Below are 57,671 nucleotides of genomic sequence, written 5' to 3' on the forward strand. Positions count from 1 at the left end.
ACCTTTCATCAAGAGATGTTACCTACTCCACTCATAATCAGTATCGCAGCAGGTAGAGAAGGGGTTCCATTTCCTGCGTTTGTCGAAGTATTAATTATGGAGACAACTTTTGAGATTTTACGGGAGGCGGGAATTAGAATGCCTAAAGCGATCGGTCAAGCGGTCTCAATAGTTGGTGCACTAGTCATTGGTCAAGCTGCAGTAGAAGCAGGTCTTATTTCGCCTAGTATGGTAATTGTTGTCTCAATTACTGCAATATGCTCCTTTGTATTGCCTGCATATAATATGGGAATAGCTGTACGAATATTAAGGTTTCCTTTTATAGGACTTGCCGCCGCCGTAGGTTTGTATGGAATTTTTATTGGAGTTGGGATTTTACTCGTACACTTATGTAGCTTGAAATCTTTTGGTGTTCCTTATATGTCTCCGTTCACACCTTTTAATTTGAGTGATCAGAAAGATAGCTTACTACGCTTACCCAAAGTTGGACTTTCGCTTCGACCGAATTCGATAGGCTCAAAACAGAAGAAGAAATGAATTGGAGTGGGCAAATATGTTGAAAAAACTTTTATTATTGGCCATTACTTTTTCAATGATGATCGTATTGAGTGGTTGCTGGAACAGACGAGAAATAAACGATATGGTAATCGCCGTAGGAATGGGTGTTGACAAGCTTGAAGAAGGATATCTCGTATCGGTGCAGGTTGTTGATCCGAGTGAAATCGCAGCAAAAAAAGGAAGTGGACATACGCCTGTCACTTTATACGTGGGAAAGGGGAAAACGATTTTTGACGCGGTTAGAGAAATGTCAAGTATCGCCGCTCGTAAAATCTATTTTTCTCATTTGCGTATGTTTTTAATAGGTGAAGAAACTGCACGAACCGAGGGCATTGGTACCACAATCGAATTTCTTACTAGAGATCATGAGTTTCGTGAAGATTTTTATATTGCAATTGCAAGAAAGACTACAGCAAAAGAGATACTAAAAGGATTAACACCGATTGAAAAAATACCTGCGAATAAAATGTTCACCTCACTTGAAATGTCTAGCAAATCTTGGGCGGCAACTAGCACTGTAAAAATCGACGAATTGATATCTGATTTGATGAGCGAGGGAAAAGCCCCTGTCATTACCGGAATAAGTTACATGGGAGACCCAAGTAAAGCTGATAAGAAGTCAAATGCTGAAATATCTGAACCATATGCACGATTGAAATATGGGGGAATGGCGGTTTTCTGGAAAGATAAACTTATCGGATGGCTGAATGAAGAAGAAAGCAGAGGTTATAACTATCTAGTTTCAAAGGTGAAAAGTTCGGTAGGAGCAGTCACTTGTCCTCGGGAGGACGGTAATTTTTCCGTCGAAATTAATGGTGCTAGCAGTCATATGCAAGTAAGAACTAAAGATAATTCCAAATATTTAGATATAAATATTATTGCAGTAGGTAGTATAGGAGAGGTTCAATGTCAAATTGATTTGACAGATCCGAGCTCTATCCATGAGTTAGAAAAACTTGCAGCTGAGGTCATTGAAGCAAATATAAAAAAAACACTTAATAAGTCCTTTGAAATGCAAAGTGATTTTGTAGGCTTAGGGGCAGCTATTCATCGGTCAGATCCTAAAGCTTGGAAGACACTGAAAGAGGATTGGAATGAACGTATGGAAACATACCCTATAAATACTTCAGTAACTATTAAATTAATCGGAACAGGTCGATCAAAGAGATCGTTCTTAGAAAAAATAAAGGAGTGATTTCTTTTATGTTAATTAAAATAGTCAGCATTCTTGTTATAGGAGCAATATTATATCGCGTTGATGTACCGAAATTAATAAAGGAGCGCAATATTAAAGGAGTTGCAATGAATATATCGTTGCTAAGTGTAGCCGTTGTACTGAGTATAGCTAAAGTGATGAAGTTGGGTATTCCAACTCCTTTATACTTCGTTAGTTGGCTCTGTAGACCATTAAGCAACTTGATTAAAATGTTGTATTAATAGAAGTAAGAAAGGTGAGAATATTATGCAGCGACATGCACCAATCGATGTTCGTCAATTTCAAATTCTGGTCATCCTTTTTACAGTTGGAACAACTGTATTAATTGCACCCGCAGGGTTGGCAGAGCTACTTGGACAAGATGCTTGGCTTGCGCCTATTATTGCCATAGGTCCCGGGCTGCTCCTAGTGTTACTATATAATACGATAAGTTCTATATATCCAGAAAAGACGTTTATCGAGCTTTGCGAATCGTTACTTGGTGTATGGCTTGGGAGAACGATATCTATAATGTTTGTCATATTTTCATTTTTAGCAGCTGCAATGTCTTTGTTCGATGTAGGAAGGTTCATTAATACGATAATTATGCCAGAAACTCCAATTTTATTTGTAAATCTGTTATTTGTTATTTTGCTTGTTTACGCGATTGGAAGTGGTTTTGATACGTTAGCTAGAATGATGGAGTTATTTTTTCCATGGTTTATGTTACTTTTTTTATTAATGGTTATCTTTGTAGTGCCTCAAATTGATCTAAAAAATGTACAGCCCATGATGGAATTCGAGGCCAAAAATCTTGTGTTAGCTGTACTTTCGGTACTAAGTATATCCTTTATGCCACTCGTTGTATTTCTCATGTTCCACAAAAAGGGTTTACAATTTCCTGCTATTAAACAAAGAGCTTTTTTGAAGGCAGTTTTGATCGGAAGTATCATTTCTGTCATTATCGTTGCACTTACAATTCTTGTGATTGGTGCAAATGTCGTATCTTTACAAGAATTCCCTGTATATCATCTAGCTCGAAAAATCAGCATAGGTAATTTTTTGCAGAGAGTTGAAGTGGTCGGAGCCGGCATATGGATGATTACTATATTTGCAAAAATATCTGTATATTTTTATGCATCGGTTTCAGGACTCATCAACATTGCTAAACTGAAAAATCAACGTTCGATTTTATTGCCATTGAGTTTCTTATTACTCGTAGTCTCAACTGATATTTTCCCGAATTCTATATTTGAGAATGATTTCAACTCTTCAGATTGGATCGTTCTTGTGTTTGTTATTGGGGTTATTATCCCCATATCTCTGTTGCTAGTAGCAATCTTAAAGCGCCAATTAATAAAAAGTGATAGCAAATAAGACGATGAAAATTCACTTCATATCACATTCGAATTGAATTTAATAAGTAACTTAAATACCCTATAAGATGATACACTACAAAAAGAAGTGGCTATCTTATAGGGTATTATTTTCCTAGGAAAAATTGTTTTGTGTGCTAGTTACGTAGTTTTCCTAATTCTGATACAATTGCTTCTACTTCGCTGATACTGAATTTATCTTTGGAAGTGATGACTTCATATATGTCCTTAATATCTTCATATTTATTCAAATCATAACTTGAAGCTTGCATGGCTGCTGCAGATGCCATTTTTAATTTGGTTTTAATCTCTTCGATCATAATAACCATGTTTTCCATTGATGCTTGTTGTAAATCCACCATTTTTTACACCCCTATCTAAAATAAATACAGTTTCATCTAATTTCTATTCATTATTGTAACATGATTTGTTATTCGAGACGTAACAAATTGAACTGATCTAGAAAATTCGCTACAATAACTGTACGTTGAAATTTATTATTATAAGAGCGTTCACTTGATATAGAAAGGAATTTTACATGCAGCAACTAATGGAGCAACTTTTGACCGAACCGATTGCTATACAACAATCTATCTATACACAAGTCTTGCAAGACTTGCAGCCTATCGCAAAGAAAGGTTTACAGAAAGATGATATTGTATTTGTATGTATCGGTACAGATCGCTCAACCGGAGATGCATTTGGACCAATTATGGGAACGGTATTACAACAGTTATCATTCCCATACGTAATCGGTACGTTAGCTGAGCCATGTGACGCTTATAAGGTAGAACAAGCGCTTCAACAACTTCCATCACATAAATTAGTCATTGCAATCGATGCTTGTCTCGGTAATGAAAAAAGCGTTGGAACATTTATCATTAAAGAAGGATCGATTCAACCAGGGGCAGCAACTGGAAGAAGATTACCACCAGTTGGACATTATAGTATTGCCGCAGTTATTAATGAAAACGGACCAAAAGCCTATTGGAAAATTCAAAATACATCGCTATTTACTGTATTAGGGATGGTTGCTACGTTAAGACAAGCAGTAATCGAGACTTGGGCATTGGATAAGGAGAGATAGCGTTATGAAAGATCAAAATTCGTTATTTACACTTGCTAGTAATGAGTATACTTTATTAACTGGTGAAACTATTTGCTATTACGATTCTGCACCACATGCAGACCAAGAGGTAACAACGATCGTACTTTTGCATGGGTATTGTGGAAGTTCAGCATACTTCTCAAAGCTTATCCCACTGTTAAGTGATCAATACCGGATTGTTGTGCCCGATCTTATAGGGCATGGACAATCGACAACTAGTGAACAAAGTAGTTATACGATGGAACTTGCGGCGTCTTGGATAGATGAATGGATCATGAATATAGGAATCAACAATGTTCATTTGTTTGGACACTCACTAGGTGGATATATTACCTTAGCCGTAGCTGAACGTAATCCAACCTATCTACGTTCTTTTGGACTGCTTCATTCTACAGCTTTGCCTGATAGTGAACAAGCAAGAGCTAATCGGGAAACTGCTATTATCACCGTGCAAGAACAAGGGGTTGCATCCTTTGTATCGGGACTAGTCGTGAAATTATTTGCAGAACCTGAAGAGCAATCTAGTTTATTAGATTACGCTCAAAGTATCGGCCAGCTTGCATCAGCAAATGGTGTTATTGGCTATGCTAGAGGAATGCAACAAAGATTAGATAGAACGGATATAATTAGAAATACATCGATCCCTGTATTGTTGGTATCGGGTGGGAAAGATAGAATTGTAACATCAGAAGGAACTTTCACAGGAAGTAATGAACATACAACTTGCCATATTATAGCTGAATCGGGGCATATGGGGATGCTTGAGACGCCAGTGCAACTTGCTTCAATTATCGAACAGTTTATAGACTAATGGAACATGATTTGGAAGGAGATATACAACAAGTGAAAGAAGACAACCAGTTAGTAGCATTACAAAATGAACTTCAACCATGGTTAACAGCAGGTACGCTTTATCAAGCGATTCTCAGTTCGCCAAAAACGAAGGGTGAACAAATCGCTAACAAAATTGTTATGCGACCAGTTCAATTAAAAGAAGGTTTATTTTATCAGTTTGAATCATATTATAGCAATAAGGTGTTGCACCAAAATGTACCTGCTACAGACGCAGCAGAAACGTTACTTCCGCTTATTCAAGATCAATATAAACAAACTCTTATTAAAGAGAAATCGACGCATCTTCATATTCTAACTAATAAAAAAGGTCAGCTTTCTATTAAAAGAAAACGTAATGAAGAGCAAGTTCCCGAGCAAATTATCCAACAACATAACCGCCAAAAGCGCCGTGTGCTTGAAGAGGGGACACCAATCACGTTTCTAGTTGAATTAGGAATTATGACAGTTGATGGGCGAGTTCATGCCAAAAAGCAAGATAAGTTCCGCCAAATCAATCGTTTTCTTGAAATGGTTGAGGATGTACTGGACTATTTACCGACAGATCGTACGTTGAAAATTGTTGATTTTGGATGTGGAAAATCGTATCTAACATTCGCCCTTTATCATTATCTAAGTGTGGAACAACAGCGGAATATTGAAATTATCGGACTAGATCTTAAAAGTGATGTTATACAATTATGTAATGATCTTGCACAAAGGTTGGATTATAAGTCGTTATCGTTCTTGGTTGGTGATATTGCTGATTATGAAGGATTATCTCAAGTGGATATGGTTGTTACGCTTCATGCTTGTGATACGGCGACAGATGCAGCAATCGGGAAAGCGGTCAATTGGGGAGCTTCAGTTATTATGTCAGTTCCATGCTGCCAACATGAGTTATTCCCACAAGTAAGCAATGACATCCTTACACCTTTACTGGGTCAAGGATTGTTGAAGGAACGATTTGCAAGTCTAGCGACGGATGGAATTCGTGGTCAGTTGCTTGAAAGTATTGGTTATCGTGTACAAATGCTAGAATTTATTGATCCTGAACATACTCCCAAAAATTTATTAATCCGTGCAGTTAGAACGGATGTCCTAAGTTTTAATGAACAAAAATGGGATCAATACCAACAGTTTAAGCAATTTCTAGCTGTTGAGCACAGTTTAGAGAGAATACTTAAGTCTCATTTACCATTACAAAACTAGTCTTTAGTCTCTTGTATTTGTAAAAAGAACTGTTAATGTAATTGTAGTTTTATGGATATTTTGCTATAGTGGAATAAGTTGGATACTTAAGTGGGTGAGATTGATGGGAATCACGATGCTAATCGATTTTGGTGTTTTTCTAGTCTTATTAGCCTTACTAGTTTTTCTAATATTTACGAAAACAATGTCTATCCTTCATCGGGTGTATTTAGCGTTGCATCTTGCATTTATGCATTGGGCATTATTGCAATTTGCTGCGCACACTACCCCATACTTGCCATATAAATTTTTGTTCATACAATCCTCCTATGTAGCATTATCATTAACAGGTCTAGGTTCTTTTGTACTGACATTATATATTATGAATAAGAGCTCCTTCTTCAAAACCTTCACTTTTAAGTTATTATTACTCCCATGCGTATGTGCTATTGTATTTATTTTAGTAAACCCTAATGAACTTTTTCTAACGTTATATCAAGATGGACGCTCAGATAAAGTATTTTCCTATGGAAAGTATTTCGGTCTTGTTATTGGGCAAATGTTCATTTATGTCATAACTTCTTTATTTTTGCTAGTACTGTCCTATATTAGATCAGCACATCGAAGTGTGACGCGTAAACTTAGTAAATTCGCTATCAATGGACTTGGACTATTAATGTTGTTCGGCATTATAGACCTTTTTATTAATATTATCAATATGACTTGGTTTAGTTCATATTTTCCAGTTTTATCGATTGGGATGATGTGTGCTGCTTTTTATATGACTTTTCAGTTGAATAGAATAAATGTATTAGATATTATTGATTTAGCACATCGTGATGTAATGAATACGATGTCGGTTGGAATTCTTGTGTTAGATAGAGATAATTTTATCGTTGAGATGAACAAACATGTTCATGCCATTATTCCATTACGAATTGGAAACTATTTCGATATGCAGCGCATCCAAGAACATATTCCTGAAATGGACTGGAGTAAGATCGAGAAACAATTTATTCTTCGGAAAAATGATCCATTTTATAAGTTAGACTTTGAGATCTATACAAAAAAGCCAACAGAAAGCTATTTCCAAGTACAATCTACTCCGATATTGAACCAAAGATCGAAGTTAATGGGTTATATGTTCACCATGCAAGAAGTGACTGAGATCAAAAAATTAGCAGAGAGTACGAAGAGACAAAATACATTACTTCAACAGAGAAATTCAGAATTAATTAAAACTCAAGAAAAATTGTATGAAGCGAATAAGAAGTTGGAAAAGATTGCAATTACAGATGTGCTTACGGAATGTTATAATCGTAGATACCTTATGCAGTTTTTAGAATATGAATTACCACGTAATATTACGAACAAAGTACCTTTCACAATCATCATTATCGATATAGATTATTTCAAATTAATAAATGATGCTTACGGCCATTTGAATGGAGATACGGTTCTTGTTCAAACTGCACGTAAAGTAAATGAAACAATACGTAAACAAGATATATTGGCTCGTTATGGTGGCGAAGAATTTATTATATATTTACCGCAATTATCTAGAATTGAAGCACAACAAAAAGCGGAAGATATCAAAAATGAAATAGAGAACAATCGCATATGGATTGAGGAAGTGAACGATGAGATTTCAGTAACGATAAGTGTAGGGGTTGTTACAATTGAAGATTATAAACAATTCCAAATTACTGATTCTAAAGTTCTATTACATGAGATAATGAGTTTGGCCGATACAGCATTATATGAAGCAAAATATAAGGGTCGTAATTTGATCGTTAATCGTAGTTTTGCTATCTAGATAATAGGTCGTTATACATTATGTATAACGACCTATAGACATTACTAGGCAAAGAAGAAAGCAGGGACATTGTAATGAAAAGAGTGCACATAGATTTAGTGAGTGCAGGCGATATTATTGCGAGAACCATTTTCCAAGAGAACGGGAATGTATTACTTGGATCAGGTGTTGAACTTACAGCTCGATATATAAGTAGACTTCGTAATATGGGAATAGATTATCTATACATAGAGGATAAACTTACTGAAGATATTATTCCCGATGAACCAATTTCAGATGCGACGCGTTCAGCTGCAGTTAATGAAGTATTTACGACGATGAATGCATTCAAAGATAATGAATTAAGTAAAGGTAGAATTATTGCTCCAAATATGGGGAAAAACTTTCGAGAGATATTCGGAAGTATTATGACTGATCTATCTGCTCGTCCTAACATACTTGTTAACTTAGGTAGTATTCATTCAGCAGATTCTTATTTATTTCAGCATTCAGTCAATGTTGCGATACTTTCTGGGGTTATTGGAATTGCAAAAGGATTCAATCGTAACCAATTAGAAGAATTAGGTATTGGAGCGTTATTGTTTGATATAGGTATGACAAAAATGCCTGATAAGCTACTAAAGCAAACGGGAAATCTTTCGAATGAGGAACGTCAATTATTAGAAACGCATCCTCGTGAAGGCTTTGACATTTTACGTAAGTATCATGATATATCATTATTATCAGCACATTGTGCATTGCAGCATCATGAGAGATTCAATGGTTCGGGGTATCCAAGGCAATTGAATGGCGACGATACGCACATCTATGCACAGATAGTAGGGCTAGCAGATATGTATGATGCTTTAATTTCCCCACGTCCACATCGTAAACGTTATACAACGAGTGAAGCGATAGAGTTTCTTTTTGCAGCAGGTGGTACATACTTCGATCATGAACTTATTAAATTATTTTGTAGTCACATTTCTATCTACCCGATTGCGACAATGCTACTACTTAACACAGGACAGACGGTAGTCGTTGTTCATAATAGTGAATTAGCTCTTCATCGTCCAACGGTAAGGGTATTGAAAGAAGCCGATGGCTCCACGCCTACAACGCCTTATCAATTAGATCTCAAAAATGAGTTACACATTACGATTGTAAAAGAATTATAAAAGTAATATCTATAACTTAGGTCATTCGAAGTTTCGTATGACCTATTTGTTGTGTTGAACGACCGACAAATGTCAACTTCGCAGTCGAGTTCACGACAAAGATATTCATCGGGATCACAAGCAACTGATGTGAACTACCTATTTCAATGAAGGTAACTACCTATAGTAGTATTTGATTGTGATGACAATTAAGGTAGAATAAAGAGTAAAGGTTTCGATTACTTGTGAAGTAGGAGTGAAAGCTGTTGGATGAGTTTTCTCGAATTTTATATTGGAATAAACAACGTCAAGATCAATCTCTGAAGGAAAGTCTAGGCGTGATCGTAGACATTGGTGATGATGCCGCAGTTGTTTCCTTACCCGATCAAGTTGAATCGAAACAAAAACAATATGAAACGTTATATACTGTAGATACGATGGTTGAAGAGATACATTTCTCAAGTGCAACAACAGACTATGAGCATATTGGGTACAAGGCATTAGCTTCGAATCTATCGGATATTGCTGCAATGGGCGGTATTCCTTTACACGCACTAATTGCGATAAGTGTACCTAGTCATTATTCATCGGATCATATTAACCGAATATATAATGGAATTTACGAATGTGCGAATAGATACAAAGTAGCTATAGTTGGTGGGGATACTACTTCATCACCTCATAGTTTGACTATATCAATTACCGTTATTGGAATTGTAGAAAGTAAAAAGGCTATATTGCGCAGTGGTGCAAAAGCAGGAGATATTGTATTTGTTACAGGTGTTCCAGGACAGTCGGCAGCAGGCCTGCATGTCCTTCAACATGCGGATAAGAGTCAATACCAAAAATCGATCGTAGAACCGTTAATTCGAGCACATCAACTGCCTGAACCGCATTTGCTTGCAGGAAGATTACTGAATGCTTCTAATGAATGTCATGCGCTCAATGATATTAGCGATGGATTAATAAGTGAACTTGCAGAAATTGCAAAAGCTTCTCATGTCGATATTACTATTGACGAGAATCAAATACCACTATCTGAACATATGTCACAATATGCTGCGTTAAGTAGACAACCATTGTTTGATTGGGTTTTATATGGCGGGGAAGACTATATTCTAGTAGGAACAGCTGCTAAAGAACATTTTTCGAGCATACAAGCAAGCTTTCACGAGCAACAACTACAGCTCTATGCCATTGGAGTAGTTGAGCAAGGAAATGGTGCAGTCTGGATAGAAAGTTGGAATGATCAGCAGCAATTGAAGGCGCGTAACCAAATTGTTAATAGAGGATATAATCATTTTAAATAATGAGTGGTGAATAGTAATGAATATTGAGATGAAGCAGTGGCAACTAAATATTACGTCACAACAGGAAACTGAGATTCTAGCAAGAAAATTATCAGAGTTAGCTTGGGCTGGCATGGTCATAGCATTAGATGGTGATCTTGGTGCTGGAAAGACGACTTTTAGCAAATCGTTTGCGGCACAACTAGGTGTGCAAGGTATTGTTAGTAGTCCTACATTTACGATTATTAAGGAATATGAAGGTAGTGAATTACCTTTTTATCATATGGATGTATATCGACTATCGATCGAGGAAGCCGATGAATTAGGTTTGGATGATTATTTCTATGGTCAAGGCGTTACGATAATAGAATGGGCGAGTCTAATTACAGAAATAATGCCTCCGCAATATGTATCGTTATTTATAGAATATGTCGATGAAGAAGAGCGATTAATGACATTGAAAGCTTACGGCGAGCGATATATTAGCTGTATAGAGAAATTGATAGATGGGAGTACATCACAATGAGTAAGCAACATACTTTGCTAGCAATTGATACTTCAACTGCAACGATGGCAGGTGCAATTTTGCAGCAGGATCAATTATTAGTAGAAGTTCAGACAGAGGCGGAACGTAACCATTCCATTCATATTATGACGAATATCGAGAGCATGCTGAAAGAAGCGGAATTGTCGGTTCAACATATTACAGCTTTCGTTACAGGAATTGGACCAGGCTCTTATACAGGTGTTCGAATTGCGGTCACTGCAGCAAAGACATTAGCATGGAGTACAGGCAAACCAGTTATCGGTGTCTCAAGTTTAGAGGGCTTAGCGTATGGCGCCTTGCTTCATGAACAAGAGCATTTAGATCAAGGTAGTGCTATTATTATCCCGATAATGGATGCGCGAAGAGGACAAGTATATACGGCTGCTTTCCAAGCGAGTGGAACTGATAAGTGGGAACGCCAACATAACGACCACATTCAAATGATGAGTAATTGGTGTCAATCATTACAAGAACAACTCGAGCGTTATGTACAAGATGGCGTGAAGGAGTTATGGTTTGCCGGTGATGTTCAGCTTCATGAGGAAGCTATTGAACAGATGAAAGTCATTGCGAGTGGGCTATCTATTACAGTCCGTAGTCTGACTAGTGCGATGCAAGGACTAGCCATTGCGAAGTTAGGACAAGCGAAGCTTGGAACCATGTCGGAGGATGAGCTAGCTGCAGTCCATGATCTAGTACCCAATTACGCTCAACTAACAGAAGCAGAAGTGAAGCAAAATGCTAAGGAGAAGGAAGAAGGTCAAGCATGAACATTATAGAAGATGAACTTATTTTTCGAAAAATGACGCTTGATGATGTCCCTTGCATTGTTCAAATCGAATTGGATGCTTTTGAAACACCTTGGACGGAAGAAGCTTTTCGTAATGAATTAATGAATAACTTATTTGCACAATATATGGTGATGGAATATAGAGGTGAGATCATCGGTTACGCTGGAATGTGGATCATTATTGATGAAGCACATATTACGAATATCGCCATTCTTACCCCATATCGAGGACTAGGACTTGGTACGAGGTTAATATATGAAATTCAACGAACGGCACAATTTTTAGGTGCTCAAAAAATGACTCTAGAAGTTAGAGTAAGTAATATGAGGGCACAATCGCTCTATCGTAAATTTGGCTTCGAGGATGCTGGTATACGTCCACGATATTATTCAGATAACAACGAAGATGCACTAATTATGTGGGCGGAACTGCAACAGTCAGTGAATGGAGTGAATGTACTTGAGTAACGAGCTAATTCTTGCAATAGAAACAAGTTGTGATGAGACAAGTGCTGCGGTCATTAGAGGCGGCAAACAAATATGTTCGAATATTGTATCTAGTCAGATTGATGTACATGAGAGATTCGGCGGAGTTGTTCCTGAGATTGCATCTCGTAAACACGTAGAGAGTATTACTCGTATTATTGAACAAGCAGTCCAGCAATCAGGCTATCACACAACGGATCTTGATGCCATCGCTGTAACGGAAGGCCCAGGGCTAGTTGGAGCATTACTAGTAGGAAATGTAGCTGCGAAAAGTTTAGCAATGTCTTTGGACATTCCACTTATTGCAACACACCATATTGCTGGGCATATTTACGCAAGTCAACTTGAACATGATTTGCAATTTCCATCTTTAGCTATTGTCGTATCAGGTGGTCATACAGAATTAGTACTATTACCTGAAGAAGGAAAATTCGTCATTATTGGTCGAACGCGTGATGATGCAGTAGGTGAAGCTTATGATAAAGTGGCTCGTGCTTTGAAACTGCCTTACCCAGGTGGTCCATATATCGATCGTCTAGCTCATGAAGCTGATGAAGTCATTATAATGCCAAGAGCATGGCTTGAGAAAGATAGTTATGACTTTAGTTTTAGTGGCTTGAAATCAGCAGTATTAGCACAAATTAATCAGCATCGCATGAAAGGACTTGAACTAGATGAAGCGGCATTAGCGCGTGGATTCCAAGAATCAGTTATCGATGTTGTTGTAACAAAAGCGTTACGAGCAGCCAAGCAATATGAGGTTAAGCAGCTAGTGTTATGTGGTGGTGTTGCTGCTAACAAAGGGTTACGTGCTGTGTTACAGCAAAAATGCGCAGAGAAAAATATCCCACTTATTATTCCATCACCAGGTCTTTGTACAGATAATGCAGCAATGATCGGTGCAGCTGCACATGTGAAGTATAAGCATGAGCAATTTGCAGGACTGGATATGAAGGCGGATCCTGGACTTTCCTTAGAGGCATGGTCAATTGATTAAGAAGAAGTTTAATAAGCAGTGTTTGATAACGATGTAACACATTGTAGCTTAATCGGCGTCGAATATGAAGCGAACTTGGAAAGTCCGGTACGCGTGTACCAATAACGTACACTTGCGTTTCCTCCTTTCACAAGTAGCGCTCCATCTTCTTGGTTCTGAAACCCTGCTTATAAACCTTCATTAGAAGAGGAAGTTTAATAAGCAGGGTTTGATAACGATGTAACACGTTGTAGCTTAATCGGCATCAAATATGAAGCGAACTAAATAATATATGAAATGCAGTGTGCGAGAGTTTATACGAAATAACCTCAATGATTAGATATTGATTCTAACAATAGAGGTTTATTTCAATCGCACACTGCATTTTTTTAGTGTGAATATCGTTATCCACATATTAACATTATGGTGTTAATAACTTCCATAAATACAATGATATTAAAGGATTTGTAAAAGATGAATAAAATGATTGTGTGTATAAAGTTTTCAATAATAAATAGTGGATATTGTGGATAATGTGGATAACTACTGTTAATAACATCCAATTTATAGGGTGATCCTCAACGATCCCAATAGAAAAGCATTTATTTCATAGCATTAATGACTGAATTGACTAACAATTTATACACCGTTGTTGATAAGTATGTTGATAACTTTAATTGAAAAATTATAGAAAATAGTACAAATTATTAACAATACATAATATGATAGGTGAATAATAGAAACTTTATAAGGGGGAAACCCGATGTATAAATTACTAATTGTTGATGATGAACCTGAAGTTACAGAAGGGTTACAAGAAGGAATCGATTGGGAAAGTTATCGTATCAGTTCCGTACATACTGCAATTAACGGCAAGGATGCGATTGAATTGTTCGATCGTATAGAGCCAGATATTGTAGTAACAGACATTAGTATGCCGTTTATGAATGGATTACAACTAACTGAATGGCTCAAACAACATTTCCCTATCACCAAAGTTATTATTATTTCAGGTTATGATGATTTCCAATATGCGAAACAAGCGATACACCTACAAGTAGAAGAATACTTACTAAAACCATTTTCTAATGCACAATTAATAGAAGCAATTACTAAAGTGATTGCGACAATTGATCAAGAGCGTGAAGCAGTTTTGAATATGAAAACGTTGCAAGACCATTATCGAATTAGTTTACCTGTTATTCGCGAAAAATTTTTAATTTCATTAATGACGCGTCGATTGCCACTTCATCTGATCGAGCAGCGAGCTGAAAAGTACAATTTGAACTTGCAAGGTAAAGGATACATTATTTCATTAATTTCGATTAATCATGATAATAACGACATAGATGATGAACCTAGTCTATCACTTGTTGATTCTAATGATATAGATTTAAAGTTGTTTGCCGTAACAAATGTTGCAACTGAGCTATGGCAAAATGAGCAATTAGGAAATATATTTGTACATCAAGATGAAGTCGTATTATTGACGATAGATCAGGTTGGTGATCCGCATGAGAAAATGATTGAAACCGTCAATACATTGCAACGAATACTACAAAGCATTCAGAAATATTTACGGATGTCTGCGATTATTAGTGTAGGTACCTATACAACTTCTCTTGATCAATTGAAACATGGATATGATTCAGCACGCTCAGCATTAGATTATCGTCGAATTATTGAACATAACTCGATTATATGTATTGATGATATTGAGAAAAACGTACAGACGCGATTGTATTTTGATGATTATAAGGAACAACAATTTATTCGTGCAATTAAGCTCGGTACAGAACGTGAATTACAACAAGCAATCTCAGTAATCGTTGATGAGATTGAACATACGCAGGCAACTGTCAATGAATACGAACAATATTTTCTTGAAATTATTACGGCAGTTCATCGCTTAATGAAGTCGCTCGACGCATCGTTTGGAGGACAATGGACTGAAGGTAGTAGTTTGCTGTTACAATATCAAAGTTTGAAAAGTCTAGAGGAAACAAAATTATGGTTCTCTGACTTATGCCATAATCTGCATCAAAATATAGCTAGTACTAGACAAAATACATCACAAAAACTAGTTGAAGAAGCGATTCATTATACAAAAGAACACTATATGCAAACAGATCTTTCTATTGCTACATTATGTCTCCAACTACATATTAGTCCCGGCTATTTCAGTGGATTATTTAAGAAAGCTACGCAATTAACATATGGTGCATATCTACTTAAAGTAAGAATGGAAACGGCACAACAATTATTGAGCACGACAGATCTAAAATCTTTTGAAATCGCTGACAAAGTTGGGTTCTCTGATCCGAACTATTTTAGTCTAACATTCAAAAAATATACAGGAGTCTCCGCCAAAGATTATCGTAATGCTCTATTGAGAAAGGATTAGATTATGAAGCGACGGAGTATTCAATTCATTCTAACTGTAGCGTTCTCTTTGTTCTCAGTATTCATCATTACTACGATCAGCTTGACATTATATAGTCAGTTTTCATCAAATACGAAGGAAAATGCTAGTCGTAATGCACAGCAAATCATTGATCAAGTAAGTTATAATCTAGCAGACTATATAGAATCTACAATGGATTTATATCATATGCTACATCACACAATAAGCTCTAGTGAAGAAGGAATGCAAAGCGATGAGCTATGGAAATTACAATCGATGATTTCTTCGAGATCTGATGTCGTATCGCTTACCTTAGTTGATTTGTACGGAAAACCCATCGCATTATTACCTAATGTTAGTTTGAAAGAATCATTAATTGTGAAAGATGAATCATGGTTCAAAACGGCAGTAGAAAAGGATGGATATTTGTCTATTTCAGTGCCTCATGTACAAAATTTATATTCTCAAAAATATGAATGGGTCGTTTCACTTAGCAAGACCATTACATTCATGAAAAATGGTCAGTTAGAGCAAGGAGTATTGCTGTTAGATGTGAATTTCAAACGTATTCAAGAACTATCGGAGCGAGTAAGCTTAGGGAAAAGTGGCTATGCCTACATTATTGAGGAGTCTGGTGGTAATATTGTTTATCACCCACAAATCGAGATTATCTATGCTGATTTGAAGCAAGAAAATGTTGAACTTGCACTAAAGCAAACGTATGGTAGTTTTATTGATCAGTCTGGGCCCAGGGCTAAGATGATCAGTATTCAATCTATTAGTAATGTTGGCTGGAAAGTTGTCGGCATCTCTTACATGGACGAGCTAGCGTTAACGAATGCAGATCTGAGTATTGCATTAATAAAAATTTTAATTGCACTTGCCATCATTCTGTTGCTGGTGTCTAATCTAATCTCGCGCCAAATATCTAAACCAATCAAAAAACTAGAAGTAACGATGAGAGGTATTGAACGTGGAGAGTTTAATGTTGCTGCCAAAAGTGATGGTCCACTGGAAATTAAAAACTTAGGGGATCGTTACAATATTATGCTAGGCACGATTAGAACGTTAATGAACAAAATTGTCTCGGAGCAAGAAAGTAAACGGAAATATGAATTAGATGCTTTGCAAGCACAGATCAATCCTCATTTCTTATACAATACGCTTAATACTGTCGTTCGAATGATTAGTTCGAAACGTAATGAGGATGCCGTCACGATGATTACTGCATTGTCTAAATTGTTCCGTATTAGTCTTAGTAAAGGCGAAAGCTTGATACTAATTTCGGAAGAAGTTGAACATGTACGAAATTACCTCATTATTCAACAGATGCGATTCAAAAATAAATTCGACTTCCAATTCCGAATCGATGAACGAGCACTCGGCTACATTTCGTTAAAGTTAATATTACAACCGTTAGTGGAAAATGCACTAGAGTATGGTATTGAACCAAGTGTAGACAAGGGTCAAATCGAGGTTGTAGTAAGTCTCAACGATAAGGATCAGATCGAAATTATCGTTAGAGATAATGGGGTTGGAATAAGTGAGCATCAGCTTAAAGAGATTAATGCAGGCACTTATCATAGCAGTTCAGGTTCAGGGGTTGGACTTAAAAATGTGAACGAGCGAATTAAGTTATACTTTGGCGAGCAATATGGCCTTTTAGTTGAAAGTGAATTAGAGGAAGGAACGACAGTCTATATTACATTCCCGGCATTAATTCTTTCATCTACTGTAAAGGAGGAAGATCCGTATGCACAATCGTAAAGAATGGCTAATTGTGTTGGTCGGTGTGCTTATTTGTGGGGCATTAATTTATTCTGCATTTCATCCAAGTAAACCAGATCGTGTAGCAGTTAACCATCAGAAAAATATTGCAGTGTTGCTACGATCCTCCACAGATGATTATTGGAATTATGTACGAAAAGGTGCGGATAATGCGGCATTAGAATATGATGTCACCTTGCAGTTACACTTTCCTGAAAATGACGGAGATATAGCAGGTCAGATAAGAATTGCTCATACAATATTAGCTTCTAACCCTGATGCGATCATTATTGCTGCGAATAGCGATAAGGAATTTGCAGAAGTTCTTGAGGAAGCCAATCGCCGCCGGATCCCCGTTATTGCTGTAGATAGTAAATTAACGAGTGGTGTCACGACGACATACATCGGGTCTGATAATGAAGCATATGGACAAGAAGCGATGAAAGAAATGGCGAAATTATTGAACTATAAAGGTAATCTTCTAGTTGTAGACTATACGCATGCTGGAATTAACGGTGAAGCAAGGGAACAAGGCGTATATGAAGAACTGAAAAATTATAATGATATTAATGTTGTTAGTACGGTTGTATGTACGAATGATGTTGATCAATGTAAGCAAATCGTCAAAAAAAATATTAAAGAGCATGAAGTTGACGGGATATTAGCGTTAATGACGACTAGCTCTATTAGTTCCGCGTTAGCGTTGAAGGAATTGAACGCTTCGAACGATATTAAAATGGTAGGTTTTGATAGTTCTATTCAGTTATTAGAATTATTGCAAGAAGGCCAGATGGAATCATTATTTGTGCAAAATGCGTTCTCGCTTGGTTATTTGTCCGTTCAATATGCTGTGCAAGCTGCAGATGGTCAGAATCTCTCCTCGTCTTATCTTAGAGATATGACGATTGTTAATAAAGATAATATGTTTTGGTTGAAAAATCAGAAGCTACTCTATCCTGTCGTACATTAATATAAATAAATCCTTTAGGAGCATAGAAATATGAAAAAGGTAGTTACTACTTTAGTAATTAGTGTTTTTGCAATAATTGCAGGTGCTTGCAGCAGTAATGAAGGGGGTGGAAATTCACTACCCAAAACTGGTGTCGCTATTTTCATGTTTGATAACACCTTTATGAGTGGTGTTCGTAGTGCAATTACTTCTGCTGCAGAGGGGAAAATAGCTGTCGATATTGTAGATAGTAAAAATTCACAGACAAAAGAAAATGATAAAGTTGATCAATTTATCTCTAAGAAGATGAAAGCAATGGCGATCAATCCCGTTGATCGTACAGCAGCGGGGATCATTATCGATAAAGCGAAAAAAGCAAATATCCCAGTAGTATTTATTAATCGTGAACCGTTAGCAGCCGATCTTGCTAAATGGGATAAAGCATTTTTTGTAGGTGCGAAAGCAGAAGAGTCAGGCACAATGGAAGGCGAAATTCTTGTGGAATACTGGAAAGCGAACGCTAGTATGGACAAAAATGGTGACGGCATTTTGCAATATGTAATGTTGAAAGGTGAACCAGGGCATCAGGATACAGAGCTACGCACAAAATTTTCTGTAATAGCGATTGAAGAAGCAGGTATTAAAGTTGAATTGCTTGCAGTGGATATCGCAATGTGGGATCGAGTGAAATCTCAAGAAAAAATGGCAGGATTTCTTGCAGATCATGGAGATAAGATCGAAGCCGTTATTGCTAACAACGATGATATGGCCCTTGGTGCAATCGAAGCATTGAAAGCTGAAGGATATTTCAAAGATGGTAAGTTTATGCCTGTAGTAGGTGTCGATGCTACAGAACCAGCTATGCAAGCGTTGAAAGAGGGAACATTACTTGGAACTGTACTAAACGATGCTGTTAATCAAGGTAAAGCAACAGTACAATTGATGTCTGTTCTCGCAGATGGGGGAACGCCAACTAATGAAAATATAGGTTACGACATTACAGATGGTAAATATGTATGGATCCCCTACCAGAAAGTAACGCAGTAACTATGTACGGATTCATATCAGAAAGTGTAGTAGTGCTTATGAATGATCCCCTACCAGATAGTGGTTTCGTGGCATGGTGGGTATATTGCAGTTAATGAGTAGGGCAGAATGCTGCCCTTTCTTTTACATGTATGTATTTCATGATTAAGCTAACATCTTCATCTAAATTGTTTAATATTGATGTTCCTCTTCAAAAATGTGGATTTTTTTGTTTATATTATTAAAAGTTAACGATATAATATATCCAGATAAACGTTTCATTCCCCATGATGTTCAATTCATTACGTTTTTCCCCTCTTCGTATTAGCTCATATCAGATCTCTTATTTTTTCAAAATGTGAAAGAACCCAGCTCTTGTAACAGATGTAATGCAGTCGAAGAAAGTTAAAAGTTATGATCATAGTAAGAAGGGAGCGCTATTATTGTATAGTCATATTCTTATTGTGGATGACCATCCAGCGGTAGGGATTGGTACGAAAGATATGATAGAACGTAATATGCGAGTAAGAGTTAGTTATGTTCAATCTGCCAAATTAGCGATTGAGATGATTAGTAGACAACGCATCGATATTGTAATATGTGATTGGCAGATGCCAGTGATGAATGGCATTGAATTATGTAGTATTTTGAAAGACAAGCAACCTGATGTGAAAGTTATGATGTATTCTGGATATGAGTTGGAGCCGCATTTCAATGAAATGATGGATGCAAGGGTAAATGGATTTGTAAGTAAATCTCGTTCTAGTGATGAACTTATTCAATCCATACAAAGCATGATCGAAGGTAACGCTATTATTCCAATAGATTTGTTACAAAGATTACGCAGTATGGATTTACGAGCTTTACAAAAAATGATGCAGAGGCAAAATTCGTATATAACAGATAAGGAAAAGGAACTTTTAGAGGCAATTTCACATGGTCATAGCAATAGAGAGCTGGCTGACAAATTCCATATTAGTCAACGCGGTGTAGAATATCAATTGAGTAACTTATTCAAGAAGTTACAAGTTCGTTCTCGTGCGAAAGCTATTACAGTAGCTATTGAGCTAGGGTATATTCCAGCAAAAACGTTGAAAAGTTAAGATATATCATGAATGCTAACTAATAACATTAATGCAATCATGAATGCTATTGTGAAATCTATCAAAAAAAAGAAGCTGTTCGCACGTTAGATTTCTCTTTAGTGGAATAGCTTCTTTTATGTTGTTAGCATCTTATAGTTGGAGCACGAAGTCAAAATGACATTGCTCATAGGCGGAGATAAAATTAAATGACTCTGCTCATCTACGTCGATATAGAAAAGTGCAGCTTAAGCCATAACATCTTCCCATTGCTCATAGCAAGTATCAAGAGTTGCTTTACGATTAGCTATCTCTGTTTGAATCTCTTGAATACGCATATAGTCGTTAAAGATGGCTGGATCTGTCAGTTTAACTTCCCAGTCAGCTATCTCTTGCTCTAATTCGGCAATTTGTTGCTCTAATTGTTCTAATTTACGTTGTTTACTGCGCTCTTCACGTTTCTGCTGCTTCTCAGCCTCATAGGATAGGACAGGGGATGCTGTCACTTGCTGTTGAACTGAGTTTTTATTGTTTTGTAATTTGGCAGCTTCAAGACGAGCTTCTTCCATTTCGAGTTTTTTCTCCAGCATATCGTCATAATTTCCCAGGAAATAGCTGGCACCTTGTGCGGATAGTTCGACAATTCGCTCAGACATCTTGTTCAGGAAATAACGGTCATGCGAGATAAAAAGTAATGTTCCTTCATAATCAAATAATGCTGACTCCAATACTTCTTTACTGAATAGATCCAAATGGTTCGTAGGCTCATCGAGAATTAGGAAGTTAGCTTGAGCTAACATTAATTTAGATAATGAGACACGCGCTTTCTCGCCACCACTGAGTGATGAAATTTTCTTTAATACATCCTCACCACTGAATAAGAAGTTACCAAGTACTGTACGAATACGTGCTTCTTCCATATGAGGATAAGTACCCCATACTTCTTCTAATACAGTGTTATTGCCATTAAGTACATTATGTTCTTGATCATAGTAGCCAACTTTCACATGTGATCCGAATTGAATACTCCCTGTTGTAGGCTCTAATTGAGATACGAGTGTCTTTAATAATGTTGATTTGCCAATTCCGTTCGGTCCAACTAAAGCAACCATTTCACCACGTTGTAACTGGAAACTAATATCGCTGAAAAGCGGAGTAGCAGCATTAGGGAATTGCACAGATAGATGATTAACATTCAGTACTTCTTTCCCACTCATCCGCTCCACTTCAAAGGAGAACGACGCACGCTTCAAATCACCCATCGGCCGATCCAAACGATCCATCTTATCTAAAGATTTGCGACGGCTTTGTGCACGCTTTGTCGTGGAGGCACGTACAATATTTTTCTGAATAAACTGCTCCATTTTAGCGATTTCGTCTTGTTGTTTTTCGAAGTGTTTCAATTGAGTTTCGTACTCTGCTTCTTTAATTTCAAGGTAACGACTGTAATTACCAGTATAGCGCTTCGCTTGGTGGCGCTCGATTTCTACAATCGTAGTCGTCATCGCATCAAGGAAGTAACGGTCATGTGAGACGACAACAATAGCACCATTATAAGAACGTAAGTATCCTTCTAGCCAAGTTAACGTCTCGATATCCAGATGGTTGGTAGGCTCATCGAGCATTAATAGATCAGGTGCTTGAAGCAAAATTTTAGCTAATGCTAATCTTGTTTTTTGTCCACCGCTTAATGATGCGATAGGAGTATCAAGTTCGAAAGTTCCAAATCCCATACCGTGCAGGACACTATTAATTCGAGTATTAATCTCAAATCCACCATTAGCTTTATACCAATCTGAACGTTGTGCGTAACGTTCTAGCACCTCGTTATAACGTTTCTCATTCTCGTGTAGATCAGGGTCTGCGATTTTTATCTCTAACTCACGTAATTCTTTCTCAGCGGCATAGAGATGAGCAAAAACCGTTTGCATTTCTTCTATTATAGAAAGATGGGATTGTAATCCACTATTTTGCGCAAGATAGCCTAGCTTTGTTTCTTTCGCTTTGTGAATATCTCCACTTTCAAAACTAATTTCGCCAGCGATGATTTTTAGTAACGTAGATTTTCCGGCGCCATTGACACCTACTAGTCCGATTTTGTCTCTTTCTAGTACTTGAACATTAATATTTGAAAGGATTGTATCAATCCCGTAGCTTTTTGTAATATTGGATACTTGCAGTAACATTCCTTGTCCTCCATCAAAATGTAGTGGTAGCAACTCGTATATAACTACTATATAGTGTACCATAAGCATGTTATATATTGGCGTAACTTGTGTAACAATGGTACACTATTATCAAAAGTAGACTATTTTTCTTACCATAAAAGAATTTATTAATTTCCAGAGGAGAGCAAAGGACAAGTTCTATTTGGCGATAAAATACCTTATAGACGCGGGCGCTCATTCTTGAATTACCTCGGTTAGAGCATTTCTTATATTGGAATATGCTTTCTATGCGACTTTTCATTGAAGAGAAGCAAAATGGAGAAGAAATGAAAAGTTTTAGGTGGTTAAACTATGGAACAGCTATCTGTACAGAAACTACATATGCGCAAACAATTTAAGGAAATTAGAAATAATATCGAAACGCTACATGCTCAGCAATGGTCTGAAGAGGCATGCGCATATGCGATTAGTCTAGCGCAACAACGAGGCTGGCGCGAAGTGATGGTCTATATTCCATTTCGTAGTGAACTTCAACTATGGCCTTTCATTGAATGGTGTTGGCAACATCAGATTACTATTATTGTACCAAAATGCCTAGTAGAGACGCATACGATGCAACTATATCCATTATACAATAAAGATCAGCTACGCCTAGGGGCGTATCAAATATTAGAACCTAATTCAGATCAACTTACGCCGATAAACACAGTGCCTGATGCCGTTATTGTGCCTGGGCTCGTCTATACAAAGGATGGAGCACGATTAGGATATGGTGGCGGTTATTATGATCGTTTTTACGAGTTAATGGGTCAACAAGAGAAGCAGATAACATGGATTGGTATCGGATATGAAACTCAGATTACAGATCACATTCCGATGGATGAATATGATATTAAATTGAACATTTTAATTACTAATAAAGGAATTACGACATGTTCATAGAATGAAAGGATGTAACAGATAGTGGAATTCACTCATTTTAATGAACAAGGTAGAGCAAAGATGGTAGATATATCTGACAAAGAGATTACGAAGCGCGAAGCTACGGCAACATCAATGGTGAAGATGCTACCAACTACATTGCAGAAGATTAAAGAAGGTAAAATTGGTAAAGGTGATGTATTATCTGTAGCTCAAGTAGCGGGAATTATGGCTGCTAAGAAAACATCAGAATGGATTCCAATGTGTCATCCACTTGCCTTAAACGGAGTGAACATCTCATTCACTGATAATGACATTGACGAGTTATATATAATAGTTACAGTGAAGATAACAGGAAAGACAGGCGTGGAGATGGAAGCTCTTACTGCGGCATCCGCAACTGCCTTAACAATATACGATATGTGTAAAGCATTACAGAAAGATATGATTATTGGTCCAACGCAGCTTATGAAGAAAACAGGTGGAGTACACGGAGATTTTGAGAGAACCGCTGAATAAAACATAGAAAGAATAGAGAGAAGAATGGAGGAATTGGAGATGCAATGGAAGGTTGGTATACTTACGGCAAGCGATAAAGGTGCACGTGGTGAACGTGAAGATGTAAGTGCACAGGTTGTCAGAGAACTAGTTGAAGATGAACTAGGTGGCCAGATCGTTGATTATCGAATTGTTCCAGATGAGCAAGATGAGATTATGGCAGCATTGATTGAAATGACAGAATATTATGGGGCAGATCTTGTAATAACGACAGGTGGAACTGGACTTGCGGCAAGAGATGTAACGCCAGAAGCTACTTTGAAAGTCATTGATCGTGAAGTGCCAGGAATTGCTGAAGCGATGCGTATGGGGGCACTGCATAAGACGAGACGTGCGATGTTATCTCGTGGAATATGTGGTACTCGAGGTAAAGCTCTTATTATTAATTTACCAGGTAGTCCAAAAGGCGTTTCAGAAAGTTTACTTGCAATTATGGATCAATTACCACACGCATTAGGCATACTATCAGGTGAACTGCTAGAGCATTAGAACAAGGTTTTTGAAGTAACATATTATTTGCTCGTAATTATATAGTAAGTTGATGAAAAGTAATGATTAGGCTTACGAAGTAACTTTTCATCTGCTTCAAGTTATTTAATAGAGTGATGAAAAGTTTTAGGAGATATAATCAAGATGACAGAATTACACGGACATGATGATAATGATATGGATTCACATACTACCATAACAGAAACCTCACTTAGGGAGGTTTCTGTTTATGATGCAATTGGACTTAGACTTGCACATGATCTGACGCAAATCATTCCTGGTCAATTCAAAGGCAGACTTTTCAAACGTGGGCATATTATTACAGAAGAAGATATTCCAAAATTACTTGATATCGGCAAAGAGCATATCTATGTAATGGAATTGGGCTTGCTTGATCTGCATGAGGATGATGCTGCGAAGTTAATGGCGGATGCGTTAATAGACGAGCAGTTATTACGCAATGAGCCACATGAAGGAAAAGTAAGTGTTAAAGCTCATATTGATGGTGTTGCCAAAATTGCCAAAGAAGTAGTCGATGCAGTTAATGCAATTGGCGAGATTGCGCTGGCGACAATCTTCACTAATAAAGTGGTGAAACAAGGTGGACAACTTGCAGCGACTAGAGCGATACCACTTATCGTAGCGAAAGAAAAAATTAAGCAAGTCGAAAACATTGCAAAGCAATACCGTACCAAACATGGTGTAGCACCGATATCGGTAGTCCCCATACCAGCTAGACGTATAGGGTTGCTTACAACTGGTAGTGAAGTGTATAATGGCAGAATTAAGGATAAATTTGGACCTGCTGTAAAAGCAAAGCTTGAGGAACTTGGATCGACTGTTGTGGAACAACGTTTTGCTACAGATGATCGTGAGAAAATTGTTGAAGAAATTCAATATTTGCAAGCTAAAGGTTATGATATGATTTTGGTGACTGGCGGCATGTCTGTTGATCCAGATGATCGTACTCCAGGGGCGATAAAGGCTACAGGAGCAGATATTGTTAGTTATGGAACACCAATGTTACCAGGTTCAATGTTGCTCGTAGCTTATTTGCAAGATGTACCTATTCTTGGTTTGCCAGGATGTGTGATGCATGATCCGTACACTTCCTTTGATGTATTTCTACCTAGACTATTACTAGGTGAGAAGATCGAGAAGGATGATATAATTGCTCTAGGCTATGGCGGTCTATATGGTTGCTAAGTATATGAAAAGTTGAAGCATAAGCTTTCGATGTACTTTTCATAATCAGGAAGCAGATTCTAGAGGTATACGAAAAGTTGAAGGAGGAATCGTGATGGGCATAGGTGTGACTGGTGTTATTTTATTGGTATTGGTGGCTTTGCTTTTATTCGGTCCCAATAAGTTGCCTGAGCTTGGACGAGCAGTAGGACGTACACTACGCGAGTTTAAGACCGGTGCTAATGAGATGTTGGATTCAAACGATAAGAAAAATGAAGATACATCTCGCGTTGAAGTGAATCAAGTTGAGCAAACAGAGAAAAACAATAAGCGGCTACCAGACTAGTTTGGTCCGCTTTTTTCTTGCTTGTTAATCATCGAAGAGAAAAGAGGGAAGTCGCGCGAATGAGTGTGCCACGAAAACAATTGGAGCGTTTGGCTTCCGCAAAAGATCGACTTATGTCAGAAGAAGGTTTAATGTCACTCGTTGAACATCTAACCGAGCTTCGCAAAAGAGTAATATACATACTAATAATGGTCGTACTTGGCCTTATTCTTGGACTTGTAATAGCAGAACCAACATATCAGTTTTTATTGAATGAAAAGCCAGCTGCTGGCTCCTTAGTGCTTCATACGTTCTCCTTCTGGGATGGAATTGGCATCTATATGCAAATCGCTTTAGTTGTTGCGATGATCTTGACGTTACCGTTCACGGTACTGCAGTTATGGTTATTTGTGAAGCCAGCTTTATTACCCCATGAACAGAGATCGACATTGAAGTACGTTCCATTTGCTGTATTTATGGCGTTACTCGGTCTATCTTTTGCCTACTTTGTCGTATTTCCGTTAGCGTTCAACTTTACAAGAGCTGTTTCAGACCGTTTAGGTTTAGTTGAAACTTACGGTGTAGTGCAATATTTTGATTTTATGTTCAGCATCATATTACCAATTACATTATTATTTGAACTTCCATTAGTCATTATGTTTTTGACAGCTATTCGTATTGTTAATCCATTACGATTACGTAAGATGAGAAAGATAGCGTACTTCTTAATGGTAGTTATCGGAGTCGTTGTTACACCACCAGACTTCATTTCAGATATTCTTGTCATTATTCCACTTATTGTGCTGTACGAAATTAGTGTGTGGCTATCAGGGACCGTATATAGGAAGCAGTTGTTATCAGATACTCAGTGGGTAGACAAAGAGGAAGAAGATAAATAAATATACAAATAAGAAAAGGGAGTGTCCCATTCGTAGATAAAATCTACAAATGAGATACTCCCTTTATTCGTTATACTGAAAATATAAGTCTGAATCTGAATTATAGATGAAGTGCTTTGCTCATATAGTCTAGCGACTCGTTAATACGTGTACCTGGATTAGAGCCAAACAGCTCAGCAGGTAATACTTCGATACGACCATTTTTTACTGCGTCAATACTGTTCCAAGCGCTACTAGCTTCCATCTCGCGAATGAAACTATTCTTCACATCTTCAGGGTCAGCATGCGTCATAATGAAGATTGCTTGTGGATTCGACTCGACAATACGTTCCATATCAAGCGTAGCATATTGAGGGTAACTAGCTAATTGCGGATAATTTGCAGCAATATTAGTACCACCAGCAAGTGAAAGAAGGTCTCCAGCAAGTGAGCTAGGTAATGCTGCCATAAATGTGCCAGGAGCACCATATACGATTAGAGCTGGAACAGACTCTTGCGATGCAGCAGCTAATTCAGCAAGCTTACTATCAATCTCAGCTACTAACTGTTCAGCTTTACTCTGTTTTTGTAGTAAATCTCCGAATAAGGTGATTTGGCGTTGAATGTCTGCTACTGAGTTACCACTTGTGAGGATAACTTTTGCACCAATGCTTTCAAGCTTCGCAACATCTTTTTCATTCATAATGTTGTGAGCGAGAACGACCTGTGGCTTCACATAAGCAATTTGTTCTAGATCAACCTCATGAGTTGTACCAATTTCACGTACGTCATAGGAAGATTCCCATTGCAGCGGTACCTCAGTTGTTGGTCGACCGACTAACGAGCCTTCAAGGGAGTAGATAATGTTAGTTTCACCAATACTTAGTGCCGCGATCTTATCAGGTACACCATTTACCGTAATCTCACGATTATTGAAATCAGTAATCGTAATCTTTTCACCAGTTGCTTCGTTCGTAGTAGATGGATCAGACGTTGCACCACAGCCAGCTAGTAGAACAGTACCCGTAAGTAATACACTAGCTAATAGTTTTGTATATTTACGCATCTTCAATTCTCCTTCAAAATAGTTAGAAACAAGTGTATTAAAAGTCATTGCATGATTTGTAGTTATCGGTTTGTTCTTGATAATGATTCTTAATCTCGCTATTTATTGTGACATAGATGCGGTTTGAAGGAAAGAGAAAACTTATGTCTGAATAATGACAGATTATAGAAGTGACTTAAAAGTGTCATAAACTTGTTGACTATTTCTTTTGAAATCATGTAATATCGAATAGGGAGTAGAGATAATCATTCTCATTATCAATTTACGATGTCTATGATGTTCTTATGAGGACATTTTATTTTTTTGTTTTCAGCTGAGAATGATAATCAATAATATCTTTGCTTAAATAGGAGGTATCTATGAGTTATCAACACGATTATGTAAGAAAGTTGCTTACAGTAGTAGTGATGTCTTTATTATTAGTCTTTTTAGGTACATCTCATGCAATGGCAGCGACAGCGCTTGAGGATGGAGAATATACAATTAATTATGAGATACTTAGAGGCGACACGAAAGACGACTCTACTTCACTAGCAGATGGATATTGGAATAAGCCTGCTAAAGTATTTGTGAAAGACGGTAACATTACAGTTCAAACAACCATTAATCAGCACGCTTGGGTTGTTGCATTTGCAACACAATATAATGGAAAAATGGTTGATGCTAAAGTCGTATCAACGAATGAGAAGGCTAATTCAAGAGTTACAGAATTCAAAGTTAAAAACTTTGAGGATATGTTATTATCCGAAATGACTGTTGAAATTCCGGAGATGGATTACTACCATAGTTATGAAGTACGATTCAAATTTTATCCGGACTCGTTGAAATCAGTTGGTAAGCCTGCGGAAACAGCTAAGCCAACAGCAACGCCTAAACCGACAGCTAAACCAACGTCAACGGCTAAAGTAACACCTGAACCAACAAAAGATACATCGAGCACAGGTACGAGTCCAGCAAAGCCTACAACTTCAACGAAACCACAAGCTACAACTGATCCGATGACACCGAGTTCATCTAATGGTTCAGGTTCTGACTCTGCAACATCAGATCCTAATGCAAGCTCCTCTCCTGATGATAGTAAGGTAGTAGCAGGTAGTGAAGGTTCTGAGATTGGTATTAATGGAAACGAGGATGCATCGACAAAAGACGATGCGGAAGTACTTACAGGTGAAAAAACGGATGATGTTGTCGTAGTATCTGAACAAGGTATTACTGCTAATGAAGCAGTAGATGGCGCAACTGACGTTGAGACGGAACAATTTACCGTTGATAAAGAAGAAAAGCAAGGCGGTACGATTGCAATTGTACTTATTATTATCGTTGCAGTACTATTCATTGCAGGTGCTATTGCTTGGATTGTTATGAATCGTAAACGCAATAAATAATTCAAGAAATTCAAAAAAAGATTATGCTTTCGATGCTATTTTTTTTGACAAGGTAGTTCATCGGGAAGTAAATAAAAAATTTGGGGAGATTAAATAATGAAGAAGAAAATGGTAAAACATCTATCAACAGCAGTAGTTGCAGCTATGCTAGTGGGATCGGTTCCAGCATTCGCAATGGCAGCAGAAGTTAGCCCTATTACTGCTACACAAGAAACAGCAACAAGTGCACTTGTACATTTCGTAAATAGTGGTGACACTTCTAAATTATCAAGCATGGCAGCTTATGTATCTGAACCAAAAACATACACGAAAGACGGAGTTACTTATTTGCGTCTAGATGTTCAACAACAATATAGTGTGAAAATTACTGTTGAAGGTAAAGAAGGCACTAAAGTTGGAGAATATGTGAAAACAGTAGAAGGCCGTAACGGTTCTCAAGAAGTTACATTTTTCACTTTTGATTATGCATTAACAGATGCAACAGCAATTATAAAATCTCAAGCTTCTTATTTCGTTCCTGGTGTATTCACAGAAACTCAAGTACATGACCTTTTCATCGTAATTGGTAATGATATCGATGCAGCAAAAGCTGAACTTACAACATTAATCGCGCAAGCCCAATTAGAAAAAGCTCCAACTGCAGCACTTCAAACGGCTCTCGCAGCTGCTGAGAAAGCTAACAACTATGTAACGAAAAAAGTTGATTTGGAAGCAGCACTTAAAGCTCTGAAAGTAGCATTTGCTGAGAATCCATCAGTTGCTCAAGTATATTTCGTGAATGAAAGTGATTCTAGTAAACTTTCTTCAATGGGTAACTATCTTTCCAATCCAAAAATATATACAAAAGACGGTGTAACGTACCTTCGTCTTGATGTACAACAAGTATACGATGTAACGGTTAAAGTAGAAGGTAAAGATGGTGCTAAAGTTGCCCAGTACGTTGCAACAGTAAATGGACGTACTGGTCCACAAGAAGTAACATTCTTCACATTCGATTATGCAATTGCTGATGCAAAAGCAGTAATCAAAGCATCTGCTTCATACATGGTTCCGGGTGTATTCACTGAGCCACAATCTCACGGAATTAACATCGTTATCGGAAGCAATGTTGATGCAGTAAAAGCTAAGCTAGTAAAAGCACTTGCAGTAGCTAACACAGTAACAAATCCTTCTGCAGCACTAACGACTGCGATTGCTACAGCTACAGCTGCAAATAGCTACTTGAAATCTAATGAAGAAATCGTTACAGCTACAAATGCTTTAGTAGAAGTTGTTGCGCAAAACGTAAGCTTCTCTGATGCTACAACTCACTGGGCAAAAGATGCTATTAACTTAGCAGTAGCGAAAGGCGTTGTAAATGGTTATACAGATGGTACATTCCAACCAAACAAAAACATTACACGTGCTGAATTCACTAAGTTAATTGCTACAGCTCTTGATTTGCCAGTAGCTAACAATGAATTAACATTTAAAGACGCTGCAAGTATTCAAGAATGGGCAGTTCCATTTGTAAAACAAGCAGTAAACGCTGGAATTATTACTGGATACCAAGACGACACATTCCGTGCTAACAATAACATTACGCGTGCAGAAATGGCCGTTATGGTTGTTAAAGCGCTAAATATTAAAGAACTTGCTTCTGCAGATGAGCTAACGTTCAAAGATAGTGATGCTATCCCAGCTTATGCAAAAACATATGTAGCTACTGCAGTGAAACTAGGTCTAGTTACTGGTCTTACTAAAGATACATTTGGTCCTAACGGGCAAGCTACTCGTGCTGAAGCAGTAACAATCATTGGTCGCGCTCAATAATTTATGCGTAGTTTTAGTATGAACCATGTCATCCATGGCATGGTATGAAATGAATAGTTTACATCATGAGGACCTCGAGCAATCGAAGTCCTCATAATGTGTTTATGGGTAGCAATTATAAAAAGTTAAAGTGTATGCTTACGAAGCTACTTTTCATTAGCAGAGTAGCATTACAGTAGTCAATGAAAAGTTTTAGGAGGATACAATACGATGTTAAGAAATATGCGAAGCTTGAAGTTAACCGCAATTGGTTTGACATTATGTATATTATTTATGGCAGGTTGTAGCTCTAATGGTGCTACAGGCAATGAATCTGTCAATAAACCATCCAATACAGCAGGCAATGTAGCGACTCCAAGCTTAGATGATGTGGATCATCGTATTGTCTCTACAACAGTTGCTATTACTGAAGTTCTTGCCGCGCTTGATCTTAATGTAGTAGGAAAACCGTCCACAGCGAAAGCATTACCAGAACGATATAGTGATGCTATCGAAGTAGGTAATCCGATGAGTCCTGACATGGAGCTTGTGAAATCTTTGAAAGCTACTCATGTGTTATCGGTAACGACATTGCAACATGACCTAGAAGATACATTTAAAGGATTGGGAATCGAAGCTAGATTTCTAGACTTTACAAGTATGGAAGATATGAAAGCGGAAATTACAAAGCTTGGTGCAGAATTTAATCGAGTGGAACAAGCAAAAGCACTTGTTGAAAGCTACGATAAGAAGATTAGTGATATTAAAGCGGAAGTGGCTGGTCAAAAAGCTCCCTCGGTATTAATTTTAATGGGTATTCCTGGTAGTTATCTTGTTGCTACAGAAAATTCATACATCGGTGATCTTGTTAAGCAAATAGGTGGTACTAATGTCGTAACAGATTCAAAAGTAGAATTTGTTTCATCTAATACAGAGTTTCTTCACCAAGGGAATCCTGATGTTATTCTTCGTGCTGCTCATGGTATGCCAGAAGAAGTTATTAAAATGTTCGATGATGAGTTTAAGCAAAATGATATTTGGAAACATTTTAACGCAGTGAAAAATGAACGTGTATATGATTTACCTGAAGACTTCTTCGGAACGACAGGTAATTTAGCTGCAGATGAAGCATTAGACATACTTGCTGATATGCTCTATCCAGATCGGAAAGGATAATTCATCGCATGAAGAAAATCATTTACTTTGTTGCTGCGGTTGTGTTGCTTATCGCAGTCGCGTTGTATTCTATGGCAACAGGAAGTCTTAAAGTTGGTCTTTGGGAACTTATCCAAGGATTAATCTATGGTGGTAATGATAATGTTGATGTCATTCGAGATCTTCGACTACCTCGTATCATTGTTGCAATACTAACAGGGGCAGCTTTAGCAGTCTCAGGTGTACTGTTACAAGCAGTTATGCGTAATCCACTGGCTGATGCTGGGGTAATTGGTATTTCATCTGGTGCGGGCTTTGTATCAGTATTAATTGCCACATTGTTCCCTACACTTATTTTCTGGATGCCAATGTTCTCAGTTATTGGTGGTCTATTTGCATGTTTCTTAGTATATCTATTCTCATGGCGTTCAGGACTCCAACCACTTCGCCTTATTCTCGTCGGGGTTGCTATTAATGCAATGTTCTCTGGACTTAATCAATTATTCAATTATCGTGGTAGTTATGCGGTTGGTGCTGTTAACCAAGCTGTCAGTTCTATGTTCTCAATGAAAAAATGGGCAGATGTTGAAACTTTATTGATCTATGTATCGATTGGTTTAGTTATCGCTTTATTGCTTAGTACCTGGTGTAATATGCTGTCTCTGCAGGATCGTACAGCGAGTAATCTAGGCTTACGTGTTATGCGTGCTAGAGTCATTATCTCCTTTGTGGCCGTATTATTAGCCTCGGTTGCAACAGCTATTGGTGGCTTGATCGCGTTTGTGGGGCTATTAATTCCACATATTGCGCGTCTAATGGTCGGTACAGATCATAAGATTCTTATTCCATTCAGTGCGATATCTGGAGGATTACTTATATTATTAGCTGATACACTTGGAAGAACGATTATCTATTCAATTGATATTCCAGCATCCGTTATTATGATGATTATTGGTGGTCCATTCCTAATCTTTATGTTAATGAGGGGGGATCGTGTCAATGGAAACTAATAAGATTAGCTTTCAATACAAAAACAGTCCACCAATACTAAATGAACTTTCAACGTCCATCGCGGAGGGTAAGGTCACTACAATCATAGGCCCCAATGGAAGTGGCAAATCAACATTATTAGCATTGTTAGCTCGTAACTATATACCGAGTGTTGGTCAGATTATTATCGATGGACGCGACTTGCAACAATTGAAGACAAAGGAATTAGCTCGAATATTAGCCGTTGTCCATCAGCAAAATGATGCACCGTATGATCTAACAGTTGAAAAATTAGTTGAATATGGTCGATTACCTTATCGCCATATGTTCTCGTCAGAGTCTAATGAAGATCGTGAGGCAATTGAGTGGGCATTAGAGTGTACAAAACTAACTGAGTTCCGTCATCGTCGATTGAATGAGTTATCTGGTGGACAGAAGCAACGTGCTTGGGTTGCGATGGCACTGGCACAGAAAACATCAATACTGTTTCTAGATGAACCAACAACATTTCTAGATATATACTATCAGATTGAACTGCTTGATCTAGTGCAACAATTGAATCGCGAGCATGGATTAACAATCGTTATGGTGCTGCATGATGTCAACCAAGCTGTTCGATATAGCGATCACATAAAAGTGTTGAAAGATGGAAATATTATTGCTGAAGGTGAACCAGAGGCGATTATGACTAGCGAATTAATGGAACTCGTCTATGATGTGAAGGCTGTTATTCGCAAGGATGAGGAAACAGGATTATATATCGTGCCTATTGCTACAAATGCATAGGCATTTTTTTTGAGTTAATACTTGAAATCATCTTGAAAAATAGGTAGAATAATAATTGTTAGCACTATGAGTGATCGAGTGCTAAAAACGCAATTAAATTGAACCATTCATATAAGGAGGCTTTTTTCAATGATTAAACCTTTAGGAGAACGAGTATTGGTTGAACCAATTGCTCAAGAAGTAACGACAGCTAGTGGGATTGTATTGCCAGATACGGCGAAAGAAAAACCACAAGAGGGTAAAGTTATCGCTGTAGGAAGTGGCGCGCTTAAAGATGGCGTTCGTGTTGCTTTGGAAGTTAAAGAAGGCGACCGCGTTCTGTTCTCTAAATATGCTGGTACAGAAATCAAGTATGACGGTAAAGAATACTTGATTATGAAAGAAAGCGACATACACGCGATCTTCGAATAGGCTCGCGATCAAATACACATATAACCAATTGATTATGCTTTGATGTAACTTTTGAGTTGCAAGAAGTACATGGAGAAGACAACAAAAGAAGAGTTTGCTTTCGAGACGATATTTTATTCGTAAGAGTAACTCATGAATGTATTATAAAAATTTTTTAGGAGGATTTAAACATGGCTAAAGAAATTAAATTTAGTGAAGACGCTCGTCGCTCTATGCTTCGCGGTGTAGATGCGCTAGCTAATGCAGTTAAAGTAACACTTGGACCAAAAGGACGTAACGTTGTTCTTGAGAAAAAATTCGGTAGCCCACTAATCACTAACGATGGTGTATCTATCGCTAAAGAAATCGAACTTGAGGATGCATTCGAGAACATGGGTGCTCAACTAGTTAAAGAAGTAGCTACTAAAACTAACGATATCGCTGGTGACGGTACTACAACTGCAACAGTTCTTGCTCAAGCTATGATCCGTGAAGGTCTTAAAAACGTAACTGCTGGTGCTAATCCAATGGTTATCCGTAAAGGTATCGATAAAGCTGTTAAAGCTGCAGTTATTGAGCTAAACAATATTTCTAGAAAAGTTGAAACTTCTCAAGATATCGCGCAAGTTGGTGCAATCTCATCTGCTGATGATGAAGTGGGCCGCTTGATCGCTGAAGCTATGGATAAAGTTGGTAACGATGGCGTTATCACTGTTGAAGAATCCAAAGGATTCGCAACTGAGCTTGAAGTGGTAGAAGGTATGCAATTCGATCGTGGATACATTTCGCCATACATGATCACTGATACAGATAAAATGGAAGCAATTCTAGACAATCCTTATATCTTAATCACTGACAAAAAAATTACAAACATTCAAGAAATTCTTCCAGTACTTGAGAAAGTTGTTCAATCAGGTAAACAACTTCTTATTATTGCTGAAGATGTTGAAGGTGAAGCACAAGCTACTCTAGTTGTGAACAAACTTCGTGGAACATTCACTTGCGTAGCCGTTAAAGCTCCTGGCTTTGGTGACCGTCGTAAAGCAATGCTTCAAGATATCGCAGCACTAACTGGTGGTCAAGTGATCACTGAAGAACTTGGACTAGATCTTAAATCTACAGATGTAGACGCTCTAGGTACTGCTCGTCAAGTACGTATTACAAAAGAAAATACAATTATCGTTGATGGTGCTGGTAACAAAGCGGATATCCAAGCACGCGTTAGCCAAATCAAAGCTCAACTAGAAGATACAACTTCTGAGTTTGACAAAGAAAAACTTCAAGAGCGTCTAGCTAAATTAGCTGGTGGCGTAGCTGTAATCAAAGTTGGTGCAGCGACTGAAACTGAATTGAAAGAGCGTAAACTTCGCATCGAAGATGCTTTGAACTCTACTCGCGCAGCAGTAGAAGAAGGTATCGTATCTGGTGGTGGTACAGCGCTAGTTAACGTATATAACGCAGTAGCGGCAGTAGAAGCAACTGGCGACGAGCAAACAGGTGTTAACATCGTACTTCGTGCTCTAGAAGAGCCAGTTCGTACAATCGCAGCTAACGCTGGTCAAGAAGGTTCTGTTATCGTAGAACGCTTGAAAAACGAAAAAGTAGGTATTGGTTACAATGCAGCTACTGGCGAATGGGTAAATATGTTCGAAGCGGGTATCGTTGACCCTGCTAAAGTAACTCGTTCTGCTCTTCAAAACGCAGCATCTGTTGCAGCTATGTTCCTAACAACTGAAGCTGTAGTAGCTGAAAAGCCTGAGCCGAATAAACCTGCTATGCCTGATATGGGCGGTATGGGTGGCATGGGCGGCATGATGTGATGAATTCTTCTTCGATGTAAATCGAGGAGGAGCGACCGCGATTCAGCGGTAGAATTCATCGCAGATGGAGCACATAACGCTCAATGCGGTAATCTAGACTCTGTAGTCATATGGGGCAAGGGTTTCTCTTCAGAAAAACTTAGATTGACCATATCGAATTAAAAATAAATAGGCCTCTCACGAGTTCAATTCGAACTTTGTGAGAGGCCTATTTATTATGCATTGCGCAGACCATTATCTATGTTGCGCACATTTTCCTTTAATTGGTGTGTATGATCTGCCGTTGTCGATGTATGTGTTACGATTCGAGGGGCGGGATATATGTTGGTTGCTAGATGTGCGCAGCAGGCCGAGCGAGACGATGAACTTCTTACTTTCTTACTATCGTACAGATGTTAGCAAAGAAGAAAGCCCCCGATGGAAACAGGGGCTACAAAACGGGCTACTATTGGATAAGAATGCCCTCTATTATATATTCCATGGATAAGAACTTCACTATAATTTTCGTGCTGCCCGGTTTGAGCGCTGTAAGAATGCCGTTGGCATCGATTGTGGCTAATTCCGGATTTTCAATTTCAAACGTCGCCCAAGCGGTTACGTCTTCCGCCGTATCGTCGTTAAAGAGCACGTTGACTGTGAGGTTAGTTGTCGCCCCTACTCTCAGTCCGTATGATGCTATCGAGGCGTTGAGGAACGCCAATTGACGCGATTCCGTCACCATAACTGGCACGTTCAAAGTTAAGCTGCCATAGGTGACGACGATGGTCGTGGTTCCGCTTGCGACCGCCGTAACGATGCCCGCATCATTGACCGTCGCGACACTCACATTGTTGCTCGCATATTGCGCCACATCGGTTACGTTGAGCGATTGGGCGTCATCGAAGCTTGCTGTAATGGCAAGCGCCTCTGTCGTACCGACTGCCGTCAACATAACATTGGCCGGATTAGATGTCAGATGCGTCAAGGTCGGGGCAGGTGCCACGATCGTCATCGTATATGGCGCAGACGCAGTTGCCGGAGTTGTAGCCGAATCCGTTGCGCTGATCGTGAAGTTAAACGTACCGCTAACACTTGGAGTTCCGGAAATCACCCCTGCATATTCATCCAAATCCAGTCCCGCAGGTAGTTGTCCGCTCGTGATAGCATAAGTAATGGCTCCTGTCCCACCAGATGCTGCTACACTGCCGGTATAGACATTTCCCGCAATCAACAGTGAAGATGATTGTATCAATTCAGGCAATTCGATAGGTATTGTCACCGCATATACAAAACTCGCAACCGAGCTATTCGTCCAGCCAGGCTGAACGGCGATGGCTTTAACCGTTGTACTGCTAGTAATGTTTATCGGTCCGGTATACGGCACACTAGACGTGGTCGGTGTGCTACCATCTACTGTATAGTAGATGGTTGTCCCACTCGTTGCGCTAAGAGATACTTGCGTACCTGACACGACAGCTCCGCTAGCAGGATTGGCTGTCGGTGTCGCGAGGGTCTGGAGAACGGGCGAACCGGCCACTTGGAACGTATGCGTAGCTGACCCATCACCTGCGCGTAGGCTTAAGGTGTAAGTACTGCTGTTGGCTGATTCAGACGTAGCTAACGTGATCGGCAGCGAGAAAGTACCGGGCTCTCCGGCAGGGGCCTCAATCAACGATCCGACGGAGATGTTGGCCGAATATGGGTCAAGGATGCTTGCAATAGAACCCGAGCCCGATGGTAAAGGATATAGTATCATATGGCCGTATTGATCATAGAGATCTAAGTTCATATGATAAGTATGCGACCAATGTGCTTGGGACACTTCTTGCCCGTCTATGCCGCGAAGAGAACCTATGAACGCTGCTTTTGAGACAAAAGGCATCGATTCGACTCTGAAATTTTTGGTGACTGAGACATGGCTATCCGTATCATGCACTGTAATCGAAATATTGGATATACCCGATTGCAAGGACTCGGACGAAGTATCCACAACAACAATCGGTCGATCTGATGCAATTGTAGCGGTAGCACCACTACTAAGCACTTCAAGTTTGGACAGATTCGGCATAGACATCGACTCACCGTATTGATTTTGAACCAACACCTCAATGCCGATCCGAGTCCCTTTGGCAACTGTATCCGAAGGGTTAACAAAAGAAAGTTTTACAACTCTCTCGTCCATTACTATTACATTAACTGAACCGATGACTGCTGACGAATCGGTGTAGCTTGCGGTCACGGTGTATATTCCCTCCGTCAATTTCTCAGCGAGGGTCAAGGTATAGTTTCTCGTTTCATTATCCGGGACGGCTTGAAAATCTATAGGAGAGCCGTTCTTTGAGAAGGAAAGACGAATTGCTGCTGGATCGATACTCCTATTGAACCTCACTTGAAACTTCTTCGCGCCTACTGCCTTCGCATCCAATATGGAAAGAGTAGTATTAGCAAAAGGCGTCGATGGTGGATACCAAGACTCTTCCTGCTTTTTCTTTTCTTCTTCCGCTTTCTTCAGTTCTTCTGCCTTCTTCTCGGTTTCTTTCTTATCCGTTATTACTGTCTCTAGCTCAAAGGCTGCAGATACTAGGTCAGAGCGAGTAGCGGTTTCCTTATAATTAGTCGGAAAATCAATATTTTGTTTTTTTAAGGCTTGGATATACCCCGCAGCCCAGTCTGCAGCACCCTCTACATTTGCATCCTTTTCAGGTTCAATATCAAGTACGCGTGCAGTTGCGACCGCCATCTCTTGGACGGTCATGTCCTTACTAGGGCTGAAAGTTCCATCTGGGCTCCCTAACATGATGCCAGCTTCTTTAGCAGCTGCAATCTCTTCTACGTACCATGCACCAAGTTCCACATCTTTGAAGGGTTTCTCTGTTACAACCTTAGTATCCGGTGTTCCTATACCTTCAAGATTTAGAAGTAACGCAGCTACTCTAGCAAATTGTGCACGATTCATATTTTGATCGAGTCCAGACTCTCCGCCGTTTATTCCGGAAAAAATCCCTTTAATTTGTAACTGCTCAAACTTTTGCTGTGCAGTTAAGTCAGAAGCATTCGCGACATTCTCTACAGTTGGAATGAGGAAATATCCCATTAACAAAAGAACTATCATTAGGCTTATATGTTTTTTCATTTTAGATTCTCAACCTCTCTCAATAGAAAAATTTTAGTTCTATTTCCTATTTGCGAATAGTAGTTTTACCAACTCTCTCTTGTAGTTTTGAGTTATCGACAATTAGAACATCAATTCGCCATAAATTATAGTGAATTGCCTGTTTGTATTCTATCATAGTAGATTAGCTAATAAATGAAACTTAAAGAAAACTTTAAGTTCATGCGAGAGATAAAACATACCAAAGAAACAAATCCCGCATTCGAAATATACACCTGTATAATATGTTTGGAGATGTATTTGAAATCGAACATCGTGGAGCTTAAAAAGATACTTTACCTAATCGTAATGAGTCAATGGCCACGCTGATTCTGGAGACAAAAACACCAAGTAATGGGATAAATACGTCAGGTTTTGCAGCTGTACTAACGACGTGACGGGATACAACATGTTACATCTTCCATTGGCGCTAATATAAAAAACGGCTTCGGTAAATCAAGCCCAAAATTCTGTTCGATACTACACGTTAATGAACCGTCCGGGGTGGACGGTTTTTCTTATGCTCAAAAAAGGACCTCATCGTGATGTTTGTGTTCAACGCCTCGCAGATATTTGCAGAGGACAGTATCCTTTAGTGATGTTATGATTAGAATAATTAATTTACTTATTTAGCTCTTGCAGATTGGGGTTACGATTGATAATGAGGGGTATTCTCCAATTCAGTTCTCGTACTATTTGGCTTCATACAGTTGCTATCATAATTATTGGTTTGATAGCAAGCTATCTCTATCTCGCCATTTCTGTCCCAGACTCCCCTAAGATACAAAGTGAAAAAGGCGTTTTGGATTTAACGCAGGTTCATATTAGTAATGACCCACTGAAGCTACAAGGAGAGTGGGCGTTCTATTGGCAAGAGCTACTGACACCTGAGGACATACAGAATCGCTTAGAAAGCGACGGGAATTTTGATCGTTGGATCAGTATCCCAAGCTCTTGGCTAAACTATCGGTTAGATGATCAGCAGCTGAGTGGTACAGGCTTCGCAACTTTTCGTGTGGTTATCGAGCTTAGCGAGCAGGATCAGAATGAGCGGCTTGCTTTGCGAATGCCTACCATTTTTCATTCATATAAGTTATGGGTTAATGGCGAGTTACTAGAAGAAGTTGGCGTGGTTGGTCAGGACAAGAGCAGCGTAACACCGCATCTAGCAACGAAGTTGGTGTTCTTCCAGCCCGAGAAAGATAGGGTGGAGCTGGTTATGCAAGTCGCCAACTTCCATCATATGCGTGGCGGCATCACCAAGTATATCGAGCTGGGCGGCAGTGATGTGTTGACGGTCAAGACAAATCTGAAAATTGCCGCAGAAATGTTCATTACCGCAAGCCTGCTGGTGATTGGCGTGTATCACCTGCTATTGTTCGCATTGCGACGCAAAGACAGAGCTCCATTATATTTTGGTCTGTTCACCATGTTGTTCGGTATCCGATCATTGCTGGTCGGCGAGCTTTTGATCACACAATTGTGGCCAGTGTTTCCATGGGAATTGCAGTTCAAGATCGAGTATCTGATTCTTTGCAGTAGTGTATACATCATCATGATGTACTCTGAGTGCATCTTTCCAAATTATGTGTCGCGTTGGTTTCATCTTGGCACGCGGATCGTAACTTGCTCATTCTGTATCGTAATTATCGTGACTCCTGCACTTATCTATACAAAATTATTACTGGCGATCGGTGTGATCGTAGTTCTCCATATGATTTATCTAATGATTGGTCTTGCCCTAGCAGCTATGCGGCGTACGGAGGGAGCAACGATTTTCCTGCTGGTGTCGGTGGTAGCTCTTGTTACCGTTATCAACGACTTTTTATATTTTAACGAATGGTCACGAATCGGTAATACATCTCCGCTTGGTCTGTTGGTATTTACGATTGCACAGATGATTCTGCTTTCATCGAGATTTACGAGGGCGGCATCGAACGAGGAGAGGATTGCAAGTGAGCTGCAGGACGCTAATAAAAAGCTGATCGAAATGAATATGAATTTGGAAGGAACCGTGCAGGAACGCACTCAGGCTTTAACCGCAGCTCATGATGATCTACGCACTTCGTATGACCGTTTGCTCCACTCTGAGCAAGGGAGAAAAAAGCTCCTTGCCTATATTACGCATGATCTGCGTATGCCACTGTCCAGCATGCTTGGTTATGTGGAAGCTGTGCAGGACAGAGTTAAGCCGGAGCATGATGAACAGTATTTGAACTATATTCGGGATAACACAATAAGGATTAACCGCATGATCGAGGAATTGTCCTTCTTGTCGCATTTAGAGACGGGACAAGTCTCGTACCGAATGGAGCAGGTTTCTGTCTTCCAATTCTTGCGCAAGTTCTATGAACAATATGAGCTAGTTGTGCGTGACGCAGGATTAGATTTCGTGCTGGATATCGGAAATGCGGAAGATCAAGGACTCGGCTCGCCTGTTGTCGAGATGGATACGCAACGATTGGAGCAGGCGTTGTTCAATCTGGTTTCAAACGCAATGAAGTTCTCTTCTAAAGGTGGTATGGTGCGTATTGCGCTAGCTGTGGACGAGGTGAATCATACTCGTTATGCGATCATTAGCGTACAAGATTCTGGCATGGGAATTCCTCCAGACCAGCTCGAGCAAATCTTCGATCGCAATTACAAGTATTATCGACCGGGCATGGAGAAGAACGTGGAGGGCAGTGGGCTTGGGTTGGCGATTTGCAGGGAAATCGTACAAGCGCATGAAGGGATGGTTCGAGCAGAGAGCGACGGCCTTACGGGGGCGATCTTCTATATATCGCTACCTTATATTGTAGAAGAAAGGTGACAATGTGATGGACATGCACAAAATAATGATCGTCGATGATGATCCTCATATATGCGAGATTGTTCAGGTGTATTGCGAAAGGGAGGGCTTCTTAACCTCGTACAGTCATAGCGGGACAGAAGCCTTGAAGCTGCTTACGTCTTTTGAGCCGGATTTGATTGTACTGGATGTACTGCTGGCTAATGAAAACGGCATTGATTGGTGCAGGAACGCACGTAACTACACGAATGCGCCGATCGTATTTCTGAGTAGTCGTGAAGAGGATGAGGTGAAAATTAGTGCATTATCCTATGGCGGAGATGATTATATGACCAAGCCGTTCAGTCCGGGCGTACTCATGGCCAAGATCAAGGCACATCTTCGTAGAGTGTCGACGGGCAGAAGGGAACAACTTCTGGAGTTACCGGGTTTGACGCTGGATTTCTTCACACAGTCCGTCAACATGGGCAGTGAAACGATCTCTTTATCGAAAAAGGAGTTCAGTCTACTTTCCTATATGGCACAACACGTGAACCGTGCCGTCACTGTCGATACGTTGTTTCAGCTCATCTGGGGAACAGAGAGTCTGGAGGATACGAGAACGGTCGCTGTACATATTAGTAATTTACGAAAAAAAATCGAGGCTGACCCTGCCAATCCGGAGAGAATTGTTACGATTCGGGGGGCCGGATATATGCTAGTTGCCATAAGTGCGTTACAAGCGCGTACTTAGTATTAAGATTGGTAGCCTACTATAAGTAGAGTGAAATATAAGTGAATTATAGTTGGAATTTGTTCTGGACTCTATTCCAACTATAATTGAGCCAGGAGCAATATGATCGAGAATCTTATTCACAGATCAGACCAGCCTACTCCGAGCGGAGTAGGCTGGTCTGATTATTAAGCGATTAGACAGACGATTTTAATCTAACTCTTGCTCTAAATAAGGTTGTACTAAACGTCGCACTTCATCAGTTGACTTAGTATCCATATTTGATTTCTTAGTTCGCCTGCGCTTCTAAATCCACGGATATAGATTTTGAAAAAGCGAAGAAGTGGTTTGAATGAACGTGGCTCGGTTTCTGTATACTCGTCAATATGAGGGTAACCCAATCTTGTTTTAACAATAACCGGCAATCCGCCTGCTAGAATAATGTCTGCTGCAATTTTTCTTTGCAAAATAGAAGGAGACCCTTCCGACTGGACATTATCCAGCCGGAAGGGTCTCCATTTTTTGTTTACGCCTTTACTTAGCCAGATATTCGACGAACCTTACAAAGATAGTGGCTACTTCGGAACGGGTAGCTCTACCTTTAGGGTCAAAGATGTTGTTACCCTTACCTGTTACAATGTCGATGCCTTGTAGCGCCTTAACTGCCTCCAATGCCCATGAACTTATTTTGCTTTCATCCGCGAAGGACTGAGTTTGGCTTTGAGGGATCTCATAGCCCTTGAAGTTCATATAGTTATACAATATCACTAGCATCTGTTCGCGTGTCATCGATGCATTAGGATCAAACAAATCTGCGCTTATACCGTTGACTATGCCGTTTTCAGCAGCCCACTCGACTGCCGCCGTGTACCACTGTCCGTCCGTCACGTCGCTAAAGCGGGAACTGGAGTAGTCGGAGCGGTTTACATTCTCAAGATTGGCAAGTACCTCTACAAACATCGCACGTGTCATTGAGGTGCTCGGCGAGAACGTCGTGGACGTAGTGCCGTTGAAAATGCCGAATGTGTAGGCTGAGTTTACGTAGCTGTAGAACCAGTCGTCCATGTTGATATCATTGAAAGAATTGCCCGATATCACGATGAAGCCCAGAGGGGTGTTGTCATCGAACACAAGCTCAGTACCCTCATGGATGTTCAACGCTATGCCGTTGTCGCCTGGTAGTGCAACTTTGGCGCTCTTGTCTGTTGGAATGGTCACCTTACCGTTTGAGTTTATTGTTGTGCCTTCAGGCACTTCAAGCTTCGTCCCGCCCTTGGTCGTAATCAAGCCACCGCCAGGCAGGGTAGTATTGCCGTTTGAGTCTGTGACCGCGGGCTTATCCTTCGGTGTGTTCACTGTATAGGTCGGCTTTGACGATCCATTGTCTGTCCCGTTGCCCGTATTACCGTTGTTTCCGCCAGAAGGACCAGGCACAATAGGAGTATTTTTCGGCATAGCTGTCGAAGTTATTTCCACACTGTCGCCCTTCGCGTTCACCGCGACGACCTTGAAGGTGTAAGTTTGGCCGTTAGTCAGGCCTGTGAAAGTATATTCGGTCTCCTTAGTACTCAGTGTGACTGGCGTTTCATTGTCATACCAGACCTTGTAGCCCAATATCGCACTGCCACCGTCATCAGCCGGAGCAGTCCAGCTCAATGTGACGTGTCCATCGCCCGCCTTAGTTTTTAAGCCGCCAGGAGCACTAGGTACGTCTAGTTTTCTCTGAGAAAACATCCAATCAAAGACGTCTGAGTAGTCATTGTCCCAAGCCGGCAAGCTAGGGGATTGTGCTATTGGAGCTATGCTCCAAGTCTTCTCAGTAAAAGGATTCTCCATAGTAATCTCGTTGTAAAGAACCGCCGCTTCTACTTCGTGCGCTATATAGTCAAGAAGGGGAGGTGTGTTGTCCGGATTTGGTCTCTGACTTGGCTGATCATATTGATTGTATGGCCACGTGAGAGCTTCATTGCTCTGGAAACGAGAAGCCCTTGCGTTGGTCAAATCCGAAATATCGTTAGTAATGAAGTTATCGAGCTGCGATGCATTTACTCGAGTGTCATAAGTGTTTACAAATATCCAATAGGCCTGGTCTTTGTGAGCTTCGTTTGCGCTCGCTGACGGCGTACCACTTGCAATTCCCAAAGGTGCAGCTGCCGCGAAGAAATCAGGGTATGTGTTAATTAAGGTGTTCGTATACATTGCACCCATTGAAAAACCCGACGCATAAATAAGGTTAGGGTCAACTGCCCCGCTGGCAACCATGTCGTCGATAATCTTCTTAACATCGCCTATTTGTGGAGTAGAACCGCCACTAAAGGAAATATTCAGAATATGGCTAGCATATTTGTCAGGATCTTTTTCCATTTTCTTCATCAGAGCAACCGAACCGTTAGCGGATTTCATTGACGCTTTTTGATCGATATGTGCTTGTGTGCCGCCGCGTGAAAAACCATGAGTATAGACATATAGCGGCATTCCTTGTAACACTTCACCTTCTTCATCCTTGTGAAGATAGAGTGCGTAATTGACTGAATCGCTTGTAAGTGATGTAAACTTGTCAAGGATCGGATTTACAACGTTTTCCTGTCCAAAAACCACGTAGCTAAGGGGAGCGCCTTTAGTTAGAACGATATCGTCGTTTTGAACAATATTGTAATTTTGTTTTGTCGAGTTACTGCTGTAGAGTGTTGAATTGCCGCCGACTTCTGTATAAAACTCAAGCTCAACTACAATGTAACGGCCACTTGCCAGACCGTCCTGATAATCCGGTGAATTGTTTACCTTCCCAAGATAGCCGCGCACTTTCGGTTCGTCATTGGCGTATACTCTTGAGATTTTGCGCGTTCCTTCAAAGACTACTGAGTCACCGACTAGCGTCGTGTTTCTAGCTGACACAGTAAACATGCCTGGATCAAGCTCGGAACCTATCGCTTCTTTCCCTTCGCCTAAGTCGATGATGAGAGCCGTTGTGTACTCGCCACTAGCAAAGTTATCATTCCATACGATAAAAGGAAGTTGATCAGCGGCTGGATCATCTTTGAATGTCACGTGAATTTTATGATCAGCGCTAATATTTGTTAAAGAAAAAGTATTATCGTAGGATATAGTCACAGCCTCACCATCAACCGTTACGGTATCTACAATTTTTCCGTGATCAGGGATAATCGTAAATGTTTTGACTGAGCCAGGCACGACTCTTAGAACATTGCCGGGTGCGTTCGGAGTTATTTGGCCGCCCGTATCCGTGGAGGTGGTGATTGAGAATCTAGTGTCCAATTCATCGGTATCAATGAGCTCCAAGCTGTCTGCAAATGCAGAATGACCACCAAAACCCTTGTCCGGATCTCCGAAAGCGGAAACGACTTCATAGCGATCCCCACCATTTTCCGTCGAGTTATTGATATAAACCTCGAAGGTAAACTTGCCTGGCTCCAAGGTCAAGTTTCTTTTTGGGATTCTCATTTCCACAATGTATCCAGTGTCCGTGATTTGATTCCATGCAGCTCTGTCCGTATGGGACTGCCCTGAAAATATGCCTGTCGCACTGACACGCCATTGGTTTGAACCGCTGGATCCTGAGCCGACATAAAACTCTAAGCTGTCGTACGTATGATCCGCACCAAGTCCCTGATAGAGATTACTATCCTCTACAACTACACGAGCATACACGTAGTCATTGTCCCAAAGGATCTTTACATTGCCGGTAGCATGCGGTCTTGAATCATCTGGTACAGTGCTTTTGTTAATTGGATACTCCATTGTCTCATTCCACAGTGGGTCATTGGAACCGAGCTCAGGAGTTCCAAATGTTGCGGTAGGACCATCAGGCAGCACGCCTAGTTTACTCTGTGAGAACATCCAATCAAAGACGTCTGAGTAGTCATTGTCCCAAGCCGGCAAGTTAGGGGACTGTGCTATCGGAGCAATGCTCCAAGTCTCCTCAGTAAACGGATTATCCATAGTAATCTGGTTGTACAGAACCGCTGCTTCTACTTCGTGTGCGATATAGTCTTGCATGACAGGTGTGTTGACCGGATTTGGTCTCTGACTTGGCTGATCAAATTGATTATATGGCCACGTAAGAGCCTCATTACTCTTAAAGTTCGAAGCCCTTGCGTTAGTCATTTCCGGCATATTAGTATTTATATAGTTAGTGAGGTTAGTTTGGTATGTTCCAACGTTATGAGCATTGATAAACATCCAATAAGCAAGATCACTGTGAGCTTGGTTTTGGCTAGCTTCCGGTGAGCTGAATACTGGGGCCATAGGTGCACCTGCTGCGAAGAAGCCAGGGTAGGTGTTAATTAAGGTGTTCGTATACGCGCCACCCCATGAAAAGCCTGCCACATAAATACGGTTAGCGTCTACTAATCCGCTGGCAACTAAGTCGTCGATAACCTTCTTAACATCGCCTGCTTGTGGAGTAGATGTTCCATTATAAGAAATATTCAGAATATGGCTAGCATATTTTCTAGGGTTTTCTTCCATTTTCTTCATCAGCGCAACCGAACCGTTAGCAGATTTCATAGACGCTTTTTGGTCGAGCATTGCTTGTGTGCCGCCTCGTGACATACCGTGAGTATAGACATATAGCGGCATTCCTTGTAGCGTTTCACCTTCTTCATCCGTGTGAAGGTAGCGCGCGTAATTGAACGAATCACTCGTATGTGCTGTAAATTTGTCAAGGATCGGATTGACAACGCTTTCTTGTTTGAATACGGTGTAGCTAAGCGGAGCACCATCAGTTAGCACGATAACATCGTTTTGAACAATGTTGTAGTTTTGCCTTGTCGAGTTCGAGCTGCCATCCAGCGTTCTATTGCCGCCGGCTTCGGTATAAAACTCAAGCTCAACTACGATGTAACGGCCACTTGCCAGTCCGTCCTGATAATCGGGTGAGTTGTTTACCTTCCCAAGATAGCCGCGGACTTTCGGCTCGTTATTGGCGTATACTCTTGAGATCTTGCGTGTTCCTTCAAAGACCACTGAGTTACCGACAAGGGTCGTGTTTCTAGCTGTCACTGTAAATAAGTCCGGATCAAGCTCGGAACCTGACGCTTCATTCCCTTCGCCTAAGTCGATGATGACAGCCGTTGTGTACTCGCCGCTAGCAAAATTGTCATTCCATACGATAAAAGGAAGCTGGTCAGCGTCTGAATCATCTTTAAACGTTACGTTAATTTCATGATCAGCGCTAATATTTGTTAAAGAAAACGTATTATCATTGGATATAGCCACTGCTTCACCATCAACCGTTACGGTATTTACAATTTTTCCGTAATTAGGAGTAACCGTAAAGGTTACGTCTTCTCCACTTTCCACTCTCAAAACATTGCCGGGTGCGATTGGCATTATGCGTCCGCCCGTATCCGTCAAGGTGGTGATTGAGAATCTAGTGTCCACAACATTAGCAAGAATGAGCTCCAAGCTGTCTGTAAATGAAGCGGCGTTGCTATAACCCGTGTCCGGATTTCCGAAAGCGGAAACGACTTCATAGCGATCCCCACCATTTTCCGTGGAGTTATTGATATAGACTTCGAAGGTAAGCTTGCCTGGCTCCAAGGTTACTTTTGGGATTCTCATTTCCACGATGTATCCAGTATCTGTGATCTCGGTCCACGCAGCTCTATCAGTATGGGACTGCCCTGAAAATATGCCCGTCGAACTGACACGCCATTGGTTTGATCCGCTAGAACCTGAGCCGACATAAAACTCTAAGCTGTCGTACGTATGATCCGCACCAGGTCCCTGATAGAGATTTCTGTCCTCTACAACTACGCGAGCATACAGGTAGTTGTTGTCCCAAAGAATCCTGGCTGTGCCCGTGGAATGAGGTCTGGGGTCGTTAGGCACAGTGCTTTTGTTGATGAGATGCTCCATTGTCAGTGCCCACAAGGGATCATCTGACCCGAGCTCAGGAGTTCCGAACATGGCAGTCGGTGTTTCATTCGCTTCTGCGATCTCGATGTTTTCAGTGTCGGCGGCAAAGCTGACAGGTATTAGCGACGTCAACATTACCAAGCAACAGAGGGACGAGAGCATTTTGCTAAATCGTTTTGACATAAATGAAATCCTCCTTATTTTTCAATACGATGCGACCACGGCTTATCCGTATCGAATTTGGACACATTGCCAATTTGACAACTACCCAAATATACGATATAATTTTGATTCTTTTTTTTCAATACAGTAATTAAAGGTGTTTACCCCTTAAAATATGAAATCGCTTACTTTGAAAGTGCTGTGAAAGAGAACATAGTTAATCAACTGAAAGAATCTTTATCTGGCGGAGAAGAAAGCAACTCTATCGGGCTTTGACGAGCATTCATGCTAATGCATATCCCTTCGTAAATTGAGCGTCAAACTGGCATCATAATTAACACTTAAGGAGTGGTTTTTGTGTTTTTATAGTTTACATGTAAGGATTTTCATGATGACCGTCGATTTTAGTCTAGTGCTAAGGTGAATTGAATTTGTATATCTTGTGGAACTATGAATAATTTTTTTAATTGAGAATTATTATCACTTGTTGTATGATAAAATACAAAGAAACTTATAATTGAGTAAGGAGAATATATAATGCAAATATATTGGATTAAAATAAATAAGATTATTGAAGAAACTCCTGAGATTAAAACATACCTACTAGATTGTCCGGAAGGCTTTACATGGGAAGAAGGGTCCCACACCCATTTCGCACTAGAAGGTTTTAATGTCGGAGATAAACCTAACCGTAGCCTGATTCGCCACATGTCCATCTCAACTTTACCACATGAAAATTCAATCGGTATTACAACACGTATTAAAGAGCAGTGCTCTGAGTTTAAATCGATATTAAGAAATCTTGAAGTTGGCAATGAAGTGGCTATATTTAAGACTCATTCGAATATGCCACTTAAAAGAGAAGATAAAAATGTATATTTGTTATCTTCAGGTGTTGGATTAGCAACGTTCAGACCACTTGTACTTGATTATTTCAAACGTGCTGATAACGTAAATCTCATTCATTCGTTGAATATTGATTCATCAAAAGATTTTTTATTCACAAATATTTTTGAATCTGCACCTGACAAGAAATTTACGTCACAGTTCGTCGATAATCGTAAAGACTATTATGAAAAAGTAAAAAACCTTGCCACAGACAAAGATGGACTCTTCTATGTTGTCGGAAGCGACGAATTCCTCATGCAGAACATTAAAGTACTGCGTGGGCAAGGCATTAAACCGGAACAAATTATGCTCGATAAACATGAACAAAAGCTGCATGAGTTTTTAACTCTAAATGTTTAGTTGTGAAAAGTTCTCGAATACGGCTTCATAACAAGAAATAATGGAATAATGTCAACGAAACGTAAAATTAAGAGACCTCTCAGGTGTTCACATTGAACATTTGAGAGGTCTCTTTTTAAATTATATATATATTATTCTAATTCTTGATCTAAATAAGGTTGTACTAATCTACGTACTTCATCAGTTGATCTCGTATCCATTAATTGGTTTCGTAGTTCACCTGCACCTCTAAATCCACGAACATAGATTTTGAAAAAGCGAAGAAGCGGTTTGAATGAACGTGGTTCGGCTTCTGTTGAATATTTATCGTGAAGATCTAACTGTAAAAGAAGTAAGTTGAGAAACTCCTTCGCGCTATGTTCCTTAGGTTCTTTTTCAAAAGCGAATGGATTGGTGAAAATTCCGCGGCCAATCATGACGCCATCCACGCCATATTGTTCCACTAATTTTAATCCTGTTGCACGGTCAGGAATATCTCCATTAATGGTCAACAATGTATTTGGAGCAATTTCATCGCGTAATTTCTTAATTTCAGGGATGAGTTCCCAGTGTGCATCTACTTTACTCATCTCTTTTTTTGTCCGAAGGTGAATAGAAAGATTCGCAATGTCTTGGCTCAATATATGTCTTAACCAATCGCGCCATTCGTCAACTTCAAAGTAACCCAATCTTGTTTTAACACTAACCGGCAATCCACCAGCTTTGGCTGCTTGAATAATTTCTGCCGCAACTTCAGGGTGTTGTATTAATCCAGCACCTTTTCCGTTGGATGCGACGTTTTGTACTGGGCACCCCATGTTTAGATCGATACCACGAAAACCAAGTTTTTTCATATCAATACTCATTTGTTCAAACAATGCAGGCTTATTACCCCAAATATGAGCGACGATCGGTTGCTCATCTTCTGTAAATGTTAACCGACCACGAGTACTGGCTATCCCATCAGGGTGACAATAACTATCTGTACTTGTGAATTCCGTGAAAAATACGTCAGGCTTTGCAGCTGTACTAACGACGTGACGGAATACAACATCTGTTACATCCTCCATTGGTGCTAATATAAAAAACGGCTTTGGTAAATCAAGCCAAAAATTTTGTTCGTTACTCATAGTATCTTCTCCTTAAACTCTTCAGTTATATATATTGACTATTCATCCTGCAACTGAAAAGTCGCATCGGAAGCATGGCTAACATTTATATAAAATCAAATATTCTCTAGCAAAGTCCTTTACCCATCCTATATAGTATCATTTTTTCTCGTTTAATGCACAAAATCAATGGTAAAGGCAAGTCACCAATTAATGTGAGAAAAATGGTGAGAACAGATGTCATAAGGAAGTATAAATGTAGAAAAGGTAGTATAAATTTTCATACTATTCGGCAAAAGTGACCGGTGTTATGATTTGCTTACCCAGAAAGAGATAAGGGACTATATTTTATGATTATTGAAAAGGAGTGATCCATGATCTGTGAAGGGATGTTGTTTTTGTAAAAGTAGTTATGTAATACATAAAATTTAAAGCGCTTTCTTTTATCTAGTGATAGAAACCAAAAAGAGAGTCTGTTTTTATGTAAAGCAAGTTGGTGCTACATAACTCAGAGTTCCATGCATTCAAATAAAACTCCGTTTAAACAAAGCTTCAGCTACTGCATTGTCAAAATCTCTACCTCTATCCAGTAATTTCACAATTAAATAGCTCAACAAATAATAATACATAGCGCCATTTGTTTAATACTCGTAAAACGCTCCTTTTCATATTATTCTCAGTCAACTAGCCCACATAATTTTTGTCCAACATAGTGTAACCTATCCAGGGAATGAAAACATATCATTGGGAGGTATTTTTTATGGGGAAAAAGATGAAGTCCAAGAGTAGGCTTAATAAGCTAAATTCAGCAGTATTAAGTGTAATGATAGGTGTATCAATGTTATTTGCAACCGTTATGCCAGTAACTGCAGCTGTGCCACTAACCTATGATCGTACTCTGACACTTTTAGATGAAGGATTTTCTAACAATGAAGACAAGTACGAAATTTATCCTGTACCACATTCTATTACATATTTAGCGGGGGAACGTTTTACTCTAGGTAATGGAGTAAATCTTGTCTTTGAAAATGGTGCGAATGGTATTGATAAGTATACTAAAAACTTTCTGAAAGAGATACTGGGTAAATATAATGTATCCTATACAGAAAGTAACCAGATTGATGATGTAAAAACAAATATTTTAGTAGGGGTATCAGGTTCAGGTGACATTGTTGACAATTACGTAGATAGTAATATTTCGATGAATAATAGTCTTGATGTATTTGGAAATGAAAAAATTGACTCCTATATGTTAGATGCCCAGGAAGGTGTTATTACTATTCTAGGGAAAGACACAGATAGTGCCTTCTATGGAGTTGCAACGCTACAAATGATGTTTTCTTCATTTGCAGGACAGTATTTCCTGCCAGTTCATATCGAAGATTGGGCTGAGATGAAATACCGTGGCATTGTAGAAGGGTTTTACGGTGTCTGGGATCATGAAGGGCGTGCCAGCTTAATGCGCAGCTCCCGAGATGTAAAAATGAATAGTTTTGTGTATGCCGCAAAAGGTGATGAATATCATAGATCAAAATGGGCAGAACCATACCCTGAGGATCAAATAAGAGATTTAGAAGACATTGTGGAAGTGGGGAAAGAAACAAAGGTTAAATTTGTTTGGTCTGTGCATTTAGAGTCCTTTTTTAGAGGGATAACTATAGACACACATCCACAAGAGTACGAGAAACGTTATAATCTATTAACTGCAAAGTTTGACCAACTATATGATGCCGGTGTACGGCGAATCGATGTTCTGAACGATGACTTTGGGTCTGGTAAAAACGAAGATGTTGTAGCGCTACTAAATCGCCTAATGACAGATTATGTAGATAAAAAAGAAGATTTAGAACCGATTGTCTATTGTCCACAGGGATATAACGTTAACTGGTCAGGGAATGGGCAAGAACTTCTGGCTTTAAGCAAACTAGATCCACGTATTATGATTTACTGGACGGGGCAGGATGTGAATAGTCCTATTGCTCAAGATAGCATTAATTATCTTATTAACAAAACAGGTTTAGAACCTATGTTTTGGATTAACTATCCAGTAAATGAGCATGCAAAATCAGGAATTTTCCTTGGAGAGATTAGCCATTATGTACGTAATGGTGTAGTTGGACTTGGAGGTGCTGTATCTAACCCATCTCAATTTACAGAAACAAATAAAGTAGGGTTATTCCAACTAGCTAGTTTGTTTTGGAATAACCAAAACTATAGCGAGTATGCAGTAACTCTGTGGGAAGACAGCTTTAAATATCTCCAACCAGAGGTATATGAGTCTTATCTAACGATAGGAAGAAATGTTGCTAACGCACCGAATTCTACTCGTGTAGCAGGTTTTCCAGAAAGTGAATATATTAAAGACAGTTTAGAAAAAGTGTTAGCCAATGCAACTTCAGGCAAGCCTATAGCACAGGAAGAACAAACGTTGGAATTACTAAAGGAATTTGATAACATTCTACTGGCTATTGAAGATTTTCGAGAAAATTGCACTAACCTTATCTTGATTGAAGAGCTAGATCCGTGGCTTAAATCATTAAAGGATGTTGCGACTGCTGGAAAAGAAGCCCTCCAAGCCGTTATAGCACTGGAACAGAAAGATGTTGATATGGCTTGGCGAAGTCTATCGTCTGCTAGTAGAGCCCTTTCAACTTGGGACAGTTATACGACTTTTCCTAATGAGACGCGTGCTAAGGCAGGTACTAGAAGGCTTCAACCTTTTGTCGCAAAGTTAATTCCCTTTGTAACAAATAAGCTTACTCCATTACTTAATCCTGACAGCACTGAGTTTCTCTCTTCTTTTTATGGAGTAATGGGTGGACAACAATTGAGTGACTCTAGTAATACAGTCAATATGTTTGATGGCAAATTAAACACCTATGCTAGTTTCCAAATTGTACAGAAAAAAGATGACTATTTCGGAATAGATATTGGAAGGGCTATATCAGTCAATAGTATCTCGATTTTACAAGGGAAAAATGATACGGATCACGATTATTTCCATAAGGCTACACTAGAATACTCCGCTGATGGAGACAAATGGAACACATTAGTGCCGCTTGTAGATTCACGTAGCATTGAAATGAAGGAACTTAGCATTAAGGCTCGGTATATTCGAGTTCGGCTTGTTGAGACTGGAACACCGGGAAAACCAGATTACTGGACCTTTATCCGTGAATTCACGATTAATGGAAACGCTTACCCGTATAGTATATACACTAATGTAGATGGGTTAAAAGATAGTTCCGTTACAGTAGATGGTGCTGATTATATTCTTACTACAGCATCAGATAAAATCACCTTACCTGCTAAAGGATATGTAGGAATTAGTTTGCCGAAGATTGCTGGAGTTAATGCCATTTCAGTACATCCTACATTACCAAATGGAGTTGTGCTGGAATATTCCTTAAATAAAGCCCAATGGGAAGATGCCTCTACTTTATCGGGGAACACTGCTATGCGCTTTGTTAGGCTATATAATAACAGTGATGAGTCCATAACCTTTGATTTTAATCGTTTATCTGTTTCCTTAGCCAGTGTAGATATGAATCCTAAAGTGATTGAAACCAACTTAAAGAATGCCCTAAAGGAAGGCAGTTGGGGATATCTATTTGATGGAAAGGATGACACTTTTGCCTGGACCAATGAGGCTCAAGCAACAGGACAATATATTACTGTAGACCTTGGTCTGTTAACAGAAGTCTATGATGTAGCACTGATGACTGCTGATGGGAATCCACAAGTGTATAATGGAATCCTTTCTATATCAAACAATAAAAGTGATTGGACGACAATTGCCACTGTCAATAATGGTGGAGGTGATAGTCGATTAGACCCTCCGTATCGTTATATTGAGGGGAATGGCAATGGAATGATGGCAAGATACATTAAATTAGAGATTACCCAAAATAATGGTTATTACTTAAAACTTCATGAACTAAAAATAAATAAAACAATAGCAGAAGAAGAAAGAATTAGTGCTTTTTCTGGAAAACCTATGGGTCCATTCGAGGATATGCTAGATGGAAACTTATCTACCATGTTTGTTCCTGGTCTTATAGAAATGGAAGACGGGTATTTTGAATATATACTCTCAGACAATGTAAACGTAAATAGTATTAATATTTTGCAAGATCCAAATAGTATTTCAAATGCTATTGTGAAAGTACAGTCTCTAAATGGCAACTGGACAAACCTTGGGAAACTTGATAAAAGTGCTAATCTATTTGATACCAACTCTTTAGATGGAATACAAAAGTTGCGTTTGGAATGGGTTAAGAATACGGCACCTGCCATTGCAGAGATTTTCTTTTCTACAACAGGAGAAGATGGAGTGAAACCAGATGAGGAGATATCGATCGTTCATCCTAGCATCTTTAACGTACCGATCATTGAAGATGTAACCGTAAATAATGGTACCCCTTGGGAAATGGTAGGACTACCAGAAAAGGTGACTGTGACACTTAGTAATGAGAAGACAGCGCTACTACAAGTAAACTGGAGTGCTAGTCAATACGATCCTCTAACTAAAGGAGACTATAACGCAACTGGAAGATTGGTACTTCCTTCCAATATAAAAAATCCAGCTCAAATAGCACTGACTGCTAAAGTAACCGTTAAAGTTGGAATGGGGGAAACCATAGAAGGAAACCTTGCTCTAAACCAGCCTATAGAAGTCTCAGGTTTAGAGACGGCAGGTTCTTGGCCAGGTGAAAATATGGTAGATGGCAATTTAGATACCCGTTGGAGTGCCAATAAGATGAAAGAGAGAGATGATCTAAATCCAGCTAATCAAATTTCTGGAGCTAACTGGGTAGTTATTGACTTGGGTGAAGGTAATAATACAATCGAAAGCTTAGATATTTATTATCATGCTAAAGCTAGTGGTACAAAATATGAAATACAAGTTTCAGATGACAAGAGCACTTGGACAAAAGTAGCGGAAGTCAATAAGGAGCCTACTGAGGCTCAAAATGAACAACACACTATACCAGTGGATTCGAATGGTGAAGGCAGATATGTCCGCATCTACTACAAAGAGATGAACATTAATGCAAAAGCTGCTACTGGTATCAGTATAAAAGAGATTAAGGTCAATGGTAAGAAGTCTTTTGGTACCTCTTCTGAGCCAGAAAACCTTGCATTACAGCGTCCAACGGATGTATCGGGTACAGAGACTAAAGATTTCCCGGGCTCATATGCAGTAGATGGAACAAATAAACGTTGGAGTAGTAATCTTATGAAAGAAAGGCAGAACCAACCTACAGATCAAGCACAAAATCCAGCATGGATTGTTGTAGATTTAGGTGACAATGTAGATAAAATTAGCTCAGTTTCTGCTAAATATTTCAACCTTGTGTACGGTACAGAATATAGAATGGAGTTATCTGATAGCAAGGAAAGTAATGCTAACTGGGAGACAATTCATGCGATTAGCAAATCGCATGGGGGTGCCGCTAATCCTACTGATCAAATTACTTTTGATAAGCCGATTGCGGGGAAACGTTATATTAGGTTATTCTTCACGCAAATGAATGTGGCTGCAGCAGGTCATGCCGTTGGGTTAGAGGAATTAGTAGTAACAGGTACCCGAAAAGTAAATGAGGATCCGAATGTTATTATGGTAGAAGATCAAACTGCTTTTGGTATTTTAGGGATGGAATTTGACAATCTAAGCTTACCTAAAAGAACAGTAGTAACGTTAGCAGATGGCAGTTCTTTAAGCCTACCCGTTGTTTGGGATAGAGAAGGATATGATGCTAATGTTAAAGAGCAACATTTAACTGGAAGACTAACCTTGCCTAGCAACATCTCAAATTCACAAGATATGAAGGCAACGGTTCGTTTAATATTAGAAGATACACCACAAATAATTTCTGCCACCGCCAAAGGAATTACGGTTGCTTTCGGTACAGATTTTGTTAAATTACCACTACCTAGTAAGGTTGTTGCTGTACTAGATAATGGATACAGCGTCATTTCCTACGTGAATTGGATGGAAGGGAATTATGATTCAGCTCTTGAAGGGGAACAAACACTTGATGGAACGTTAATTATCCCTGAGGGTGTTGAAAATAATGAAAATATTAACGCTCAAATTACTATCATTGTACTACCAGCTATAGTAGAAACTTCTGACCTTGAGTTGGTAATACAAGTGATAGAAGAAAAGATTGCAAATGGTGACCTAGTGGAAGCAGACTATACAGTTGCAAGCTGGAGTGTG

At 39.4% G+C, this 57,671-nt stretch carries 42 protein-coding genes and 2 pseudogenes (2 of these 44 running past the window's edge); 36 read left to right on the forward strand and 8 right to left on the reverse strand.

What is annotated here, in order from left to right; genetic code table 11:
• The 4 genes in view from NAG76_10555 to NAG76_10570 are tightly spaced (at most 25 nt apart) and all read left to right on the forward strand, a layout consistent with a single transcriptional unit that may run on beyond the window.
• Positions 1–537, forward strand: partial view of a spore germination protein gene (locus NAG76_10555; protein ID URN96629.1) — the 3' end only. It extends 999 nt beyond the left edge of the window; only the last 537 of its 1,536 coding nucleotides appear in the window; the start codon falls outside the window, past its left edge; its stop codon occupies positions 535–537.
• A gap of 16 nt (positions 538–553) precedes the next feature.
• Positions 554–1,753, forward strand: coding sequence for a Ger(x)C family spore germination protein (locus tag NAG76_10560; protein URN96630.1), 1,200 nt, complete (start codon positions 554–556; stop codon positions 1,751–1,753).
• Positions 1,754–1,761: 8 nt separating this feature from the next.
• Positions 1,762–1,995 (forward strand): hypothetical protein, encoded by a 234-nt coding sequence (locus NAG76_10565; GenBank protein ID URN96631.1) that lies wholly within the window; start codon positions 1,762–1,764, stop codon positions 1,993–1,995.
• Between the two features lie 25 nt (positions 1,996–2,020).
• Positions 2,021–3,130: a spore germination protein gene (locus tag NAG76_10570; GenBank protein URN96632.1), complete on the forward strand. Its 1,110-nt coding sequence runs from the start codon at positions 2,021–2,023 to the stop codon at positions 3,128–3,130.
• A gap of 136 nt (positions 3,131–3,266) precedes the next feature.
• On the opposite strand, the gene NAG76_10575 is transcribed toward NAG76_10570, so the two are convergent.
• Positions 3,267–3,488, reverse strand: a complete 222-nt coding sequence (locus tag NAG76_10575) for a DUF1128 domain-containing protein (GenBank protein ID URN96813.1) — start codon at positions 3,486–3,488, stop codon at positions 3,267–3,269.
• 179 nt (positions 3,489–3,667) lie between these two features.
• On the opposite strand from NAG76_10575, the gene yyaC reads away from it, so the two are divergent.
• The 15 genes from yyaC to NAG76_10650 all read left to right on the forward strand — a co-directional run bounded on the left by yyaC (position 3,668) and on the right by NAG76_10650 (position 20,548).
• Positions 3,668–4,216 (forward strand): spore protease YyaC, encoded by a 549-nt coding sequence (yyaC, locus tag NAG76_10580; protein ID URN96633.1) that lies wholly within the window; start codon positions 3,668–3,670, stop codon positions 4,214–4,216.
• Between the two features lie 4 nt (positions 4,217–4,220).
• On the forward strand, positions 4,221–5,048 hold the full coding sequence (locus NAG76_10585; GenBank protein ID URN96634.1) for an alpha/beta hydrolase: 828 nt from the start codon (positions 4,221–4,223) through the stop codon (positions 5,046–5,048).
• A gap of 32 nt (positions 5,049–5,080) precedes the next feature.
• On the forward strand, positions 5,081–6,280 hold the full coding sequence (locus tag NAG76_10590; GenBank protein ID URN96635.1) for an SAM-dependent methyltransferase: 1,200 nt from the start codon (positions 5,081–5,083) through the stop codon (positions 6,278–6,280).
• Positions 6,281–6,383: 103 nt separating this feature from the next.
• On the forward strand, positions 6,384–8,075 hold the full coding sequence (locus NAG76_10595; protein URN96636.1) for a diguanylate cyclase: 1,692 nt from the start codon (positions 6,384–6,386) through the stop codon (positions 8,073–8,075).
• A gap of 74 nt (positions 8,076–8,149) precedes the next feature.
• Positions 8,150–9,232: an HD-GYP domain-containing protein gene (locus tag NAG76_10600; protein ID URN96637.1), complete on the forward strand. Its 1,083-nt coding sequence runs from the start codon at positions 8,150–8,152 to the stop codon at positions 9,230–9,232.
• A gap of 245 nt (positions 9,233–9,477) precedes the next feature.
• Positions 9,478–10,521, forward strand: a complete 1,044-nt coding sequence (gene thiL, locus NAG76_10605) for a thiamine-phosphate kinase (protein ID URN96638.1) — start codon at positions 9,478–9,480, stop codon at positions 10,519–10,521.
• A 16-nt stretch (positions 10,522–10,537) separates the two neighbouring features.
• Positions 10,538–11,026, forward strand: coding sequence for a tRNA (adenosine(37)-N6)-threonylcarbamoyltransferase complex ATPase subunit type 1 TsaE (gene tsaE / locus NAG76_10610; GenBank protein ID URN96639.1), 489 nt, complete (start codon positions 10,538–10,540; stop codon positions 11,024–11,026).
• Positions 11,023–11,817 carry a tRNA (adenosine(37)-N6)-threonylcarbamoyltransferase complex dimerization subunit type 1 TsaB gene (tsaB, locus tag NAG76_10615; GenBank protein URN96640.1) on the forward strand — a complete coding sequence of 265 codons (795 nt, stop codon included), beginning with the start codon at positions 11,023–11,025 and terminating at the stop codon, positions 11,815–11,817. Before tsaE ends, tsaB begins: the two co-directional genes overlap by 4 nt.
• Complete coding sequence (gene rimI, locus NAG76_10620) at positions 11,814–12,305, forward strand: ribosomal protein S18-alanine N-acetyltransferase (protein URN96641.1); 492 nt, start codon at positions 11,814–11,816, stop codon at positions 12,303–12,305. Before tsaB ends, rimI begins: the two co-directional genes overlap by 4 nt.
• Entirely contained in the window at positions 12,298–13,320 is a 1,023-nt protein-coding gene (gene tsaD / locus NAG76_10625; protein URN96642.1) for a tRNA (adenosine(37)-N6)-threonylcarbamoyltransferase complex transferase subunit TsaD, read from the forward strand. Before rimI ends, tsaD begins: the two co-directional genes overlap by 8 nt.
• A 742-nt stretch (positions 13,321–14,062) precedes the next feature.
• Positions 14,063–15,703, forward strand: a complete 1,641-nt coding sequence (locus NAG76_10630; protein ID URN96643.1) for a response regulator — start codon at positions 14,063–14,065, stop codon at positions 15,701–15,703.
• 3 nt (positions 15,704–15,706) lie between these two features.
• Positions 15,707–17,470 carry a sensor histidine kinase gene (locus tag NAG76_10635; GenBank protein ID URN96644.1) on the forward strand — a complete coding sequence of 588 codons (1,764 nt, stop codon included), beginning with the start codon at positions 15,707–15,709 and terminating at the stop codon, positions 17,468–17,470.
• Positions 17,457–18,440, forward strand: coding sequence for a substrate-binding domain-containing protein (locus NAG76_10640; protein ID URN96645.1), 984 nt, complete (start codon positions 17,457–17,459; stop codon positions 18,438–18,440). Before NAG76_10635 ends, NAG76_10640 begins: the two co-directional genes overlap by 14 nt.
• A 30-nt stretch (positions 18,441–18,470) precedes the next feature.
• Positions 18,471–19,466: a galactose ABC transporter substrate-binding protein gene (locus tag NAG76_10645; protein ID URN96646.1), complete on the forward strand. Its 996-nt coding sequence runs from the start codon at positions 18,471–18,473 to the stop codon at positions 19,464–19,466.
• A 422-nt stretch (positions 19,467–19,888) separates the two neighbouring features.
• Entirely contained in the window at positions 19,889–20,548 is a 660-nt protein-coding gene (locus tag NAG76_10650) for a response regulator transcription factor (protein ID URN96647.1), read from the forward strand.
• 227 nt (positions 20,549–20,775) lie between these two features.
• On the opposite strand, the gene abc-f is transcribed toward NAG76_10650, so the two are convergent.
• Complete coding sequence (gene abc-f / locus NAG76_10655) at positions 20,776–22,713, reverse strand: ABC-F type ribosomal protection protein (protein URN96648.1); 1,938 nt, start codon at positions 22,711–22,713, stop codon at positions 20,776–20,778.
• A 333-nt stretch (positions 22,714–23,046) separates the two neighbouring features.
• Here abc-f and NAG76_10660 point away from each other — a divergent pair, with 333 nt between their 5' ends.
• The 6 genes from NAG76_10660 (at position 23,047) to tatC (ending at position 27,072) form a co-directional block, all read left to right on the forward strand.
• Positions 23,047–23,637: a 5-formyltetrahydrofolate cyclo-ligase gene (locus tag NAG76_10660; GenBank protein ID URN96649.1), complete on the forward strand. Its 591-nt coding sequence runs from the start codon at positions 23,047–23,049 to the stop codon at positions 23,635–23,637.
• 18 nt (positions 23,638–23,655) lie between these two features.
• Complete coding sequence (moaC, locus tag NAG76_10665; protein URN96814.1) at positions 23,656–24,135, forward strand: cyclic pyranopterin monophosphate synthase MoaC; 480 nt, start codon at positions 23,656–23,658, stop codon at positions 24,133–24,135.
• A gap of 39 nt (positions 24,136–24,174) precedes the next feature.
• Positions 24,175–24,663, forward strand: a complete 489-nt coding sequence (locus NAG76_10670; GenBank protein URN96650.1) for a MogA/MoaB family molybdenum cofactor biosynthesis protein — start codon at positions 24,175–24,177, stop codon at positions 24,661–24,663.
• Positions 24,664–24,807: 144 nt separating this feature from the next.
• On the forward strand, positions 24,808–25,869 hold the full coding sequence (locus tag NAG76_10675; protein ID URN96651.1) for a molybdopterin-binding protein: 1,062 nt from the start codon (positions 24,808–24,810) through the stop codon (positions 25,867–25,869).
• Between the two features lie 94 nt (positions 25,870–25,963).
• Positions 25,964–26,194, forward strand: coding sequence for a twin-arginine translocase TatA/TatE family subunit (gene tatA, locus NAG76_10680; GenBank protein URN96652.1), 231 nt, complete (start codon positions 25,964–25,966; stop codon positions 26,192–26,194).
• Positions 26,195–26,253: 59 nt separating this feature from the next.
• On the forward strand, positions 26,254–27,072 hold the full coding sequence (gene tatC, locus NAG76_10685) for a twin-arginine translocase subunit TatC (protein ID URN96653.1): 819 nt from the start codon (positions 26,254–26,256) through the stop codon (positions 27,070–27,072).
• Positions 27,073–27,172: 100 nt separating this feature from the next.
• Here tatC and NAG76_10690 read toward each other — a convergent pair whose 3' ends face one another.
• On the reverse strand, positions 27,173–28,117 hold the full coding sequence (locus NAG76_10690) for an ABC transporter substrate-binding protein (protein URN96654.1): 945 nt from the start codon (positions 28,115–28,117) through the stop codon (positions 27,173–27,175).
• A gap of 359 nt (positions 28,118–28,476) precedes the next feature.
• Here NAG76_10690 and NAG76_10695 point away from each other — a divergent pair, with 359 nt between their 5' ends.
• The 7 genes from NAG76_10695 (at position 28,477) to groL (ending at position 36,434) form a co-directional block, all read left to right on the forward strand.
• The gene (locus NAG76_10695) at positions 28,477–29,502 is read left to right on the forward strand and encodes an NEAT domain-containing protein (GenBank protein ID URN96655.1); all 1,026 of its coding nucleotides are present in this window, start codon (positions 28,477–28,479) and stop codon (positions 29,500–29,502) included.
• 96 nt (positions 29,503–29,598) lie between these two features.
• Positions 29,599–31,314, forward strand: a complete 1,716-nt coding sequence (locus tag NAG76_10700) for an S-layer homology domain-containing protein (protein ID URN96656.1) — start codon at positions 29,599–29,601, stop codon at positions 31,312–31,314.
• A gap of 222 nt (positions 31,315–31,536) precedes the next feature.
• Positions 31,537–32,469 (forward strand): heme ABC transporter substrate-binding protein IsdE, encoded by a 933-nt coding sequence (gene isdE, locus NAG76_10705; GenBank protein URN96815.1) that lies wholly within the window; start codon positions 31,537–31,539, stop codon positions 32,467–32,469.
• Between the two features lie 8 nt (positions 32,470–32,477).
• The gene (locus NAG76_10710; GenBank protein URN96657.1) at positions 32,478–33,458 is read left to right on the forward strand and encodes an iron ABC transporter permease; all 981 of its coding nucleotides are present in this window, start codon (positions 32,478–32,480) and stop codon (positions 33,456–33,458) included.
• Positions 33,448–34,224, forward strand: coding sequence for an ABC transporter ATP-binding protein (locus NAG76_10715; GenBank protein ID URN96658.1), 777 nt, complete (start codon positions 33,448–33,450; stop codon positions 34,222–34,224). Before NAG76_10710 ends, NAG76_10715 begins: the two co-directional genes overlap by 11 nt.
• Before the next feature lie 129 nt (positions 34,225–34,353).
• Positions 34,354–34,635, forward strand: coding sequence for a co-chaperone GroES (groES, locus tag NAG76_10720; GenBank protein ID URN96659.1), 282 nt, complete (start codon positions 34,354–34,356; stop codon positions 34,633–34,635).
• A 170-nt stretch (positions 34,636–34,805) separates the two neighbouring features.
• Positions 34,806–36,434, forward strand: a complete 1,629-nt coding sequence (groL, locus tag NAG76_10725; protein ID URN96660.1) for a chaperonin GroEL — start codon at positions 34,806–34,808, stop codon at positions 36,432–36,434.
• 445 nt (positions 36,435–36,879) lie between these two features.
• Here the strand turns inward: groL and NAG76_10730 are convergent, their stop codons facing one another.
• Both NAG76_10730 and NAG76_10735 read right to left on the reverse strand, forming a co-directional pair.
• Positions 36,880–39,546, reverse strand: a complete 2,667-nt coding sequence (locus NAG76_10730) for a chitobiase/beta-hexosaminidase C-terminal domain-containing protein (protein URN96661.1) — start codon at positions 39,544–39,546, stop codon at positions 36,880–36,882.
• Between the two features lie 379 nt (positions 39,547–39,925).
• Positions 39,926–40,043, reverse strand: a pseudogene (locus NAG76_10735) (tRNA-dihydrouridine synthase).
• Positions 40,044–40,225: 182 nt separating this feature from the next.
• Between NAG76_10735 and NAG76_10740 the strand changes: the two are divergent.
• A complete protein-coding gene (locus NAG76_10740; protein URN96662.1) occupies positions 40,226–42,376 on the forward strand; it encodes an ATP-binding protein in 2,151 nt (716 codons plus the stop codon).
• A gap of 7 nt (positions 42,377–42,383) precedes the next feature.
• On the forward strand, positions 42,384–43,088 hold the full coding sequence (locus tag NAG76_10745; protein ID URN96663.1) for a response regulator transcription factor: 705 nt from the start codon (positions 42,384–42,386) through the stop codon (positions 43,086–43,088).
• Between the two features lie 189 nt (positions 43,089–43,277).
• On the opposite strand, the pseudogene NAG76_10750 reads toward NAG76_10745, so the two are convergent.
• Positions 43,278–43,450, reverse strand: a pseudogene (locus NAG76_10750) (tRNA-dihydrouridine synthase).
• A 151-nt stretch (positions 43,451–43,601) separates the two neighbouring features.
• Complete coding sequence (locus tag NAG76_10755; protein URN96664.1) at positions 43,602–49,130, reverse strand: S-layer homology domain-containing protein; 5,529 nt, start codon at positions 49,128–49,130, stop codon at positions 43,602–43,604.
• Between the two features lie 516 nt (positions 49,131–49,646).
• Here NAG76_10755 and NAG76_10760 point away from each other — a divergent pair.
• Positions 49,647–50,357: a dihydropteridine reductase gene (locus NAG76_10760; GenBank protein ID URN96665.1), complete on the forward strand. Its 711-nt coding sequence runs from the start codon at positions 49,647–49,649 to the stop codon at positions 50,355–50,357.
• Positions 50,358–50,488: 131 nt separating this feature from the next.
• Here the strand turns inward: NAG76_10760 and NAG76_10765 are convergent, their stop codons facing one another.
• Positions 50,489–51,466 (reverse strand): tRNA-dihydrouridine synthase, encoded by a 978-nt coding sequence (locus tag NAG76_10765; GenBank protein URN96666.1) that lies wholly within the window; start codon positions 51,464–51,466, stop codon positions 50,489–50,491.
• A gap of 739 nt (positions 51,467–52,205) precedes the next feature.
• Here NAG76_10765 and NAG76_10770 point away from each other — a divergent pair.
• Positions 52,206–57,671: the 5' portion of a beta-N-acetylglucosaminidase domain-containing protein gene (locus tag NAG76_10770; GenBank protein ID URN96667.1), read on the forward strand. 1,596 nt of this gene lie beyond the right edge of the window; the window shows 5,466 of its 7,062 coding nt (coding positions 1–5,466); the start codon lies at positions 52,206–52,208; its stop codon lies beyond the right edge, outside the window.

Source organism: Candidatus Pristimantibacillus lignocellulolyticus (assembly GCA_023639215.1).
In the GTDB taxonomy this organism is placed as follows: domain Bacteria; phylum Bacillota; class Bacilli; order Paenibacillales; family Paenibacillaceae; genus Pristimantibacillus; species Pristimantibacillus lignocellulolyticus.

What these genes read in the sequence shown, in the direction of transcription:
- NAG76_10755 (URN96664.1), bottom strand. Translation starts at nt 49,130, where the DNA reads ATGTCAAAACGATTTAGCAAAATGCTCTCGTCCCTCTGTTGCTTGGTA.
- NAG76_10645 (URN96646.1), top strand. Translation starts at nt 18,471, where the DNA reads ATGAAAAAGGTAGTTACTACTTTAGTAATTAGTGTTTTTGCAATAATT.
- NAG76_10595 (URN96636.1), top strand. Translation starts at nt 6,384, where the DNA reads ATGGGAATCACGATGCTAATCGATTTTGGTGTTTTTCTAGTCTTATTA.
- NAG76_10635 (URN96644.1), top strand. Translation starts at nt 15,707, where the DNA reads ATGAAGCGACGGAGTATTCAATTCATTCTAACTGTAGCGTTCTCTTTG.
- NAG76_10700 (URN96656.1), top strand. Translation starts at nt 29,599, where the DNA reads ATGAAGAAGAAAATGGTAAAACATCTATCAACAGCAGTAGTTGCAGCT.
- NAG76_10745 (URN96663.1), top strand. Translation starts at nt 42,384, where the DNA reads ATGGACATGCACAAAATAATGATCGTCGATGATGATCCTCATATATGC.
- NAG76_10695 (URN96655.1), top strand. Translation starts at nt 28,477, where the DNA reads ATGAGTTATCAACACGATTATGTAAGAAAGTTGCTTACAGTAGTAGTG.
- NAG76_10765 (URN96666.1), bottom strand. Translation starts at nt 51,466, where the DNA reads ATGAGTAACGAACAAAATTTTTGGCTTGATTTACCAAAGCCGTTTTTT.
- NAG76_10740 (URN96662.1), top strand. Translation starts at nt 40,226, where the DNA reads ATGAGGGGTATTCTCCAATTCAGTTCTCGTACTATTTGGCTTCATACA.
- NAG76_10715 (URN96658.1), top strand. Translation starts at nt 33,448, where the DNA reads ATGGAAACTAATAAGATTAGCTTTCAATACAAAAACAGTCCACCAATA.
- NAG76_10710 (URN96657.1), top strand. Translation starts at nt 32,478, where the DNA reads ATGAAGAAAATCATTTACTTTGTTGCTGCGGTTGTGTTGCTTATCGCA.
- NAG76_10560 (URN96630.1), top strand. Translation starts at nt 554, where the DNA reads ATGTTGAAAAAACTTTTATTATTGGCCATTACTTTTTCAATGATGATC.
- NAG76_10565 (URN96631.1), top strand. Translation starts at nt 1,762, where the DNA reads ATGTTAATTAAAATAGTCAGCATTCTTGTTATAGGAGCAATATTATAT.
- groES (URN96659.1), top strand. Translation starts at nt 34,354, where the DNA reads ATGATTAAACCTTTAGGAGAACGAGTATTGGTTGAACCAATTGCTCAA.
- NAG76_10600 (URN96637.1), top strand. Translation starts at nt 8,150, where the DNA reads ATGAAAAGAGTGCACATAGATTTAGTGAGTGCAGGCGATATTATTGCG.
- NAG76_10675 (URN96651.1), top strand. Translation starts at nt 24,808, where the DNA reads ATGACAGAATTACACGGACATGATGATAATGATATGGATTCACATACT.
- abc-f (URN96648.1), bottom strand. Translation starts at nt 22,713, where the DNA reads ATGTTACTGCAAGTATCCAATATTACAAAAAGCTACGGGATTGATACA.
- tatA (URN96652.1), top strand. Translation starts at nt 25,964, where the DNA reads ATGGGCATAGGTGTGACTGGTGTTATTTTATTGGTATTGGTGGCTTTG.
- NAG76_10585 (URN96634.1), top strand. Translation starts at nt 4,221, where the DNA reads ATGAAAGATCAAAATTCGTTATTTACACTTGCTAGTAATGAGTATACT.
- NAG76_10660 (URN96649.1), top strand. Translation starts at nt 23,047, where the DNA reads ATGGAACAGCTATCTGTACAGAAACTACATATGCGCAAACAATTTAAG.
- rimI (URN96641.1), top strand. Translation starts at nt 11,814, where the DNA reads ATGAACATTATAGAAGATGAACTTATTTTTCGAAAAATGACGCTTGAT.
- NAG76_10730 (URN96661.1), bottom strand. Translation starts at nt 39,546, where the DNA reads ATGAAAAAACATATAAGCCTAATGATAGTTCTTTTGTTAATGGGATAT.
- tsaE (URN96639.1), top strand. Translation starts at nt 10,538, where the DNA reads ATGAATATTGAGATGAAGCAGTGGCAACTAAATATTACGTCACAACAG.
- tsaB (URN96640.1), top strand. Translation starts at nt 11,023, where the DNA reads ATGAGTAAGCAACATACTTTGCTAGCAATTGATACTTCAACTGCAACG.
- NAG76_10570 (URN96632.1), top strand. Translation starts at nt 2,021, where the DNA reads ATGCAGCGACATGCACCAATCGATGTTCGTCAATTTCAAATTCTGGTC.
- NAG76_10690 (URN96654.1), bottom strand. Translation starts at nt 28,117, where the DNA reads ATGCGTAAATATACAAAACTATTAGCTAGTGTATTACTTACGGGTACT.
- tatC (URN96653.1), top strand. Translation starts at nt 26,254, where the DNA reads ATGAGTGTGCCACGAAAACAATTGGAGCGTTTGGCTTCCGCAAAAGAT.
- NAG76_10630 (URN96643.1), top strand. Translation starts at nt 14,063, where the DNA reads ATGTATAAATTACTAATTGTTGATGATGAACCTGAAGTTACAGAAGGG.
- yyaC (URN96633.1), top strand. Translation starts at nt 3,668, where the DNA reads ATGCAGCAACTAATGGAGCAACTTTTGACCGAACCGATTGCTATACAA.
- NAG76_10670 (URN96650.1), top strand. Translation starts at nt 24,175, where the DNA reads ATGCAATGGAAGGTTGGTATACTTACGGCAAGCGATAAAGGTGCACGT.
- groL (URN96660.1), top strand. Translation starts at nt 34,806, where the DNA reads ATGGCTAAAGAAATTAAATTTAGTGAAGACGCTCGTCGCTCTATGCTT.
- isdE (URN96815.1), top strand. Translation starts at nt 31,537, where the DNA reads ATGCGAAGCTTGAAGTTAACCGCAATTGGTTTGACATTATGTATATTA.
- NAG76_10640 (URN96645.1), top strand. Translation starts at nt 17,457, where the DNA reads ATGCACAATCGTAAAGAATGGCTAATTGTGTTGGTCGGTGTGCTTATT.
- NAG76_10760 (URN96665.1), top strand. Translation starts at nt 49,647, where the DNA reads ATGCAAATATATTGGATTAAAATAAATAAGATTATTGAAGAAACTCCT.